We start from the raw sequence: 56,769 nt of genomic DNA, 5'->3' as shown, positions 1-56,769 counted from the left end.
CATCAACTCCGGCACGCTCGACGCCCACGCCCGCCGGGCCATCGAGCAGGGAGGCGTGGACCAGGCGGCCCGGGAGGACCTGGAGATCCTGCGCTGGTTCCCGTCACCGCGCGAGTGGTGGCAGATCGCCCGCACGCCGCAGGGCGACCCGGTCGGCATCCACATCCCGGCGCGCAACCCCGGCGGGCCGTGCGTCGCCTTCATCGGCGTGGTGCCGGAACACCGCGGCCACGGCTACGCCTACGACCTGCTCGTCGAGTGCACCCACTTCCTGGTCGAACAGGGCGCCGAGTTCATCGCCGCCGCCACCGACCAGGGCAACGTCCCGATGGCCGCCCACTTCACCAGGGCCGGCTACCCCGTCCTGCGGGAACGCGTCAACTATTGGACCGACCATGAGGTCGGGGCCGGATGACGAGCTGACGGCGCGGTGACCGGCGGTGCCGGGGAAGGGGGTCTGCCTCCCCTCCCCGGCACCCCGGCCGCTCAGGCCCTGCCGCCCGCCAGCCGTGCCTCCGCCGTGGCCAGGATCTCGGTGACCCGGAGGCCGAACGCGGCGTCGCAGGAGTGCGGCCGGCCCGTGCGGGCCGCCCGCACCAGCGCGTCGGTGGCCCGGGCGAGCGCGGGGACCGCTCCCTCGGAACTGCCCGGCAGGACCGTCACGCCGGCCTCGCCGCGCAGTTCCACGTCGGCCCCGGCCGCCGCCGCCGGGGCGGTCAGACTCAGCGTGAGGGTGCTCGACGCGCCGGTGGAGTGGTCGAGCACCAGGTGCACGGTGTCCGCCGGACCGTGCGCCGCCGCCACGACCTGCCGTACGTCGCCGAGGACCGGCAGCAGCACCGACAGGGCGTGCGGGCCGACGTCCCACAGCGCGCCCTTCTCCCGCCGCCACGGCGAGGCCGCGAACGGGCTGTCGCTCGTGAACACCGCGCCCAGCCACTGCGCCCGCGCAGTGAACCAGCCCGCCACGGCCGCCTGTTCGTCGATCCAGGCCTCCGGCTCCTTCTGGAAGCGCGTGGTGAAGAACACCACCGACGCCACCCCGGCCTGCTCCACCGCCTCCACGACGGCCCGCCCCTCGGCGACCGACACCGCCAGCGGCTTGTCCAGCAGCAGATGGCGGCCCGCCCGGGCCGCCCGCACCGCCAACTCGGCCTGCACGGACGGCGGCAGGGCCACCGCCACCGCGTCCACGTCGGCCAGCAGCGCGTCCACGTCGGCGTACGCGGTCACGCCGTACTGCTCCGCGAGCGCCGTGGCCGCCTCCGGCCGGCGCCCCCACACCCCGGCGAACTCCACGCCGGTGTGCCCGGCCAGGGCGGGGGCGTACGCCGCCTTGGCCCACGGGCCCGTTCCCAGCAGTCCGATGCGCATGTCGCGTTCCTTTCTCCGAGCCGATCCCCGCACCCTCACGATGCCGCGCTCCGGTCGCCGTCCGCACACCCGCGGCCGGCATCGCCTTGTTCCGCGAGCCACTTGGCGATGGTCGCGGCGATCGGCTGACCGGTGTCCATCTCCACGAAGCCGAACTGGCCGGACTGGTTGCACTCCAGGAACCACCAGATCCCGTCGGCGTCCTCCGCGAAGTCGAAGGCGCCGTACGCCAGTTCCGCGCCGGCCATGTAGCGCAGCACGCCCTCGGCGACGCGGGGCGGCACGTCCGCGGGCAGCCAGAGGGAGACCGACGGGGCGAAGCGGACGTCCACGTCGTCCGGGTGGGCGTCCGGGTCGGCGGGCTTGCGCGCGGCCAGCAGCGTGTCGCCGACGACGGTGAGCCGGACGTCGGCCCGCTTCGCGATCCGCCGTTGCAGCAGGGTCGGGCCGAAGGCGACCGCCGTGAAGTCGGCGTCCGGCGCGACCCGGCTGGTCGGCACCGCCCGGGGCGGCTCCTGCGGGTGCGCCCCGGAGACCGGCTTGACCACCAGGTCCGGGAAGCGTTCCGCGAACTCCCGCGCCGCCTGCGGGAACGTCGTGATCAGGGTGGCCGGCACCGCGAGGCCGCTGCGCTGGGCCAGACGGAGCTGCCAGGGCTTGTGCCGGGCCCGGCGCGCGGCGTCCGGATGGTTCATCCAGCGGGCGTCCGTGCAGCGCAGCATGCCGTACAGCGCCTGCGAGGACTCCTCGGTCAGCCAGGCGGACGGCTGGGCGGCGCGGGCGGCCGGGTCGCCCGGCCTGCGCACCCAGACGGAGCGCAGGCCGTTCATGCTCACCAGGCGCCCGCCGACGGACAGATGCCCCCGGCAGGCGCCTCGCACGTACTCGCCCGACAGCGCCACCCCGTTGGTGAGATCGGCGGGGTCGAGCCGGACGACGGGCACGCCCGCCTCGCCCAGCCGGAGGACCACCATGTCCGCCGTCACGTCCTCTTCACTGGTCAGGATGAGCACGGTCATCTGTGGAAGCCCGCGGTTCAGTCGTCGAAGTGCGTCTTGGAACCGGCGGTCGAGGTCGTGGTTCCGAGTGCTCTGAGGGTCGCGTGGTCGGTGGCGGCGATCCGTCCGTCCGGGAGGACGTTCAACTGCAGTCCGGAGTCGTACACATACGGAGCGGTGACGTCCAACTGCACTGCGGGCCGTGCGTAGTTGAGCGTGAACGGTTGCATGGTCTCTCCCTGATTCGGCTTTCACGTCCTTATACGAGTCGAACGGGTGATTGGTTTCCTTACGTAGAGTGAGCACCCTTCGGAAGGGTTCCTTCCGGGGTCATCGCGCCAGCGCACCCCGTGCCGCCGCCAGCGCCTGTTCGGCGTATCCCCGCCCGAACAGCACCGCGTGCACCAGCAGCGGGAAGAGCTGGTGCAGCCCCACCCGGTCCCGCCAGCCGTCGGCCAGGGGTGCCGCCCGCTGATACCCGGCGAGCACCCGGTCCAGATGGGGGCAGCCGAACAGCCGGAGCATCGCCAGGTCGGTCTCCCGGTGTCCGCCGTGCGCGGCCGGGTCGATCAGCCGGACCTCGCCGTCGGCGCCCCACAGCACGTTCCCGTTCCACAGGTCTCCGTGCAGCCGGGTGGGCGGCTCGGCCGGCCCCGACAGCTCCGGGAGCCGCGCGCAGACCCGCTCGAACACCGCCGCCTCGCCCGGCCGGAGCGTGCCGCGGTCGACCGCGCCGCGCACATACGGCAGCACGCGGTGCTCGGCGTACCAGCGGGGCCAGTCGGTGCCCGGTGCGTTGCGCAGGGGGGCGAGGCCGATGTAGGCGTCCTCGGGTCCGTCGGGCGGCGGTGCCCCGAAGTGCGGTGCGCCGGCCGCGTGCAGCGCGGCCAGGGCCTGGCCGAAACGCAGCGCTGCCTCGGGGTCCGGAGAGCCGGTGGGCACCCGCTCGGTCACCATCCAGTGCTCGTCGTGCCCGAGCACCGCCGGCACCCGGACCGCGTCCGCCGCGGCCAGCCAGCGCAGTCCCGCCACCTCGGCGCGCACCGCGCCGGGGCCGCCGCCACGCTTGACCATCACCGGTGTGCCACCGTCCAGCAGCACTTCGGCGGGCGAGCCCGACGACCGCCGGACCTCGCCGGCCGGACGCCCGGTGAGCCGGGCCGCCACCTGTGCCGGATCCTCGTCTCGGTTGACCACGGCCCCAGCGTACGACCCGTCATCCAGGCCACTCGCCGGGCACTTCCCCCCTTGATGCGACTGTTTTCAGCCATACCGATGCGATCGCTACCCCGTGACCGCGGCATCCGTGCTGATGGCGCTGAAGCGATCCCCGAGTGGCTGCCGGTCACCTGGTGGCCCGCACCACCCCGCCACTGGTACGGCGCCCCGGCCCGGTACCCCGGGCGGGGCGCCGGCGTCCGGAGCGCCCTCAGCGGCCGACGGGGTACGTCCCCCGGGTCAGCCCCACCGGATTCCCGGGCGGCAGCAGGCCCGACTCCCCGACCGTGCGGGCCAGCGGCTCCAGCAGCGCGGCCAGACGTCCGCTCCGCTCGGCGCCCAGCGCGGTCCACGGTCCCTCGGCCGCCGCGTCGGTGAGCGCCTCGGCCTCCGCGCGCAGGGCGGCCCCCGCCGGCGTCAGCGCGCCCTCCGCCGTGAGCCGGCCGTCGGCGCGCAGCCGGGCCACGGCCGCCGCCCACTCGTCCTGCGGCCACCTCCGGGTCTCGCGCAGGAAGGCCGCGTCGGACTCGCCGGCCGCCGCCTTGAGCACCATGGCCTCCACCGGCCCGAGGCCCAGGCCTACCAGCACCGCCACATGGGAGTCGCCCCGGTGCTCACGCAGGGTCGTCAGGGCCTGCCACAGGCGGGCGGTGGGCTTGCCCGGCCGCTCCAGCGCCTGATTGGCGGCGCCGAGCACCCGGCCCGTGGTGTCCGCGCCCGCGGCGGCCTCCCAGGCGAGGTCCGCGGCCTGCGTGAACGCGGCGGAGCCGACGGTGTCCGCCCCGAACAGGCGGGTCATCGCCGCGTCCATCGCCTCCAGCCGGGCCGTCAGCGTGTCCGCCGGGGTGGCGTACGACCAGGCGTCCGGCAGCGCCCGGGTCACCCGGGCCGGGTGGAAGACGTAGAAGCAGCTCGTCACCACGGCCGGGGGCGCGGCGCCGAGCGGGGCGGCACGCAGCGCGAAGTAGCCCATCCAGAACCCGCGCAGTCCGAGCCCGTCCGCGGCCCGGCGCGCCTCCGGTGCGAAGTACACGAGACCGTGTACCGGTTCGTACCGCTCCCACAGGGCCCGCGCCATCCCGTCCGCCACTGCTTCCTCCCACCGCGTCGGCGTTGACGTGCTGTCGCCACCAGCCTGCGTTATGACAGCGGTCATAACAAGGGGGCGGCGGCCAGGAGAGGACGGCGGCCACGAGGGCTCACCGGGAGGGGACCCGGATCCGCCCGATGGCGTTGCCGAGCAGCTCCGTGAACCACACGGCCCCGCCGGGCCCGGCCGTCAGCCGCAGCGGCACCTTCTCGCCACCGTCCGGCACCGGGAAGGTGGTGATGGTGCCGGTCGCGGTGATCCTGCCGACGCGGCCGGCCTGGTCGGCGTACCAGACCCGGCCGTCGGGCCCGCGCGTGATGCCGCCGGGCAGGCTGTCCGGGCCGGGCAGCGGGAACCGGGTGACGTGCCCGGTGCGGTCGACGCGCACCACCGCCTGCCCGCCGGACGCGGTGAGCCACATGCCGCCCGGCCCGGCGACGATGCCGCCCGGGAAGCCGGAAGCCCCGCCGGGCAGCGGGAACTCGGTGAGCTGTCCGGCGGGGGTGATCCGCCCGACCCTGCCGCCGTTCAGCTCGGTGAACCACAGGGCGCCGTCGCCGCCCGCCGCGATGGAGTGGGGAGAGGCGTCCGGCGTGGGCACCGGGTACTCGGTGATCCGGCCCGCGGTCGTGATGCGGCCGATCCGGTTCCCGGTCGCCTCGGTGAACCACAACGCCCCGTCCGGGCCGGGCGCGATCCCGGCCGGGCCGCTGCCGGCCGCCGGCAGCGGGAACTCGGTGAGCAGCCCGGAGGGGGTGACGCGGCCGATCCGCCCGGCGGTGGTCTCGGTGAACCACAGGGCGCCGTCCGGCCCTTGGGCGATCTCGGCCGGGCCGGTGTCCGGACCCGAGGTCGGGATGTCGGTGACCGTGCCGTCGGCCGCCATCCGCCCGATGCGTCCGGCGCCGTGCTCCGCGAACCACAGAGCGCCGTCCGGACCGGCGGTGATGCCGAAGGGTTCGGCACCGGCCGCTGTGGTCACCGGATACTCCGTCACCGTGTCCGCGCCGGCGCGGGCGGGAGCGGCGCCGGCGGTGACGGCGAGCAGCGCACCGGCCCACGCGGCGGCCGGCCGCCGGACCCGTCGCCCGTACCGGGTGTTCGTGGGCATGGGGTGCCTCCTTCGGGCGGCGCTGCACAGGGAGGGGAGTGAGGGCGTTCCCGGCTGTCGTACGACGCGATCACTCCGGCAGGCGTACGACCGCGTCGGTGATTGACCCGGACGAGGGGTCCCGGAGCCGGTGCGCTGGGGCAGACGGGTGGCGTGGTGACCCGGCTGGGCGGCCCGGATGGTGGGAGTCAGGGGCCTCGCTGACGGTGGTTCATGTCGAGGCCGGGTCCATCCAGCTGATGAGGTATCCGCTGCCCGGTCACGGCGGAAGGACATCACTATGCGCTCTGCCCGCATGCTCCTGGCAACGGCGGCTGCCGCCGCCGCCCTATCCTTCGCCACACCCGGCGCCGCGTTCGCCGTAGCGGCCGAGCACGACGGCGGCCGGGACGACTCCTCGTACAGCAAGGAGCACGACAGCGACTCCGACCAGGACAAGGGATCCGACAGCGACCACGACAAGGACTACGGCAACAAGCGCGGCGGCGGCGGGGAACACGACGGGCCGCGCGGCGGAATGCACACGGGTGGCGGAGCGCTCGCCGCGGTGCGCAGCGACGACTGGGGTTCGGGCGGCGACAGCCGGTTCGACCCCGAGAGCTACCGCGACAAGGACGACCAGGACAAGGGCGACAAGGGCGACAAGGGAGACCGAGGCGAGAAGGGCGACCGAGGCGAGAAGGGCGAGAAGAGCGAGAAGGGCGACTGGGGTGACGACCACGACAAGCCGCGCGGTGGCATGCACACCGGTGGCGGCGCGCTCGCCACGCCCGGTGTCACCGCGGGCGGCCTCGCCGTACTGGCCGTAGGCGCCACCGGTGCCTACGCGCTGCGCCGCAAGAAGGCCGCCCAGCCGGCGTCCTGACGGGCCGTACGTCCCAGGGGCTGCGGACGCCGTCGGCGCGCCCCCCCGCGTCGGCGGCCCGCGCCCCCTGCGCCCCGCCCCGGACCCGGCGCCGTCTTCCCCCGTCCTGATCCCCGTGCTGCCGTGCCCGAGTGAGGTGGTGTCCGATGGCAGCAGATCCCTCTTCCCCGACCCCGTCAGGACCGGCAGCGGACGAGCAGCGCGCCGGCTATGGCGGGCGGCTGACGCTGTGGGGTGTGGCGGCCGTCTTCCTCGCCGTCAGCGTGCTCGGCGGTCACCACCAGCCGGACGACGCGCCGGAGGCGCACCGGGCCTCGGGCACCGGCGCCCCGCCGGCGGCCGACTCCCGGCAGGCCGACGACGCGCTGCCGAGGTCCGCACCGACCCGGCTGCGCATCCCGAAGATCTCCGTCAACGCCCCCTTCACCTCCCTGGAGCTCGGTGACACGGGCCAGTTGCAGCCGCCGCCCGCCGCCGACACCAATCTGGTCGGCTGGTACGCCGACGGTGCCTCGCCCGGCGAGCAGGGCACCGCGATCATCGCCGGACACGTCGACACGGTGACCTCCCCGGCCGTCTTCGCCAACCTCGACGAGCTGGAGCCCGGCGACCGGTTCTCGGTGGAGCGGGCCGACGGGCGCACGGCGGACTTCGTCGTGGACAGCGCCGAGACCTTCGCCAAGGACGACTTCCCCAGCGAACGGGTGTACGCGGACGCGTCGCGCCCCGAGGTCCGGCTCATCACCTGCGCCGGGGACTACGACCGCACGGTGCGGGACTACACCGACAACCTGGTGGTCTTCGCGCACCTGGTGTGAGGGAGTACAGGGCGAGCCGGGGCGCCGGTTCGTTTCGTCAGGCGGCGCGGTCCGCGAAGGGCCCGTCCCCGGCGAACGCCAGCGCCGCGAACCGCTCGCCGATGCGGCGGTGGCCGGCGGTGTCCGGGTGCAGGCCGTCGGGCAGCGGCAGCTCGGCGAAGTCGGCCTCCCCGTACAGCTCACGGCCGTCCAGGTAGTGCAGGGCAGGGTCCTCGGCCGCCCGTTCGCGCACGATCCGGGCCAGCTCCTCCCGGACGACCTCCAGGGTGAGCTTCCCGGCCGCCCGCTCGGCCGGATCCCCGGTGGCCCGGTACCGCAGGCGCCCCTCGCCGAGGGCGGTCAGGTCCATGGCGGTGGGGCCGGGCGTGTCCTCGTGCAGCGGGCACAGGACCGGCGAGACGACGAGCAGCGGGGCATCGGGGTGGCCCTCGCGGACGGTGTCCAGGAAGCCGTGCACGGCGGGGCCGAAGGCGCGCAGCCGCATCAGGTCGGTGTTGACCAGGTTGATGCCCAGTTTGACGCTGATCAGGTCGGCGGGTGTGTCGCGCAGCGCCCGGGCGGTGAAGGGGTCGAGCAGCGCGCTGCCGCCCAGCCCGAGATTGATCAGCTCCACTCCGCCCAGGGACGCGGCGAGCGCGGGCCAGGTGGTGGTGGGGCTCGCCGCGTCCGAGCCGTGGCTGATCGAGCTGCCGTGGTGCAGCCACACCCGGCGGCCCCGGTCCGGTACGGGTTCGACGGGGGCGTCGGTGCGCAGCGCGACCAGCTCGGTCGTCTCGTTGTGCGGCAGCCAGATCTCCACGTCCTTGACGGTGTCCGGGAGGCCGGTGAAGCGCACGGTGCCCACCGGGCCGGGCCGGTGTTCGGCGGAGCCGGTGCCCAGGTCGATGGTGAGGGTGTCGCCGTCGGTGAGGGAGGCGCTGCCGGCCAGGCGTCCGTCGACGAGCAGGTCGTACACGCCGTCCGGGCGCGGCGGCGCGCCGACGTAGACCCGCTTCGTCGGCAGGGCGTCCAGCTCGACGGTGGTGGCGCGGGTGCGCAGGGCCAGCCGTACGCCGGAGGGCTGGGACTCCGCCAGGGCCGGCTGCGGGTCGGCGCACTGGGCGCGGGCCCGGGCGGGCAGCCGGTGCGGCAGCAGGCCGTGCGCGGTGCGCTCCAGTTCGAGGGCACCGCGTATCAGGTCGGCGGTGAGGGGGATGGTGTGCATCGTGTCTGCCTGCGTTTCCGGGGGATCGCTGTGGGGGAGCGGTGAGGTTCAGCTCTGGGCGGGCCAGTTGCGCAGCAGGGAGTCGAGGGCGTCCAGGATCCGGGTCCAGGACTCCTGCGAGTCGGGCACGCTGTGGCTGAAGCCGCCGGCCGTCTCCAGGCTGACGTAGCCGTGGAAGACGCTGCCGAGGAGGCGGACCGCGTGGGTCTGGTCCGGCTCGCTCAGGTCGTATCCGCGCAAGATGGCCCGGGTCAGCTGCGCGATCCGCACTCCCGCGCTGCCGGCCGCCGTCTCGGTGTCCAGCGGGTGGCGGGCCGCCGCGTAGCGGCCGGGATGCGCGCGGGCGTAGTCACGGTAGACGTTCGCGAAGGCGCCGAGGGCGTCCTTGCCGGACCGGCCGGCCAGCGCCTCGGCGGCACGGTCGGCCAGCTCAGCGAGGGCGAGCAGCGCGATCCGCGTCTTGAGGTCCTGCGAGTTCTTCAGATGCGAGTACAGGCTCGCGACCTTGACGTCGAACCGCCTGGCCACCGCGGACACCGTGACCTGGTCGAAGCCGACCTCGTCGGCCAGCTCCGCGCCGGCCCGCACCAGGCGTTCGGTGGTCAGCCCCGCACGCGCCATCACCGTTTCTCCCGTCTGTCGGAAGCCATTGTGCAGCTTCCTAAAAGCTTTAGGCAAACGCCATCTCTATTTAGGCTTGCTCAGCCGCCCGTGGACTCCCAGATCACGAGCGAGAACGGGCCGACGAACTCCTCCTGGACAGCCCGGGACAGCCCCGCTCGACCAGATGCCGGGTGGCGGCGGCGGAGGCCGCCACGTGGGGCATGGCGACGTGGTCCACCGGGCCGCCGAAGATCCGCTCGCCGAGAATCGCCACGGGGTGGTCGACCTCCAGGGCCTCGACGTCGGCCTGGCCCGTGCCGACGGTGCTGAGGATGAGCCCGTCGTAGAGCCGGTTGCGGGACGAGGAGAGCGCCGCCAGCTCGTTCTCGCGGCGGGCGCCGGTCTGCTCGATGCTCACCCTCAGGCCGTGCCGGCCGGCCGTAGTACGGGCGGTTCACCTCCGGGACCGCGAGGCCGATGGTCCCGGTACGGCCACAGACGGCTGCGCGCCTCGGGTGAGGACCGGCGCCGTGCGGAGGAACCGGTGCGGGCCTGGACCAGCCGCCGGTTCCGCCGTGTCCGCCGGGCGCGGAACCCTGCCGGCGTGTGCGGGACGTCGAGGCCGACCGTGGCCCCGGACGCCGGGCGCGCCGGAGGGTGAGCCGCCTCTCGGTCCAGGCACGCACGGGGGAGGGCTGGGGGCGCGCTCCGGTGGACGTGGAGTGGGCCGCGCCCGGGGCTTCGCCGCCGGCAGGCATCCGTGCCCTGGCGGACCGGTGGCTTGTGCCCGGGAGGGCACAATGGAACGCTTCGGTCCGCCGGTCGCGCGTACGGTCGGCGACGGCTGTGGCAGACCGGCGTGGCCGGACCCGGCACGCGAGTGCACCGGGGGCCGGAATGGGCGGGGAGTGGAGCGATGGAGTTGGAGTTGCGGCATCTGCGGGTGCTGTGCGCGATCGCCGACGCGGGCAGCGTGGGCCGTGCCGCCGCACAGCTGGGCTACTCGCAGCCTGCCGTGAGCACCCAGCTCCGGCGCATCGAACGCCACCTGGGCGAGCCGCTCTTCGAGCGCGGGCCTGGCGGGGTCCGGCCGACCCGGTACGGCGCCGAGGTCGTCGAGCAGGCCCGGGACGTCCTGGCGCGGGCCGCCGCGATCGGGCACCGCCCGCCCTCCGCCCGCCCCCGCCGCACCCTGCGCGTGGCCGCGACGAACTCGCCCATGCTGTCCGGCACGGTCTCCCGGGTCCGTGCGCGGCTGCCGGAACTCTCCCTCTCGGTCACCAGCGTCTACGCGTCCTCGCGGATCGTCGAGCTGCTGGAGGAGGGCGCGGTGGACGCCGCCATCGCCGCCGACTACCCGGGCATGGAACTACGGCACTCGACCGCCGTACGGCACCGCGGCATCGTCACCGAGCCCACCTTCGTCGCCCTGCCCGCCCGCCACCGGCTCCGGCAGAGCGCCCAGGTGCAGCTCGCCGACCTCGCCGAGGACGCCTGGTTCGTGACCCCGGACGACGGCGCGGGCTGGCCGGGGGTGTTCTACGAGGCCTGCGCCGCGGCCGGGTTCACCCCGGTGACCGTCCACGAGTGGCTCGGCGACCAGACCCAGCTGCAGAGCATGATCGCCGACGGTCTCGGGGTGTCCCTGGTGCAGCCGACGCTGCGGCCGATCCCGCACGTCTCGGTCAAACCGCTGGTGGGCTCCCCGCTGTGGTGCCGTTATGTGCTGGCCTGGCGGCCGGACGCCGTCACCGACGACGTCGTGGAGACGGTGTTCCGGTCCGCCACGGACGCGTACCGCGATCTTGTCGCCCAGGCCCCGCACCTGCGTACCTGGGCCTCGCGCACCTGGAGCGTCGCCGGGGCGTAACGGCAGGTCACGAGTGCGCCGCGATGTTATGAGCGGCCAGTGCCATGTGCTATGTCACACGCCATTGTTGGGGTGCGCGGTGCGCTGAGACAGTGCCTCACACGCCTCAACACCCCACAGAGGCGCATCCCTTCGTGGAGGAATCCCGATGCGCTATCGCTTCGCGCTGCCCGGACGCGTGCCGAGAAGCACGGTCGGCCGCATCGCCGGCGCCGCCGCTGTCTGCGTCACCCTCGCCGGGCTGCTGTCCACCCCGGCAATCGCCGCGCCCCGGCCGCACACCGCCCCGGCCGCCGCGCCCCGCGCACACCCCTCCGTGCCGTCGCCCGCCGCCGCGTCCACCGCCGCGACCGAGCGCCCCGCGACCCAGGCCCAGCGGCTCAGCCCGGTCCAACTGCCGCCACAACGGCCCACGTTCACACGGCACGCCGGACGGCGCGCGCCGAAGGCGGCCTCCTGCACCCCGGCCGACTTCGGCAGCCGTACCGGCTCCGCCCTCGTCTCCTATGTCAGGGCCGCGTCCCCGGACTGCCTCAACACCCTCTTCCCGGTCACCGGCACGGACGCGCGCGACATCTTCCGCCAGGCCCAGATGCTGACCGTCGCCAACGCGTTCACCCGCGCCGCCGGGCAGTACCGCGGCGACAACTCCGGCAGCCTGCTGCAACTGGTCCTCTTCCTGCGCGCCGGCTACTACGTGCAGTTCAACCACCCCGGGGACGTGGGCGCGTACACCTCCCGCCTCACCACCGCCGTCACGAGCGGCATGGACACCTTCTTCGCGCGCTCCCACTCCCGTGACGTCACGGCGGCCAACGGCGACATCCTCGGCGAGACCGTCATCCTCACCGACAGTGCCGACCAGCAAGGCCGTTACCTGTACGTCTACCGGCGGCTGCTGAACGACTACGACAGCTCCTACGACGCGATCGGCAGCATGATCAGGGCCGTCAACGACGTCTACACACCGCTGTGGCGCGGCAACTGGAACCCGCGGTACGTGCGGGCGGTCGAGGCCGACCCGCGCATCGCCGACACCCTGTACGACTTCGCGCTGGCCAACACCGACCAGCTCGGCACCGACCTGGCCTTCCTGGACTCCAACGCCGGGATGAACCTGGCCCGTTACACCGAGCACCCCGAACTGCGGGACACCGTCCGCCCGTTGGCCAAGGACCTGCTGGACCGGACGGAGATCACCGGCCCGACGGCCGGGCTCTGGGTGGCCGTGGCCACCCAGACAAGCTCCTACGATCAGGCCGACTGCGCCTATTACGGCGTCTGCGACCTGCCGGAGAAGCTCGACAAGGCGGTCCTGCGCGGCACGCGGCACTGCGACGCGAACGTCACCGTCCGCGCCCAGGCGCTCACCGCCGCCGACCTCGACGCCGCCTGCGCCAGTGTGCTACGCCAGGACGCCTGGTTCCGTTCGGTCGTGAAGGCCGACGGCGCGATACCCGGCCAGTACGCCTCCACGGTCCAGCTCGTGGTCTTCGCGAGCCGTGCCGACTATCAGACGTACGCCGGCGCGATGTACGGCATCAGCACCGACAACGGCGGCATGACGCTGGGCGGCGACCCCTCGGACCCGGCCAACCAGCCGATGTCGATCATGTACCAGAAGAACCACGACGACGGCTTCCCGGCCCGGATCTGGAACCTCAACCACGAGTACACGCACTTCCTGGACGCCCGCGACGACATGAAGGGCGACTTCGCCCGGCAGATCTCCGTGCCGGACGTGTGGTGGATCGAGGGCATCGCCGAGTACGTCTCCTACGGCTACCGCGGCCTCTCCGACGACCAGGCGGTCCAGGAGGCCGGCAGGCACACGTACCGCTTGAGCACCCTGTTCGAGAACACCTACGACAACAGCGATGTGACCCGCACCTACCCGTGGGGCTACCTCGCCGTGCGCTACATGACCGAGCGGCACCCCGACGACGTCCAGCGCATGCTCGCCCGCTTCCGCGTCGGTGACTACGCCGGCGGATACGCCGTCTACCACGACGGCATCGGCACCCGCTACGACGCCGACTTCGACCAGTGGCTGACGGCGTGCGCCGCGGGCGCGTGCGGCAGGCCCGCGGCGGCCTGAGCGCACACGCCCAGCAGAACGGCCGCCGACCGGAAACCCCGGTCGGCGGCCGTACGCGTACTCACGGCCCGGCAGATCAGACCGCCGGCGCCGGGTACGTCGGGTACTCCACGCCCGACACGTGCTGGACGACCCGGACGACCTGGCAGGAGTAGCCGAACTCGTTGTCGTACCAGAGGTAGAGGATCGCGTTGTCGCCGTCCACCTTCAGCGCGCCGGCGTCCACGATCGAGGCGTGGCGCGAGCCGATGAAGTCGCTGGAGACCGCGTCGGGCGCCGTGATGAAGTCGATCTGCCGCTTGAGCGGCGAGGTCAGCGAGACCTCGCGCAGGTAGTCGTGGACCTCCTCGCGGGTGGTCTCGCGGGCCAGCTGGAGGTTGAGGATCGCGATCGACACGTCCGGCACCGGGACGCGGATCGAGCTGCCGCTGATCTTCGCCTTGAGGTCCGGCAGCGCCTTGGCGACGGCGGAGGCGGCGCCGGTCTCGGTGATGACCATGTTGAGCGGCGCGGAGCGGCCCCGGCGCTCGGACTTGTGGTAGTTGTCCAGCAGGTTCTGGTCGTTGGTGAACGAGTGGACGGTCTCCACGTGGCCGCGCAGCACGCCGTACTCGTCGTCCATGGCCTTCAGCGGCGGGACGATCGCGTTGGTGGTGCAGGAGGCGCAGGACAGGATCTGCTCGTCCGGCTTGATGGTGTCGTGGTTGACGCCGTGCACGATGTTCGGGACGTCACCCTTGCCCGGCGCGGTCAGCACGACCTTCTCGATGCCGGGGCGCAGGTGCTGGGACAGGCCCTCCCGGTCGCGCCACTTGCCGGTGTTGTCGATGAGGATGGCGTCCCGGATGCCGTACTCGGTGTAGTCCACGTGCGACGGGTCGTCGGCGTAGATCACCTTGATGGCGTTGCCGTTGGCGACGATCGTGCTGCTGTCCTCGTCCACGGTGATCGTGCCCTGGAACTGGCCGTGGATGGAGTCGCGGCGCAGCAGCGAGGCGCGCTTGACGAGGTCTTCGGCGGCCCGGCCGCCGCCGCGCACGACGATGGCGCGCAGGCGCAGGCCGTTGCCGGAGCCGGCCTTCTCGATCAGCAGACGGGCGACGAGGCGGCCGATGCGGCCGAAGCCGTACAGGACGACGTCGCGCGGCTCGCGGCGCTCGATCTTGTTGGCGCCGGTGGCGCCGACGACCGCCTCGGCGGTGAACTCCGCCACGCTCAGGCCGCGGTCGTCGGCCTGGTAGGTGGTGGCCAGCATGCCGAGGTCGATCTGCGACGGCCCGAGGTCGAGGGCGGTCAGGGCCTGCAGGAAGGGCATGGTCTCGGTGACCGACAGCTCGGCGCCGGCGATCTGCCGGGCGAAGCGGTGCGTCTTCAGGATGCTGACCACCGACTTGTTCACCAGGGAGCGGCTGTGCAGCAGGACGGTCACGTCCCGCTCGCGGTGCAGCTTCCCGATGAGCGGGATCATCGACTCCGCGATCTCCTCGCGGATCTTCCAGTTGGTGAACGAGTCGTCGTTGACAGTCACAGATCCATCTTTCGAGCTAGGCAGCGCTCATATGATAACCACACGCCTTGTGGTCCCTTTGGAGGGGGTGAGCGAGGCCGGCGACGCGTCCGGACGCGTGAAAACCGGGGGAGGGGTGGCGGAAACCCGGGTCGCGCGTTGCACCTCCCCACCGGCGTGCCCAAGGTCGACGCCGTGAGCACCTCCTCCGTCCCCCGGCCCGAACCGACGGCCCCCTCCGGACCCCTGAGGCGCCCCCGGCTGCCCCGGCCGGCCGGGCCCGGCCGGCCGCAGGGCGTCCTGTCGGCGCTCGCCCTGTTCGCGGCCGTCCGGCTCGCCGGGATCCTCACGGTGATCCTCACGAACGAACTCCGAGGACATCCGCTGGTCAGGAACCTGGCCCACTCCTGGGACTCCCGCTGGTACCTGCACATCGCCACCCACGGCTACGGCCACCTCGTCTGGATCTCCCCGCAGGGCGCCGTCCAGACCGACTGGGCGTTCTTTCCCCTCTACCCCGCGCTCATCCGAGCGCTCACCGCCGTCCCGCCGCTCACCCCGGGCCGGTCCGCCCTCCTCGTCGCCTGGACGGCCGCGGGCGTGGCCGCGTACGGCATCTACCTCGTCGGCCACCACCTGTACGGCCGGGGCGTCGCCACCACGCTCGTCGCCCTGTGGGCCGCCCTGCCGCACGCCGTCGAACTGACCATCGCCTACACCGAGTCGCTGTTCGCCGCACTCGCCGCGTGGGCGCTGTACTGCGTGCTCAGGGGCCGCTGGCTGTGGGCCGGAGCGCTGGCCGCGCTGGCGGGCCTGGCGCGGCCCAGCGGATTCGCGGTGGCGGCGGCCGTCGCCCTCACCGCCGGGTACCAGGCGCTGCGGCAGCGCGGGCGGGTCCCGGCGCGGCTGTGGGCCGGGGCGCTCCTGGCCCCCCTGGGCTGGCTGGCCTATGTGCTGTGGGTGGGGAGCCGTACGGGAGACCTCCTCGGCGGCTACTTCACCGTCCAGCGCGCCTGGGACTCCCGCTTCGACTTCGGCGCCGGCTCCGTGCGCTTCCTCAAGGCCCTGTTCCTGTACGGCGGGGGCGTCGTCTACCCGGCGGCCCTCCTGATCGTCGCGTCGGGCGTCCTGCTGTTCACCCTCCTCTGCCTGGACCGCCCCCCGCTGGCCCTGGTGGTCTTCTCCGGAGTCCTGGTCCTGCTCGTGGTCGGCGGCTCCGGCTCCTTCTCCTCCAAGCCGCGGTTCCTGCTGCCGGCCTTCCCGCTGCTCGTCCCGATGGCACGCGCACTCGCCCGCACCTGGTGGCTGCGCCCGCCGGCGGCGATGGTCGTCTACGGCGCCCTCACCCTCGTCTCCCTGCTGTTCGGCGCCTATGTGACGGCGGTGGCCCACTCCCCGCTGTGAGCCACCGGCGGGATCCCGCGAGCTGTTCCCGCCGTGGCGCGGCGCGCCGGCCGACCGGGCCCGCGAGGGCCGTCAGCAGCGCGCTGACCCACACCGGGGAGCGAGGCCCGGGCGAGAAGCCCGACGCTGAGCGCGGAGAGAGCCGGCGCTGAGCGCGCGGAGGCGACGCGAGGAAAGCCACCGGACGGCCGGTGGCTGCCGTCCGGACGTCTCGGGGCTGGACAGGCCGGCACGCTGACGCGCCGACACGGACGCGCGCCACCCGGTTTTCCGCGTCACGCGCGGGACGATGGGCGCCGGCCGTCCGCCGGGTGTGGAACCGGCACCGGCCGCGATGTCATGATCAGCCGGAGTACGACGGGGGTGGGAGCGCCGATGAGGCTGCACACGCACGAGTGGGGGACCGGCGACCGGATCGCCGTCCTCGTACACGGAATCATGTCCGACCACCGCACCTGGCACCGGGTCGCGCCGGTCCTCGCCGGCAAGGGATACCGGGTCATCGGGGTGGACCTGCGCGGGCACGGCGCGAGCGGCCGGGGCGAGTACAGCCCCGAGACCTGGGCGGGCGACCTCGTCGACACCCTCCCCGAGCGGCCGGAACTGGCGATCGGTCACTCGCTCGGGGCCCTGGCCCTGGCCGGCGCCGTCGAACGGCTGGCGCCCGCCCGGGCCGTGTACTGCGATCCGGCCTGGGACATACGCCGGAAACTGGTCGAGGCGTCCGCGTACTTCGCCGCCTTCAAGTCCGCGAACCGCGCGATGATCAAGAGCCTCAACCCGCGCTGGGACGAAGCCGACGTGGACGTGGAACTGGCCACGCTCGCCGACTGGGACCCCGCCACGGCTCGTGTCCTCCCGGACATCTACGCGGTCGGCCGGACACCGGCACGCCCGGTGGTGCCCTCCCTGGTGGTGCTGGCCGGCGCCGGCGAACTCGTACGGCCCGGTCTGGACGAGGAGCTGGTGCGACGGGGCTTCGAGGTCCGGACGGTCGAGGGGGCCGGGCACTGTGTCTACCGGGACGACTTCGACGGCTTCATGGGCGCGCTCGACGGCTGGATCTGAGGGGGAATCAGGCCCCCGGGGACGGGCCGTGGCGGACGGTCGGCGGGGTGGAAGGCCGCCGGCGAAGCGGGCGTTGCCGGGCGCCCACCGGCCGGGGGCGTGCCGCAGCGCCGATCCCCGCGCCCCGCCCTGGGGCCCGACCAGACGAACGTGCCGTCGCCGGCGAGCGCGGAACCCTGATGGTCAGAGCGAGGGCGAGACGGCCGAGTGCGGCGGCGGGCGGACGGCACAGGCGCATGGGTGCGGCCTTCCCTGACATGGGCGAGCCCTTCGTCGGGCGGGGACGGGGCAGAGGCGGACCGAGGGGCCGCAGCCGTGCTCTCCGACCCCTGCCGCGCGGGTCCCGGAGCCGGCCCGGGGCACGTCAGGGGCCCGGACGGCGCCCCGCTGTCCGCTGTGCGAAGCCCGCGAATCGGGGTAGACGGGGAACGCCCGAGGAAAGGACCGTCTCATGACGACGTACGTGATCAGCGTCCCCGGCACCTTCACCACCGGGATCGAGGCAGACACGCGCACCCGGCTGGCCCGGGCGCTCCGGCCCGCCGATCCGCACGGCACACACATGGGCACCGCCGAGGACCTCGACGCGCTCAGCGTCAACGAGGACAACACCTTCACCCTGCGCCTGACCGTGGAGGCGGACACCGGCCGGCACGCCGAGGAGGAGGCCCGCAGGCTCGCGGACTCCGCGCTCCAGGAGGCGGGGCTGGACGAGCGGAGCGCACCGCTCGGGCCCGCGCTGATCACCGGCATCGACTCCGAGGTCCGCTGACCGCGAGCACGACCGGGACATCCGGCGGGCCGGGGTCCGGGCCCGGCCGGCCATCGCTGGGGCGCGATCATCCTATTTAGGTAAAATCTAGACGTTTGCCGATAATTCAGGCGCCCGGCCCGCCGAGGGTCACCCGCCCCGCCGGAAGTGATCGATGCCCCGCAAGCGCACCACGGACGAAGGCGACGAGCTGCTGGCCAGACTCGGTTCGCTCACCGCCCAGGCGCGCCGGCGCGCGGAGCTGCAACGCACCCAGGTCGAACTGGCCGTCGCCCTGCAGCGCGGCATGCTCCCCCGGGACCTGCCGGCCGCGCCCGGCCTCCATCTCGCGGTGCGGTACACCCCCGCCAACCTCGGTCTCAACGTGGGCGGCGACTGGTACGACGCCTTCACCCTGCCGGACGGCCGGATCGGGCTGTCCATCGGCGACGTACAGGGCCACAACATCGAGGCCGCGGCCTTCATGGGCCAGGTCAGGGCCGGACTGCGGGCGCTCGCCTCGGTCACCGGCGACCCCGGGGAACTGCTGGCCCGCACCAACGACCTGCTGCTCTCCCTGGGCAGCGACCTGTTCGCCACCTGCACCTTCATGCGGCTCGACCCGGGCACCGGGGTGCTGGAGAGCGCCCGGGCCGGTCACATCCCCTTCGTCTGGGCCACCGCGGACGGGAAGTCCGGCGTCGTCGACGACGAGGGCGGACCGCCGCTGGGTATCGAACACGGCATCGAGTTCCCGGTCACCCGGCACCGGCTCACCACCGGCGGGGTCTTCGTCCTGCTCACCGACGGTGTCGTCGAGGGGCCGTCGCTGAACATCGAGGACGGCCTCGACCAGGTGGTACGGCTCGCCGGTATCGCCGCCGTCGCCGGCCTCGAGGCCCGCGCGCTCGCCGCGGCCGTGATCAAGGGTGCCGAGAGCGTCGGACACGAGGACGACGCCGCTGTTCTGGTCGTGGGCCTGGACGGCCCCGCCGCCCCCGCCTGAGCGGTCCGGCACCCGGGGGCTTGAACGGTCCGGTACCCGGGGCTTGAGCGGTCCGTACCCGCTCCTGAGCCGTTCCGTACGCGGCTGCCGTCGGCCACCGGGCCGGACCGCCGCCCGCCTCGCCTCGCCGACCGGCGGCCATCGGTGTGAGATTACTGCTGTGGTGGGTATCGAGGAGCTGCGCCGACCGGGTGGCCGCGCCGTCCAGCTGCTGGCCGTCGCCGCCTGCTACTACGCGGCGGCCCGGCTCGGTCTGATGCGCCAGCTGAGCGTCGAGGGCGCCGTCGTCACCCCCATCTGGCCGCCGACCGGCGTCGCCGTCGCCGCGCTGCTCATCCTCGGGCTGCGCTGCTGGCCCGGCATCACGCTCGGCGCCTTCTTCTCCGTCCTGTCCCTCACCACCCCCGGGCCCGACGTGCTCGGCATCCTCTTCGGGAACACCGCCGCACCCCTGTGCGCGGCGCTGCTGCTGCGCCGGGCCGGCTTCCGCACCGACCTCAGCAGGCTGCGCGACGGCCTCGCCCTGGTGTTTCTGGGCGCGCTGGGCGCCATGCTGATCAGCGCGACCGTCGGCGTCGGCATCCTCGTGCTCACGGACGGCGTCCCCCTGCACAGCTTCTGGCCCGTCTGGCTCGCCTGGTGGGTGGGCGACGCGATGGGCGTCCTGCTGGTCACCCCGCTGCTGCTGTTGCTGCGCGGCGCCCGCAGGCCGCTGCCCCTGCGCCGCTGGAAGGAGGCGACCGCGCTGGCCGTCGTCGTCTGCGCCCTCGTACCGCTGGCCGTCCACAGCTCGCTCAGCCTGCTCTTCCTCGTCTACCCGCTCATCATCTGGGCGGCCCTGCGGTTCCAGCTGGTGGGCAGTGTGCTCTGCGCGCTGCCGACCTCCGTGGTGGCCACCGTCGCCGCCACGGACGGCGTCGGCGCGTTCGCCGGGCTGAGCCGGATCGAGGTCATGCTGAAGCTCCAGGCCTTCAACGGCGCCATGGCCCTGACCGCGCTGCTGCTGTCCGCGGTGATCATCGAGCAGCGCAACACCCGGAACTCGGTCGAGAAGGCCTGCCAGGAACTGGTCGAGGTGCTGGAACACCTCACCGCGGGCGAGGCGCCGCCGCCCCGGCCGCAGACGGGGGCCGACGGCATCGACGACCGGCCGTGGCCCACCGGGACACCGTGAACCTTCCACGGCCCCGGTGAACCTGCCGCAGGCCCCTCGTCGCCGTGGCCTGTTTTTTCAGCCCTCGGAGCGGTTCACCGGCCCCTCGTCGTCACTGCCCGGCTCCGCGGCCGGCGTCCCCGCCGACGTGCCGCGGTGCTCGCGGGACGGCGGGTGCGCGGCGCCGGTGGCGCCGGGCTGACCGCCGCCCGTCGTGCCGTAGCCCCCGGGAATCCCCGGCGGTGTGTCCGCGGCGGCCTGCGCCTCGCTGATGTGCCGCCGGGCCCGGACGTTCGCCCGGCGCTCCGGGTAGGGGTAGTCGAACGGCTGGGACGCGGCGCGCTCGCGGTCCGCCTCGCGCTGCCGTCGCGCGGCCCGCTCGGCCGCCGTCGCGTTCTCGTCCTGTCGCTTGCGCTCATGGTCCTTCATGCGGCGCCGAGTACCCGGGCGGTGGCCACCGCCAACGTCCGTTCCGGCGTGTCGGACGGCCCGCCGGGGGCACTGGGAGACGATGGGCCGAGTCCGTACGGGCGCAGGGCCGGACCGGGAGGACAGGGTCGGTATGGAACAGCGGCCGGTACCAGGAAGGGCAGCCGGGGACGGCACGCGCGGCACGTCCGTGACCACGGACCCGCCCCGGCAGCGGGACGCGGCCGGCGCACGCCGCCGCATCCCGCGCACCGACACCCTCCTGCGTGACCCCCGGCTCGCCGAGGCGGTGGAACGGCTCGGCGCGCACCGGGTGAAGGCCGCCGTACGGCAGGCGCAGGAGCGGGCCCGCGCGGGCGGCATCCCGCCGGAACAGGTCCCGCAGACGGCCCTGGACCTGCTGCCCGGCACCGCGAGCGGCCTGCGCCCGGTGCTCAACGCCACCGGGGTGCTGCTGCACACCAACCTCGGCCGGGCCCCGCTGTCCGCCGCCGCCCGGCGGGCCGTCCAGGAAGCGGCCGGTCCCACGGACGTCGAACTGGACCTGGCCACCGGTGCCCGGGCCCGCAGAGGACGCTCCGCGCTCGCCGCGCTGCGCGCCGGGGTGCCGGCCGCCGGCGCCGCGCACGTCGTCAACAACGGCGCCGCCGCGCTCGTCCTCGCCGCCACCGCCCTCGCGGCCGGCAAGGAGATCGTCGTCAGCCGGGGCGAGATGGTGGAGATCGGCGACGGCTTCCGCCTGCCCGACCTGCTCGTCTCGACCGGCGCACGGCTCCGCGAGGTCGGTACGACCAACCGCACGGCCCCCGCCGACTACGTGGCCGCCATCGGGCCGGACACCGGGTTCGTGCTGAAGGTCCACCCGTCCAACTTCCGGATCACCGGCTTCACCCGGTCCGCCGAGGTCGCCGACCTCACCGGCCTCGGCGTGCCGGTCGTCGTCGACATCGGCTCCGGGCTGCTCGCGCCGCACCCGGCCCTGCCCGAAGAGCCCGACGCCGACACCCAGCTGCGCGCCGGCGCCGCGCTCGTCACCGCGAGCGGCGACAAACTGCTCGGCGGACCCCAGTGCGGGCTGCTGCTCGGCCGGGAGGACCTGGTCCGCGCCCTGGCCCGGCACCCGCTGGCCCGCGCCCTGCGCGTCGACAAGCTGACCCTGGCCGCCCTGGAGGCCACCCTCACCGGCCCGCCCACCCCGACCGCCCTCGCCCTCACCGCCGACCCGGCCCGGCTCCGGGCCCGCGCCGACCGGCTCGCCGCCGCGCTGAGCGCCGACGGGATCGACGTACAAGCCGTCGAGAGCGCCGCGACGGTCGGCGGCGGGGGCGCCCCCGGCGTCACCCTGCCCAGCGCGGCCCTCTCCCTGCCCGAACCGTACGCCGCGGCGCTGCGCACCGGCCGCCTCCCGGTCGTCGGCCGCCTGGAGACGGGCCGCTGCCTGCTGGACCTGAGGGCGGTACCGCCGCAGGACGACGACCGGTTGGCCGCGGCCGTACGGTCGGCGCGGCCCGCTGCGGAAGGGCGGGGGGAGTGATGGGGGGACGCGTGGGAGGGCGGGCGGCACGGTGCGGGCCCCGGTGGAGGGCGTGCCGGCAGATGCCGAGTCCGCGCACAGGGGCGACCGGCACACGGGTCCCCGTGGAAGGGCGGGCGGTGTGATGCTGGTCCTCGTGGAAGGGCGGGCATGATGCGCGGTCCGCGTGTGAGGACGCCCGGCACGCTGGGGCGCCTGCGTGGCGGGGTGGACGGCGTGCTGCCGAGCCTCGGAGTGGGCGGCATGTTGCGCGGTCCGCGTGCGAGGACGGCCGGCACGCTGCGGCGCTCGCGTGGCGGGCTGGACGGCGTGCTGCCGAGCCGTGGAGTGGGCGGCACGATGCCGAGCCCCGGTGGCGGAGTGGGTGACACGCTGGGGCGCCTGCGTGGCGGGGTGGACGGCGTGCTGCCGAGCCGTGGAGTGGGCGGGACTATGCCGAGCCGCCGGGGCAAGGCCGACGGCATGATGCCGGCCCCCTCCGAAAAGGAGGCGTGATGCGGGTTCTCGCCACCGCCGGGCATGTCGATCACGGTAAGTCCGCGCTGGTCCGGGCCCTCACCGGGATGGAGCCCGACCGGTACGAGGAGGAGCGGCGCCGGGGGCTCACCCTGGACCTCGGCTTCGTGTGGACCCGGCTCGGCCCAGACCACCTCGCGTTCGTCGACGTACCCGGTCACGAGCGGTTCGTGCCGACCATGCTGGCCGGTGTCGGCCCCGTCCCCGCCGTGCTGTTCGTGGTCGCCGCCGACCAGGGCTGGCAGCCCCAGTCGCAGGAGCACCTGGTCATCCTCGACGCGCTCGGCGTCCGGCACGCCGTCCTCGCGGTGACCCGCAGCGACCTCGCCGACCCCGAGCCGGTCCGCGCCGACGCCGTCGAGCGGCTGGCCGGCACCTCCCTCGGCAAGGTGCCCCAGGTCGCGGTCAGCGCGGTCACCGGGGCCGGCCTGGACGACCTGCGCGTCGAACTGGCCCGGCTGGCGGCCGAGTTGCCCCCGCCCGACACCGACGCCGACGTACGTCTGTGGCTCGACCGGGCGTTCACCGTCCGGGGCCACGGCACCGTGGTGACCGGCACCCTCGGCGCGGGCACCCTGCGCGTCGGCGACCGGCTGGTCACCGCGGACGGATCGGCCGTCCTGCGGGTGCGCGGCCTGCAGAGCCTGCACGAGGAGCGGACGGCCGTCGGCGCGGTGGCCCGCGTCGCCGTCAACGTGCACGGCCACGGGGACACCACCCTGGGCCGCGGCCAGGTGCTGCTCACCCCGGACCGCTGGCTGTGCACCGAGGTCGCCGACGTACGGGTCACCGGGGAGCCGGTGGCCGACCTGCCCCGGTATGTCACCCTGCACATCGGAACGGCCGCCGTGCCGGTGACCGTCCGCCCGCTCGGCCCGGACACCGCCCGGCTCACCCTGCGCCGGGGGCTGCCCCTCCGGGTCGGCGACCGCGCGGTGCTCCGCGAACCCGGCGGCACCCGCCCGCCCTGCGGGGTCACCGTCCTCGACGTACGGCCGCCCCGGCTGACCCGGCGCGGCGCCGGCCGGGCCCGCGCGGCCGAGCTGGAGACGATGACCGGCCGTCCGGACGGCGCCGCCGAACTGCGCCGCCGCAAGCTCGCCCGCCGCGCCGACCTGCGGGCGATGGGCGTCCCGGCCCCCGGCGACCCCGTCGCCGGTGACTGGCTCGCCGACGAGGCGCACTGGAGCCTCCTCAAGGACCGGCTGGCCGGCCACGTCCTGGAACACGCCCGCGCCCGCCCGCTGGACCCCGGCCTGCCCACCGAGGCGGCCCGCCGGCTGCTCGGCCTGCCCGACCGCGCCCTGGTCGACGCGCTGGCCGCGGCCCAGCCCCGTATCCACGCCCGCCGGGGCCGGCTCTATCCCGCCGACAGCCTCGGACCCGCCCTGCCCGCGCCCGTCCGCGCCGCCGTGGACGCCCTGCGCCGGGACCTCGCCCGCACCCCGTTCCGCGCCCCCGAGGCCGGGCGGCTCGCCGAACTGGGCCTCGACCGCCGTGCGGTGGCCGCGGCGGCGGCAGCGGGAGCCCTGCTCCGGATCGCCGACGGGATCGTGCTGCTGCCCGGCGCGGACACCGACGCCGCCGCCGTCCTGCGCGCGTTGCCCCAGCCGTTCACGCTCAGCGAGGCCCGGCGCGCCCTCGACACCACTCGCCGGGTGGCCGTACCGCTGCTGGAGTTCCTGGACGCCCGCGGACACACGGAACGCGTCGACGACCAGCGCCGGCGCTGCCGTACGGGGGCGGGGAACGGAGGCGGACAGGAATCGAACCTGCCTGCCCGAGATCCTCGGGCACCTCGGTTTTGAAGACCGGGAGGGCCACCAGGCACCCACACGCCTCCACCGCCCGTCAGGCTACTGCCCCAGGAGACCACCGGTATGACAACGACACCGGCCCATCAGGCGCCCGTACGGCTCACACAGTTCGCCCACGGCGGCGGCTGCGCCTGCAAGATCCCGCCCGGCGAGCTGGAGGAGGTGGTCGCCGGGCTGACCGCACCGCCGCTCGCCGGCGGCGACACCCCGCTGCTCGTCGGCCTCGCCACCGGCGACGACGCGGCCGTGGTCACCCACCGGGGGACCGCCCTGGTGTGCACGGCCGACTTCTTCACCCCGGTCGTGGACGACCCCTACGACTGGGGCCGGATCGCCGCCGCCAACGCCCTGTCCGACGTGTACGCCATGGGCGGCCGGCCCGTGCTCGCCGTCAACCTGCTCGCCTGGCCCCGCGACCGGCTTCCGTTCGACCTCGCCCGCGAGGTGCTGCGCGGCGGACTGGACACCGCCACCGAGGCGGGCTGCCACGTCGGCGGCGGGCACAGCGTCGACGACCCCGAACCGAAGTACGGCATGGCCGTCACCGGCATCGCCGATCCGGCGCGGCTGCTGCGCAACGACGCCGGCCGGCCCGGGCTGCCGCTGTCGCTGACCAAACCGCTGGGCATCGGCGTCCTGAACAACCGCCACAAGGCCACCGGCGAGCGGTTCGAGCACGCCGTCGCCACGATGGCGGCCCTGAACCGGGAGGCCTGCGAGGCCGCGCTGGCCGCCGGCGCCGAGTGCGCCACCGACGTCACCGGGTTCGGTTTCCTCGGCCATCTGCACAAGCTGGCCCGCGCCTCGGGCGTCACGGCCGTGGTCGACACCGCCGCCGTGCCGTATCTGGAGGGTGCCCGGGAGGCCGTACGGGACGGGTACGTCAGCGGTGGCACGCGGCGGAACCTGGAGTGGGTCGCGCCGCACACCGACTTCGGGGACACCGACGCGGACACCCGGCTGCTGCTCGCCGACGCCCAGACCTCCGGCGGGCTGCTCGTCGCCGGGGAGGTGCCCGGGGCACCGGTGGTCGGGGAGCTGGTGCCGCGCGGAGCCCACTCGGTCGTGCTCAGATAGGACCGCTCAACCGCTCACCGCTCAACCGCTCACCGCTCAACCGCTCACGGCTCCGTGCCCGTGTGCTCGTCGATGCCCGCCCGGATCCGGTAGGCCCGCACCAGCGCCAGGGCCGCCGGACCCCGGGGCCGCCGGCCCGGGCGGATGTCGACGGCGAACGCCTTCGTCTCCTGGATGTGCGTGTTCGGGTCCAGGGACAGGTGCAGCAGCTCGTTGGCCGCGTCCCCGGTGCTGTAGCCGTTGGGACCCCAGTGGTACGGCAGTCCCACCTGGTGCAGCCGGCGGCCGTGCACGGTCAGCGGGGCCATCCGGTCGGTGACCAGCACCCGCGCCTCGATCACGGCCCGCGCGCTGACGATCGTCGCCCAGCCGGCGTGCGCCAGGCCCCGCTCGGCGGCCAGCTCCGGGGACACCTCGCAGAAGAACTCCGGCTGGAGTTCCGCGAGGTACGGCTGCCAGCGGGACATGCCGCCCGCCGTGTGGTGCTCCGTGAGCCGGTAGGTGGTGGCCACGTACGGGAACACGCCGGAGCCGGGCTCGTCGCCGCTCGGCTGGTAGCGGTTGTCCGGGTGCGGCGGCAGCAACTGCCGTACCGGATTGCGCTGCTGGTCGTAGAGCAGGTTCCGGAACGGGGAGTCCTGCGGCTCGTAGTGGGTGGGCAGCGGTCCGTCGGTCAGTCCGGACGGCACGTACAGCCAGGCCTTGCCGTCGGCCTGCATGATGAACGGGTCCGTGCCGGACAGGGCCTGCGGCCCGGTCGCGTCCTCGGGCGGCTCGTGGTCCGGCGCCTTGTCCTTCTTGAAGTCGGGAACGTCGTGCCCGGTCCACTCGCCCCGCTCCGGGTCCCACCACACCAGCGCCTTCCGTTCGCTCCACGGCCTGCCCCGGGGGTCGGCGGAGGCGCGGTTGTACAGGATCCGCCGGTTGGCCGGCCAGGCCCACGCCCACTCGGCCGCCACCCAGTCCTGCTCCCGGCCCGGCTTGCGGCGGGCCGCCTGGTTGACGCCGTCGGCGTACACACCGCAGTAGATCCAGCAGCCGCAGACCGTCGAGCCGTCCGGTTTCAGCTGCTCGTAGGAGGAGAGCGGATTGCCCTCGGCGTCATGGCCGTTGATCTCGGCGAGGACGGCTTCCGCGTCCGGTTCGGCGTGCCGGCCCTTCGTCGGGTAGTCCCAGGCCAGGTCGAGGACCGGCCGGTCCATCTCGTCGCCGGACCCGGAGAGCTTCCGCCGGATGATCCGCCCCAGGTGGTAGGCGAACCACAGGTCGCTGCGCGCCTCGCCGGCCGGCTCGACCGCCTGGTGGTGCCACTGGAGCAGCCGCTGGGTGTTGGTGAAGCTGCCGTCCTTCTCGGTGTGCGCGGCGGCCGGCAGGAAGAACACCTCGGTGCGGACGTCCTCCGTGCGCAGCTCGCCGGTCTCGATCTCGGGGCCGTCCTTCCACCAGGTCGCCGACTCGATGAGCGAGAAGTCCCGGACGACCAGCCAGTCCAGGTTGGCCATGCCGAGCCGCATCAGCTTGGAGTTGGCGTTGCCCACGGCCGGGTTCTCGCCGATGAGGAAGTAGCCCTTGCAGACGCCCTCCAGCTGGGCCATCGTCGTCTCGTACGTCGAGTGGGAGCCGGTGAGCCGGGGCAGGTAGTCGAAGCAGAAGTCGTTCTCCGCCGTCGCCGCGTCACCCCAGTACGCCTTGAGCAGGCTCACCAGGTACGCCCGCATGTTGCCCCAGTAGCCCTTGTGCGCGGCCTCGGCCTCCACGAAGGCGTCCAGGTCCTGATTCTGGTGGGCGTGCGGCATCGGGATGTAGCCGGGCAGCAGGTTGAACAGCGTCGGGATGTCCGTCGAGCCCTGGATGGAGGCGTGTCCGCGCAGGGCCAGGATGCCGCCGCCGGGCCGGCCGATGTTGCCGAGCAGGGTCTGCAGCACGCAGGCCGCCCGGATGTACTGCACGCCCACCGTGTGCTGGGTCCAGCCGACCGCGTAGGCGAACGCGGTGGTCCGGTCGCGTCCGGAGTTCTCCGTGACGAGTTCGCACACCTGCCGGAACAGGTCCTGCGGCACCCCGCAGACCTGCTCCACCCTCTCCGGGGTGTAGCGGGCGTAGTGCCGCTTCAGCACCTGGAACACACAGCGCGGATGGGACAGCGTCTCGTCCCGCTCCGGCTCGCCCTCCCCGATCACCGCACCACCGGAGCCGTGCGCCTCACCGCGCGCCGCCTCGGACACCGAGCTGCCGCCGCCGGTGCGCTCGTCGTACTCCTGGTCGCGCTCGCCGGAGGCCGCCTGCACCTCGGAGCCCTCGTACTGCCAGCTGTGGTTGTCATACGAACGGGTGTCGGTGTCGAGGCCGGAGAAGACGCCCGCCAGGTCCTCGGTGTCCCGGAAGTCCTCCCGCAGGATCACCGGCGCGTTGCTGTACGCCACGATGTAGTCGCGGAAGTACTTCTCCTGCCGGAGCACGTAGTTGATGATCCCGCCGAGGAAGGCGATGTCCGTGCCCGCGCGCAGCGGTACGTGCAGGTCGGCGAGCGCGCTGGTGCGGGTGAACCGCGGATCGACGTGGATCAGCTTCGCGCCCCGCGCCTTCGCCTCCATCACCCACTGGAACCCGACCGGATGGCACTCGGCCATGTTCGAGCCCTCGATGACGATGCAGTCCGCGTTCTGCAGGTCCTGCTGGAAGGTGGTCGCGCCGCCGCGTCCGAACGAGGTTCCCAGACTGGGAACGGTGGAGGAGTGTCAAACACGCGCCTGGTTCTCGATCTGGATCGCTCCGAGCGCGGTGAACAGCTTCTTCAGCAGGTAGTTCTCTTCGTTGTCGAGCGTCGCCCCGCCGAGGCTGGCGATGCCCAGGGTGCGCCGGGTGCGGGTCTGGTCGACCTCCCACTGCCAGCCGTCCCGGCGCGCCGCGATCACCCGGTCGGCGATCATGTCCATCGCCGTGTCCAGGTCCAGCCGCTCCCACTCGGTGCCGTACGGGCGCCGGTAGAGCACCTGGTGCTCGCGAGCCTCGCCCGTGGTCAGCTGGAGGCTGGCCGCGCCCTTGGGGCACAGCCGTCCGCGGGAGATCGGGGAGTCCGGGTCGCCCTCGATCTGGGTGACCTTCTCGTCCTGCACGTACACGTTCTGGCCGCAGCCGACCGCGCAGTACGGGCAGACGGACTTGACCACCCGCTCGGCCGAGGCGACCCGGGGGGTGAGCCGTGCGCTGTGACCGCTCTTCGCGGCGGCGCCGCGGCCGAGCGGGTCCGTGCCGGTGAGCTGGCGGTAGACGGGCCACGAGCCGATCCAGGTACGCACGCCCACGACTCCTCCTCCCGCTCGGTCCCCCGATTGTCCCGCAGCCTCGCGATCACGGCATCTCCGGCCGTGACCGGCGACGGGGTACCCCCGCCGGGCCCGGCCAAACGGATCCGGCAGGTGTGAGTGCGGCGTCCCGGGGGACTCCGCCGCTTGCGGTGTGTCGGCAGACGGACCGGACAGGGTGCCCGTAATGTCCGGGTGATCACGGTCCCGAACGAGTGACGGGAGTGATCGCAGTGACGATCAAGGGCAGCGGGGCGACGGTGGTCGCACGATGAGGCAGCGGCACGTCTTCGGGACTGTGTTCACGCTGGAAGCCATCATCGCGGGCGGTGTGTTCCTCGTCGTCCTCGCCGTGCTGGCCTCGTCGCTGCTGCGCCGGCGGGCCCGGACGGCCGAGCGGTCCGAGCGGCCCGGCGTGGAGGCCTTCTACGTCGGTGCCCTCGCCGCCTTCGCCGTCTTCCTGGTCGCCTGGACGGCCTGGCAGAACCACGAGGAACACCCCGCCGCCGCCCCGGAACCCCTGCGCGTCGACGTCACCGGCTTCCAGTGGTGCTGGGACTTCCGCTATCCGCGGTCCGCGGACCATCGCCGCGTCACCGGCACCTGCAAGGGCGAGGACATGCCCACCCTCGTCGTCCCGACCGGCCGCAGCGTGCAGCTGCGGCTCACCTCACGGGACGTCATCCACTCCCTGTGGGTGCCCGGCCTGCGCTACAAGATGGACGCCTTCCCCGACCACGTGAACACCTTCACCCTCACCCTGGACCGGGCGGGCCGCTGGCGCGGCCGGTGCGCCGAGTTCTGCGGACAGCGGCACTGGACCATGGACTTCTGGATCAAGGCGGTCTCCCGCGAGGAGTACGACCGCTGGGCGCACGGCGGGACGGCCACGGCATGACGTTCGTTCCGCACGCCGAGGCCCAGCGCGGCGACGCCGGCCGGCCCGTCCCGCCCGGCAGCTGGCTCGGCTGGATCTCCACCACCGACCACAAGCGCATCGGCCTGCTCACCGTCGGCACCTCCCTGGTCCTCCTGCTGGTCGACGGGGTCTTCGCGCTGCTCATGCGCGCCCAGCTCGCGCAGCCCGAGGAGACCTTCCTCGCCGCCCACCTGTACAACCAGCTGTTCACCATGCACGGCTCAGGCATGATCTACACGGTCATGACGCCGTTCGCCATCGGCATGGGCGTCTACCTGGTGCCCCTGCAGATCGGCGCCCCCGGCATCGCCCTGCCCCGGCTGACCCTCCTCGGCTACTGGCTGTACGTGCTCGGCGCGCTCACCATGCTGGCCGGCTTCGCCACGCCCACCGGAGCGCACGCCGACGGCTGGTTCTCGTACCCGCCCATGGCCGACAGCGTGCACTCGCCGGGCACCGGCCCCGACCTGTGGATCGTGGGCGTCTGCCTCGCCGTGACCGGCAGCATCCTGATGGGCTGGGCGGTGCTGTGGACCGTCCTGCGCCGCCGCACCCGCGGCATGACCATGCTGCGCCTGCCCGTCTTCTGCTGGTCGATGATCGCCACCTGCCTGATGGTGATCGGTTCCTTCCCGGCGCTGCTGGCCGCGATGGTGCTGCTCGGGGTGGGCCGGGCCGACCCGGACGTCTTCGCGTCCAACGTCTGGAACATCGGCTACCAGCACATCTTCTGGTTCTACGGCCATCCGGTCGTGTACGTGATGTTCTTCCCGTACCTGGCGGCCGTCGCCGAGGTGCTGGCGGTGTTCTCCGGCCGCCGCTTCTTCGGCTACCGGGGCACGGCCCTGTCCCTGCTGGTGTTCGCCGCCCTGTCGATGAGCGTGTGGGGCCACCACATGTTCGCCACCGGGCAGGCCGCCAACGACTACTACTCCCTGACCTCCATCGCCCTGCTCGTGCCCGCCGGTGTGGAGTACTTCGGCATGCTGGGCACGATCCTGGGCGGCCGGCTGCGGCTGCGCACCCCCATGCTGTTCGCGCTCGCCTTCGTCCCGCAGTTCCTGATCGGCGGCCTCACCGGCATCATGGTCGGCACCCCGGTGATCGACTACCACGTCACCGACAGCTACTTCGTCGTGGCGCACCTGCACTACGTGCTGTTCGCGGGCAGCGCCTTCGGCCTGTTCGCGGCCGTCTACTACTGGTTCCCGAAGGTCACCGGCACCCTGCTGGACGAACGCATGGGCCGCCTGCACTTCTGGCTGCTGGTGGTCGGCACCAACCTCACCTTCCTGCCGATGTTCGCCCTCGGCTACCTCGGCATGCCGCGCCGGGTCGTCACCTACGCCACGTTCGACGGCTTCGGCCTGCTGAACCTGCTCGCCAGCATCGGCGCGGCCTTCCTCGCCGCGGGCATGACGGTGTTCGCCGTCAACGTCCTGTGGACGCTGCGCCGCCGCCATCTGGGCCGTGCCGAGCCGGCCGGCGACGACCCGTGGGAGGGCCACACCCTGGAGTGGGCCACCACCTCGCCGCCGCCGCGCCTCAACTTCCCCGCGGACCGCCCCCTGCCGCCCGTCACGAGCTTCGCCCCGCTGCTGGACCGCACGACAGGAGGGGGCACCGCATGAAACGGCACCTGTCCGCCGTACTGGTCGCCGGCTGGGGCGCGCTGAACGGCCTGCTCCTCGTCGTGCTGGCGATCTACCGCGAGAACGCGATGACGTACTGGCTCTGGGGCGGCGCCGTCCTCGTCCTGGAACTGTTCGCCCTCGCCGTCCTGGCGTCCTCCCGCGCGAGGACCGACCAGCATGTCCGCTACCGGGTGCCCGACAGCGGCGCGGGGGGCGTCCTCCCCGGCGCGATCGGCCTGCTGCTGGTCGGGCTCTGCCTGATCTACGGCCACTGGCTGCTCGTCGTGGCCGTGCCCCTGCTGATGCTGTCCGTCGCCCTCGCGGTGCACGGGACGACGGCACGGGAGAAGTGAGGGCCAATGGAGCACGCGGCGCACGCGTCCGTGGCGGCGATGGCCTGGTCGGCCGTCCTCGTCGCCGCGGTGGTCCCGGCGGCCGTCCGGTGCCTCACGCACTCGCCGCTCTGGGAGCGGATCAGCGTCCCCGCGGGCCTGGCCCTGCCCCTGCTGGTCCTCACGCACGCCTGGGCCGTCCTCGGCGATGTCGTGGGCATCGCACCGCCCGGCGGGGCGCGGATCACCGAACCCGTCCTGCTCGCGACCGCGGTCCTGTTCTGGCTGCCGGCCGTCGCCCGCACCCGGCACCGGCTGGACGGCCCGGGGCGCTGCCTGTACCTGTTCCTCGCCGCGCCGCTGCTCGACCTGCCGGCGGTCGGCATGGTCGCCGCCGGCCACACCGCGGCCGGGCTCGCCATGATCGTGGGCATGCTGCCGGTCGGCATCACGGCCGTGGCGGTCACCTGGTCGTGGGTGAACCGCGAGGAACGCGAGGCCCTGGCCGACCGGACCGCCCCCGTGGGAGCAGGCGATCCCGTCGCCCGGTGACGGACGCCCCTCGCGTCCTCGTGTTCGACGTCTCGCGTCCTCGTGTTCGGCGTCAGCGAAACGCAGACCGACCGGTCGCCCGGCACGCCGTCAGCGGTCCCGCGCCCGGAGCCTCTCCCGCTGTGGGACGACCGTGTACCGGGGGTCCTCCGCGGAGGCCACCCCGGCGTGGAAGAGGCCGAAACGCAGCGCCGCCGAACCGCTGAGGAGGGCCGCTCCCGCCGCGACGGCCAGACGCCGGTCCCGCACCCGGGCCGAGAGCAGGGCCAGGGCGGCTCCGCCCGCCGTCAGGGCCTCCGACGCGCGCAGCAGCCGATGCGGCTTGCCCTGCTCGAAGGGCTCCGCGGTCAGCCCCATCCGCCGCTTCATCACCTGGAAGGTGCCCAGTTCCAGCACGGCTCCCAGCGCCGCCATCCGCCGTGCCGGTCCGGCCTCGGCGGTGGGCGCCGCGACCAGGGCGAGGCCGGCGGCCGACGTGGCCGCCGAACCCGCGAACACGAACGGCAGCTGCCGGTAGCCCTCGTGCCAGGACGGCACCGCCGTGTCCGAGAGCAGCACCGCGGTGTACGTCGCCACGGCCGGCCCGAGAACGGCGGCGCCCGCGGTGGCTGCCGAGCCCACCAGCCGGTACCGGCCCGCCACCTCGGTCGCCGCGGCCGCCAGCGTCAGCGGCGCGTACCCGCTCAGGATCCAGGAGCCGACGCTCATCGGCGAGGTGGGCTTGAACACCCGGAGCATGTTCAGGAACCTGGCCGGGCGCCCCAGGTCGTGCACCAGTGCCGCCAGCGACAGCGTGATGGCGCCGGCCGCGCCCAGCCTGGCCACCCTGCCGAGGGCCGGCCGCCCGGTTGCCCCGGCTCCCGCCGCCAGCAGCGAGGAGGCTCCCGCCATCCCGCCCAGGTACAGATACCCGGCGATGTCCAGCGGCTTCCAGGTCGGCTTGTTGAGGACGGGCTTGCCGTAGTACGACGAGAACTGGGCGTCCGGCACCATCGGCTGCTCGCCCCGCCCGCGCCGGCGCCGGCGCCGCCCCGCGCGCACCCCCGTCGGTGCCTCGCGGTCTGGCCGCGCGTGCCGCACACCGTCCCGTGTCCCCTCGGATTCGCTCATCGCGGCCTCCGCACGAAGCTGCCGGCGGCGAGCGCGACCAGCGAGACGGCGGCCAGCGCCGCGTGCCGCCACATGTCGGGCAGGTCCCGGGTGGTGACGACCGGGTCCGGGGGCAGGCCGTACACCTCCGGCTCGTCCAGCAGCAGGAAGAAAGCGCCGTCGCCGCCGACCCCGTCGTCCGGGCTCTCGCCGTACAGGCGGGCGTCGGTCACGCCGGCCGCGTGCAGCTGCGCCACCCGGGCCTGCGCGCGCTCCCGCAGCTCCTCCAGCGGGCCGAACTGGATGGAGTCCGTCGGGCAGGACTTCGCGCAGGCCGGTTCCATGCCGACGCCGAGCCGGTCGTAGCACAGCGTGCACTTCCACACCCGGCCGTCGTCCTCGCGCTGGTCGATCACGCCGTACGGGCACGCGGGCACGCAGTAGCCGCAGCCGTTGCAGATGTCCTCCTGGACGACGACCGTGCCGAACTCGGTGCGGAACAGCGAACCCGTCGGGCACACGTCCAGGCATGCGGCGTGCGTGCAGTGCTTGCACACGTCGGAGGCCATCAGCCAGCGCAACTCCGTCCGCCCGTCGGGGGAGACGGGCGAGATCTCCCCGGCGGGCGCGCCCTCGGGAGCCCGGTCCGGCGGGGGAGCGGTGGCGCCCGGCCCCGGGGAGGCGGCGCCGGTGCCGAGCCGGGACGCGGCGGCGAAGACGTCCACGTCGTCGTGCGCGACCCCCGGTTCCTGCCCGGCGAGCGGCTTGCGCTGCTCGATGAAGGCCACGTGCCGCCAGGTGTCGGCGCCGAGGCCCTGTGTGTTGTCGTAGGACATGCCGGTCCACAGGAGCCCGTCCTCCGGGACGGCGTTCCACTCCTTGCACGCGACCTCGCAGGCCTTGCAGCCGATGCACACCGAGGTGTCGGTGAAGAAGCCCACCCGCGGCGGGGCGTCCGGATAACCGGCCGCCCCGGCCACGTCCGGCTGCGGCCCGTACAGGAGGTTCCCGTGGCCCTCAGCGCCGTCGCTCATGCGGTGCCTCCTCGCTCATGACTCGTGCCCCTGCCCGGACACCTCGCCCGGCGCGGCCCGCACGACCTCGACCCGGCGTTTCTCCCAGGCGGTGGCCGGCATCTCCACGCTCTTGGCGAAGTACCAGCGGCTGAGGGCGTTGCGCAGCCGGTGCCGGTGGAACCAGCGCCAGGCCTCCGTGCCCTCGGCGCGCGGCCGGGGCGTGTCCCGCACGAGGATGCGGTAGGCCTCCTCCCGGGACAGCAGGGTGTGCGCCTCCTCGTAGCCGCCGCCCGCCGTGCGCCGCACCTCGCCGGTCGCCCCACCCTCCAGGATCCTGCGCCGGTCGGCCGCCTGCAGCCCCAGGCAGGCCCGCTTGGTGATCTGGTAGGTCCCGAACGGCACCACGAACAGCGCGGTGCGGAAGATCCGGGCCAGCAGCTCCACGTCCAGGGAGAACCGGTAGGCCAGCACGTCCTGCCCGCCCGCCAGCAGCAGCACGCCGTACGCCGAGACGGCTGCCGCGCCCAGGCCTGTGCGCGTGGGCTGGTTCCGCGGCCGGTCGCACAGGTGCTGCTCGGGCCGTGGGCCGGTGAGCCAGCGTTCGAAGTACGGATAGCCGTACAGGACCAGGAACAGCACCGCGGGCAGCGCCACACCGGGCAGGAGCACGTCCCAGACGATCGTGTGTCCGGCGAAGTCCGTCCCCCAGCCCGGCATCAGCCGCAGCGCGCCCTCCAGATAGCCCACGTACCAGTCGGGCTGCGCGTCCAGCGAGACATGGTCGGCGCGGTACGGGCCGAAGCTCCACACCGGGTTGATCTGGAACAGCGCCGCCATCGCCGCCAGCACACCCGACAGGATGAAGAACAGGCCCGTGGACTTCGCCGCGTACTGCGGGACCAGGGGCTTGCCGATCACATTGCGGTTGGTGCGGCCGGGCTTCGCCCACTGGGTGTGCTTGTGGTACACGACGAACGTCAGGTGCGTCGCGACGAGCGCCAGCAGCAGGCCGGGCACCAGCAGGACGTGGGTCACGTAGAGCCGGGGGACGATCTCGTGCCCGGGGAACTGGCCGCCGAAGACGAAGAACGACAGGTACGTGCCGATGACGGGGATCGACAGCACGATGCCCTGTGAGGTGCGCAGACCGGTGCCGGACAGCAGGTCGTCGGGGAGCGAGTAGCCGCAGAACCCCTCCAGCAGGGAGAGCAGGAACAGCGTCACCCCGATGGTCCAGTTGACCTCCCGGGGCCGCCGGAACGCCCCGGTGAAGAAGATCCGCAGCAGGTGCACGCCGATCGCCGCGACGAACACCAGCGCCGCCCAGTGGTGCAGCTGCCGGACCAGCAGTCCGCCGCGCACGTCGAAGCTGATGTGCAGCACCGACGCGTACGCCTCGCTGGTGAGGGTGCCGCGCAACGGCAGGTACGAGCCGGTGTACGGCCGTTCCGTCATGCCGGGGTGGAAGAAGAACGTCAGCCAGACGCCCGTCAGCACCAGCAGCACCAGGCTGTACAGCGCCATTTCGCCGAGCAGGAACGACCAGTGGTCGGGGAACGCCTTGCGGAGGAACTCCTTGCCGGCGGACGCGACCGGCAGCCGCCGGTCCAGCGCGGTCACCAACCGCTCGCCACGCCCCGCCTGCCGGGCCGGCCGCCGCTCCTCGGACACCGCCACCGCGTGCTCGCCCTCCGCCCCGTGCTGGAACCCTCACTCTCGGTGCTCTGCTCCGAGCCTGGCACGGGTGCCCCCGCCCCGCGCGTCCGAAACGGTCCGGCGGAGCGTGCGGCCTCGTTTGCGGGGGCCGGCGCGCGGCTACCCGGTGGCCCGGACGAGTGGGCGCCGCGCTCGAAGGAGGCCTTCGTGGTGAACGTGTCCGGGGCGGTCGCCGCCCGGCTGCGGAGCATGGGGGTGGACCGGGTGTACGGCACACCGGCACTCGCGGTGGACCCGCTGATCGGTGCCCTGCGCGGCGCGCCCGCGGCCCCCGACTTCGTGCAGGCGCGCGGCGAGGAGTCCGCCGCGCTCATGGCCTGCGCGCAGGCCAAGCTCACCGGCGGACTCGGCTGCTGTGTCGCCCCGCCCGGGGCGGGGGTGCTGCGCCTGCTGGGCGGGCTGTACGACGCGGCGGCCGACCGCGTGCCGGTGCTGGCCCTCGTCGGCGCAGACCCCGCGGCGCGGCAGGTCGGCGGCCACGCGGTACGCCATCTGGCGGAGGTCTCCGTGTACTGCGAGGAGGTGTCCGGGCCGGAGCTGATGGACGACGCCCTGCACCGGGCGGTGCGGGCCGCGCGCACCGACCGGGCAGTGGCGAGCCTCGTCGTGCCCCGCCACGTCCTGGCCGCCCCGGCGCCCGGGACGCCGTCCGGCGCCGCCCGTCTCGTCCCGCCGCCCCTGCGACCGCCCGCCGAGGAGGACCTGCGGCGCGCGGCCGACGCGCTGGACGACGCGGGGAAGACCGTCGTCGTCGTGGGGAACGCGGGCCGCCCGGCGTCCGGCCGGGTGGTCGCTGTGGCCCAGCTGCTGGGCGCCGGTGTCGTCACGACGGCCCTGGCCCGGGACGCGCTGCCCGACGACCTGCCGTATCTGGCCGGTGTGGCGGGCCCGCTCGGCAGCGAGGCCGCCGCGACCCTGCTGCGCGAGTGCGACACGCTGCTGCTTGCCGGCGCCGAGGACCTGGACCCGGCCCTGCTCCCCGATCCCGGCCGGTGCCGGATCGTCACGGTGGACCGGGAGCCGGACGACTGCCCGCTGGACAGCGGGACACCTGCCGTCCGGGTGACCGGCGATGTCACGGCCTGTCTGGAAGCGCTCGCCCCGCTCCTGCGCCACGCCGCCGACCGAGCCTGGCGCACCCGGGTCGAGCAGCTGGTGCGTGCCTGGCGGGACGAGGGGGCGGCCAGGTCCCGCCGCTACTTCGGTACGTCGGTGAACCCCCGCTCGGTCGTCGCCGAGCTGTCGGAACGGCTGCCCGACCGGGCCGTCGTCGTCACCGATTCGGGTACCTCACTGGACTGGTGGACCCGCCATCTCCGGCTCCGGCCCGGCATGCGGTCCCTGCTGTCCGGCCATCTCGGGCTGCCCGGCGCGGCCGTCCCCTACGCCGTGGCCGCCCGGTTCGCCGCCCCCGACCGGCCGGTGATCGCCCTCGTCGGCGACGGCGCCCTCCAGGGCGGCGGCCTGAACGAACTGCTCACCGTGCGCCGCCATCTCGACCGGCTGGCCGGGCTGCCCCCGCTGGTGTTCTGCGTCTTCAACAACGGCGATCTGAACCGGCTCACCTGGCAGCGAAGGGCCGCCGCCGGCGACCCGCTGATCCCGCTCTCCGCCGAGGTCCCCGCCCTGCCGTACGCCGAATGGGCGCGCCTCGCCGGACTGCCCGCCGTCCGCTGCGACCGGCCCCGGCACGTCGGCTCCGTCTGGGCCGACGTGCTCGCCGGACGCGGACCGCTGCTGCTGGAGTTCGTGGTGGACGGCGAGATCCCGCCGGACTGGGCGGCCGGGGTGAGCACGGCGGAGGACTCCCGCCCGGCCCCGCTCCGCATGCCCCTGACGAAATTCCTGCGCGTGTCCGGCTGAGCGCACTCTTGGCCAAACTCGTGCGAGTACCCGGTCGACGCGCCTTCACACCTGTGACGGACCGGTCGATTTCGGAGGCGTCGAGGGTTGGCCGAATGCTTTGTCCGAGGCCGTGAAGGTGGGTTAGCCTGCGGCGTATTTTTCTCATCATGCAAATCCGTGAACTGCGGAAATGCACACACCAACGGCCGGACGGCGCTGTGCTCCCGGCCGCGGTTCCGAGCCCTCGCCGCGGGGGCTCTTGGGGAGCGGATCGAGGGTGCGCATGGCCGGCAAGGCGACCGGGACGACCGAGGCTGTCCCGGGTGACCACGAACTGAGAATGCTGCTCGCGGGACTGACCGCGGTGCGCGACGGGGACTTCGGCACCCGGCTGCCGGACGACTCCACCGGGCTCATGGGCGACATCGCGACCGTCTTCAACGGCATGGTCGACCAGCTGTCCGTGTTCACCTCCGAAGTCACCCGGGTGGCCCGCGAGGTGGGCACCGAGGGCACCCTCGGCGGGCAGGCCGAGGTGCCGGGCGTCTCCGGCACCTGGGCCGATCTGACCGACTCCGTCAACGCGATGGCGGGCAACCTCACCACGCAGGTGCGCGACATCGCGCAGGTCGCCACCGCCGTGGCCAAGGGAGACCTGTCCCAGAAGATCGACGTGCCCGCGCGCGGCGAGATCCTCCAGCTGAAGGAGACCGTCAACACGATGGTCGACCAGCTGTCGGCGTTCGCGGACGAGGTCACGCGGGTGGCCCGTGAGGTGGGCACCGAGGGCCGGCTCGGCGGTCAGGCCCAGGTCCCCGGGGTCGCCGGGGTCTGGCGGGACCTGACGGACTCGGTCAATTTCATGGCGGGGAACCTGACGGCGCAGGTGCGCAATGTGGCCCAGGTGACGACCGCGGTGGCGCAGGGTGATCTGTCGCAGAAGATCACGGTGGATGCGCGGGGCGAGATCCTGGAGCTGAAGAGCACCATCAACACGATGGTGGACCAGCTGTCCGCGTTCGCCGACGAGGTGACCCGCGTCGCCCGTGAGGTGGGCACCGAGGGCCGGCTCGGCGGTCAGGCGGACGTCAAGGGCGTCAAGGGCACCTGGCGGGACCTGACGGACTCGGTCAACTTCATGGCCGGGAACCTGACGGCGCAGGTGCGCAATGTGGCCCAGGTCGCCACCGCGGTGGCGCAGGGTGATCTGTCGCAGAAGATCACGGTGGACGCGCGGGGCGAGATCCTGGAGCTGAAGAACACCATCAACACGATGGTCGACCAGCTCTCCGCGTTCGCCGACGAGGTGACCCGGGTGGCCCGCGAGGTCGGTACGGAGGGCCGGCTCGGCGGGCAGGCACAGGTGCGCGGGGTCGCCGGCACCTGGAAGGACCTCACCGACAACGTCAACGTGATGGCCTCCAACCTCACCGGCCAGGTCCGCTCCATCGCGCAGGTCGCCACCGCCGTCGCCAAGGGCGATCTCTCCCAGAAGATCACCGTCGAGGCCAAGGGCGAGGTCGCCGCCCTCGCCGACGTCATCAACACCATGGTCGACACCCTGTCGGCGTTCGCCGACGAGGTGACCCGGGTGGCCCGCGAGGTGGGCACCGAGGGCCGCCTCGGCGGTCAGGCGCACGTGCCCCATGTGGCCGGCACCTGGAAGGACCTCACCGACAACGTCAACTCCATGGCCAACAACCTCACCGGCCAGGTGCGCAACATCGCGCTGGTGACCACCGCCGTGGCCAAGGGCGACCTGTCGAAGAAGATCGACGTCGACGCCCGCGGTGAGATCCTCGAACTGAAGACCACCATCAACACGATGGTCGACCAGCTCTCCGCCTTCGCCGACGAGGTGACCCGCGTCGCCCGTGAGGTGGGCACCGAGGGCCGGCTCGGCGGACAGGCCGAGGTCGAGGGCGTCTCCGGCACCTGGAAGCGGCTCACCGAGAACGTCAACGAACTCGCCGGCAACCTCACCCGTCAGGTGCGCGCCATCGCCGACGTCGCCAGCGCCGTCGCCGAGGGCGACCTGACCCGCTCCATCACCGTCGACGCCTCCGGCGAGGTCGCCGACCTCAAGGACAACATCAACTCCATGGTGGAGTCCCTGCGCGAGACCACCCGGGCCAACCAGGAGCAGGACTGGCTCAAGACCAACCTCGCCCGGATCTCCGGCCTCATGCAGGGCCACCGCGACCTGCCCGTCGTCGCCGAGCTCATCATGGACGAGCTGGTGCCGCAGGTGTCCGCCCAGTACGGCGCCTTCTACCTCGCCGAGGAGGGCGACGTGGGGCCCGAGCTGCGGCTCGTCGGCTCCTACGGCCGGCCCGAGGACGACACCCGGCCCGTCCGCATCGCGTTCGGCCGCTCCCTGGTCGGCCAGGCCGCGCGCAGCCGCCGTACCATCGCCGTGGACGAGCTGCCGCCCGGCTACGTCACCATCTCCTCCGGGCTCGGACAGGTCGAGCCGACCGCGCTGTTGCTGCTGCCCATCGTCTTCGAGGAGCAGGTCCTCGGCGTCATCGAGCTGGCCTCCGTCACCCCGTTCACCCCCGTCCAGCGGGACTTCCTCCAGCAGCTGGTGGACACCATCGGGGTCAACGTCAACACCATCGTCGCCAACGCCCGCACCGACGAACTGCTCCAGGAGTCGCAGCGGCTGACCAGCGAACTGCAGTCCCGCTCGGCCGAGTTGCAGGCCCGGCAGGAGGAACTGCAGCGCTCCAACGCCGAACTGGAGGAGAAGGCCTCGCTGCTGGCGGAGCAGAACCGGGACATCGAGGCGAAGAACCTCCAGATCGAACAGGCCCGGCAGGAACTGGAGGCGCGCGCCCAGCAGCTGTCGCTCGCCTCCAAGTACAAGTCCGAGTTCCTCGCGAACATGAGCCACGAGCTGCGCACCCCGCTCAACAGCCTGCTCATCCTCGCCCAGCTGCTGGCCCAGAACCCCTCCCGCAACCTCACCCCGAAGCAGGTCGAGTACGCCGGCATCATCCACTCGGCCGGCTCCGACCTGCTCCAGCTGATCAACGACATCCTGGACCTGTCCAAGGTCGAGGCCGGCAAGATGGACGTCAGCCCCGAACGGGTCCCGCTGCGGCAGCTCATCGACTACGTCGAGGCCACCTTCCGCCCGATGACCTCGCAGAAGAGCCTGGACTTCACCGTCACGACGGCTCCCGGCGCCCCCGCCGACCTGCTCACCGACGACTCCCGGCTCCGGCAGATCCTGCGCAACCTGCTGTCCAACGCGGTCAAGTTCACCGAGCAGGGCGGCGTCGAACTGCGCGTCGAACCGGTCGGCGACGACGAGGTGCCCGACGGCGTCGTACGCGGCGGCGCGGTCGTCGCCTTCCGGGTGAAGGACACCGGCATCGGCATCCCCGAACAGCAACTGGAGACCATCTTCGGCGCGTTCCAGCAGGCCGACGGCACCACGAGCCGCAAGTACGGCGGCACCGGGCTCGGCCTGTCCATCACCCGCGAGATCGCCCACCTGCTCGGCGGCGCCGTCACCGTGGACAGCACCCCCGGCAGGGGCAGCACCTTCACCCTCTTCCTGCCCGTGGCCCGGCCGGACTTCGACGGACTCCTGCACAGTGGCCGCTCCGTCCCGGAGACCGGGCAGGAGGGCACGGACGCGCCCGGCGGCCCCGTCCAGCAGCGGCCGCCGACCCTCGCGCGGCGGGAACGGCCACGCCGCCTGCTCGTCGTGGAGGAGCGCCCGCGCGGTCTGCTGACGCTCGTCGCCGAGAGCGTCGTCCGGGACCTGGAAACCGGCCGCACCGACGGCGACGGCACGCCCGTCGACATCATCACCGCGGTCGGCGCCCAGGAAGCGGCCGGTGCCCTCGCCGCCGAACCCTGCCACTGCGTCGTCGTGGAACTGGGCATGCCCGACGGGGAGTCGGCCCGCTTCCTGGAGGCGCTGCGCGCCGACTCGGCCCTGACCGGCGTCCCGGTGCTGGTGCACGGCCCGCACCGCAGCGAGCCCCTCGCCGAGGACACCGCGGGCGGTTCGCTGGAGTACCTGTTCAGCCTGGACGAGCTGCGCGAACGGATCGCGCTGCACCTGTCCGCCGAGGAGCCCGGCGAGGTGCTCACCCTGGTCCGCGGGGACGAGGCCCAGCACACCGCACCCCATCTGATCGACGGGCAGACCCGTGGCCGTACCGTCCTCGTCGTCGACGACGACGCCCGGAACCTGTTCGCGCTCAGCGGCATCCTCGAACTGCACGGCTTCCGCGTCCTGCACGCGGAGAACGGCCGCAAGGGCATCGACACACTGCTGCACAACCCGGACGTCGAACTCGTCCTCATGGACGTGATGATGCCGGAGATGGACGGCTACACCGCCACCGCCGAGATCCGCAAGATGCCGCAGTACGCCGACCTTCCGGTCATCGCCGTGACCGCCAAGGCCATGCAGGGCGACCGGGAGAAGAGCCTCGCCTCCGGCGCCAGCGACTACGTCACGAAACCGGTCGACACCCATGCCCTCATCGCCTGTGTCCGGCGCTGGCTCCCCGCATGAACACGGCCATGAGCACGGCACAGCGCGCCCGCCCCACCGCAGGCCGAGGAGTACCGATCCGGTGAACGCGTACGAACCGGGCACGCCGGTAGACGTGCCCGCACAGCTGGCCGCCGCCGACGCGGCGTCGTCCGACGTACCCGCCACCTCCCCGGTCGGCCGGCTCGCCGCCACCGTGGAGCGGCTGCGCCGCGAGGTACGGGCGGCGCAGGCCGAGGCGGAGGGCCGGGCGCTGATCGAACTGGCCAAGGGCATCCTCGTCGAACGCCTCGGCTGCGGCCCCGCCCAGGCCGCCCGCCAGCTCGCCGAACTCACCGAGCAGGCGCAGGTGACCCCGCTGGAGTTCGCGGTGGACGTCATCAACCAGGCGGCCCGGGACCGCGTCGCGGAGGTCACCGAGGCGTTCCTGTCCGTCGCCGCGGAGCCGTCCGGGCCCGTCCCGGAGTCCGCCGCCGTACGGCTGCGCACCGCGGAGAGCGGTGTCCTGGCCGCGCACGACACCCAGGCGATGGCCGACTCCCTGCTCGACCACGCCCTGCGCCCGCTGGGCGCGGTCGCCGTCGCCATCTGGTCGGCCGGCTCCGACGGCTCGCTGACCCTCGCGGGCAGCGCCGGTTTCCCGCCGGGCGAGGCGGCCCGCTGGCACTACGTCCCGCCCGACGTGGCCACCGTGGCCCGGCGCGGCCTGACCGAGCCCGACGGGCAGTGGCTGCCCTCGCTCACCGGCTCCGGGCTGCCCACGATCGGACGCCGGGAGTACGCCGACGGCGCCCGGATCGCCGTACCCGCCGGGGCGGGCGGCCGGATCCACGGTGTCCTGGAGATCGCCTGGCCCAAGCCGGAGGAACCGCTGCCGCGCCCCGTCGTCCGGCAGGTGGAGGCGCTCGCCGAGCTGTGCGCGCACTCCCTGGAGAGCTTCGTGCCGCCGCCCGGGACCGGCCCGGAACCCGGACTGCTGCCCGACGTGGTCGAGCTGATGGACCTGGCCGACGGGCTGCACGACCCGGCCCTGGTCCTCGTGCCGCACCTCGACGACACCGGCCGGCTGGTCGACTTCCGCATCCAGCACGTCAACAGCCGCTTCCTGGACCCGGCGGGCCGGCCCCGGGCCACCGTGGGCGGCGCCCTGCTGCTGGAGGCCTACCCGATGGCCGCCGGCGACAGCGAGCTGTTCCAGCGGGTGGAACGGGTCTACGCCACCGGCGAGCCGTTCCGCGCCCGCCGGATGCGGCTGACCGCCCTGGTCGACCAGGTGCCGCTGTCCGCCGTCGCCGACATCAGCATCAGCCGGCACGGCTCCAGCCTGCTGCTGATCTGGCGCATCGAGGACGAGACCGCGCGCCTGGCCAGCCTGCTCCAGCACGCGCAGCGGCTCGGCCGGATCGGCGGCTTCGAGGAGAACCTGCTCACCGGCGAGATCACCTGGAACGGCCAGCTGTTCAGCCTGTACGGCCGCCCGCCCACGAGCCCCCCGGTCGCGCTGCAGGACCTGCCGGCCCACGCCCACCCCGACGACGCCGTCGTCCTCGGCCGCTTCCTGCGCACCCTGCTGCACCACCGCAGGCCCGCCTCCGCCGCGTTCCGGCTGCTGCGCCCGGACGGCGTGACCCGGCACATCCGGGTGGTCGCCGAGCCCGTCCTCGACACCGGCGGCCAGCTCTTCGTCGTCCGCGGCGCCTACCAGGACATCTCCGCCCAGCACTGGACCGAGGTCGCCCTCGCCGCCACCCGCGACCAGCTGGCCCACACCGAGCAGCAGGCCGTGGAGCGCAACCGGCTCACCCTCCAGCTCCAGCACGCCATCATGCCCCCGGCCCAGGCCCCGCTGCGGGTGCCCGGCCTCCAGGTGGCGGTGCGCTACCGGCCCGCCGAGACCGAGCACCTGGTCGGCGGCGACTGGTACGACGCCGTGGTGCTGCCCTCCGGACTGGTCCTGCTGTGCGTCGGCGACGTCGCCGGGCACGGCATCGAGGCGGCGACCAGCATGGTCGTCCTGCGCAACGCGCTGCGCGGTCTCGCGGTGACCGGCGCCGGTCCGGCGCAGCTGCTGTCCTGGCTGAACATCGTCGCCCACCATCTGACGGGCGCCGTCACCGCGACCGCCGTGTGCGGCCTGTACGACGGCGAGCGGCGGACCCTGCGCTGGGCGCGGGCAGGGCATCTGCCGCCGGTGCTGGTACGGGAGGCGGACGCCACCGCGCTGCCCCCCGTCAAGGGGCTGCTGCTGGGCGCCGTCCCGGAGGCGCGCTACGAGGAGACGGAGCTGCAGCTGGCCGCCGGGGACACCCTGCTGATGTACACCGACGGCCTGATCGAGCGCCGGGACCGCTCGGTGGAGGAGTCGCTGTCGCATCTGCTGGAGACGGCGCGCGCGGCGCCCAGCACCCTGGACCAGCAACTGGACCGGCTGCTCACCTACAGCAGGTCGGACACCGACGACGACACCTGCATCGTCGGCATCAGGGTCGCCTGACGCTCCCGGCCCGGCCGGTCAGCCGGCCGGGCCGAGCGGCACGGTCGCCGTGACCCGCTTGCCACGGGACAGCCAGGTCACCTCCAGGCCGCGGGAGACCATCGCCACGAGATGCAGACCGTGGCCGCCGACCCGCCGGGGATCGGGAGGGCGCCGCCGCGGCGGCTCCTCGGAGGTGTCCGTGACGGAGATGCGCAGCGCGGTGGCGTCGGGCAGCAGCTCCAGACGCAGGGCGCACGGCCCGGGCGCGTGCTTGGCCGCGTTGGTGACGAGTTCGCTGACGACGAGCTGGGCATCCTGCAGCGGGCGGCGCCCGGGTGCGGGCCGCACCCGCGCCAGCAGGGCCGCGACGGCGTCTCTCGCCTCGGCGATGCTGGAGACGCCGGTGTCCCAGCTGCGGCTGTAGCGCAGGGGCGCGGCGCGGTCCTGCGTCGTCGCGTGGGTCCTGAGCGGGATGTCCATACCTCGTTGCCCTTTTTCCTCTGGGGTCAGGGGCCCTTCCTGTGCACAGGGGGGTCATGCCGTCCCTGCTCGGTTACCCGCTGGACCGCCGGTCAAGGGGACGTCACCGAGGAATCCTCCGGATGCACACGAACGCCTGCTGAGCGGCCGGCGCGGGCGGTGCGGGCACAACAGCGGAACGGGCCCGGGCACCCCGCACGTGCGGGATCTCCGGACCCGTTCCGCGGCCGGATCGCTCTTCGGTCCTTCTCAGTGCTTGAAGACGTCCTTGATCTTCTCCTTGGCCTGTCGGGCGTCGCCCTTGGCGCCCTTCGCGCGGCCTTCGGTCTCCACGCTCTCGTTGCCGACGGCGCGGCCCGCGGCCTCCTTGACCTTGCCCTTGGCCTGCTCCGCCTTGGCCTTCGCCTTCTGGTTGCCGGCCATCACGTGTCACATCCCCACATAGACGGGTGTCTGGTCGCCATCCGTCTTGCCGCTGTGCGGTCGTCCAAACCAGTGCGGGGGTCAGCGTTCGCGGCGCCGCCGCACGACGTGCCGTACGACGAACGCCGCGAGGACGACGGCGACGGCGAGGACGACGTAGAGCTGGTAGCGGCGGATCTCGTCGTAGACCGTGGTGATGTGGCTGCCCGCGAGGTAGGCCAGGGTGGTCCACAGGCCGACCCACAGGGCCGCGCCGAGGGCGTTGAAGGCGAGGAAGCGGCGCCAGTGCATGCCGGTCGTGCCCGCGATGACGCCGTTGGCCTGGCGCAGGCCCTCGACGAACCGGGCCACCGTCACGATCTTCCCGCCGTGCCGGGTGAAGAACGCCTCGGCGGCCTCGAACCGCTTGGGCGTCAGGAAGACGTACCTGCCCCACCGGTGCACGAAGGCCCGCCCGCCGACCCGGCCGATGAGGTAGCCGAGGTTGTCCCCGGCGACGGCCGCGACGAACGCGATGACCGCCACGGCCACGACGTTCAGCCGCCCCGTGCCCGCGTACACGCCCGCCGCGAGCAGAATGGTCTCGCCGGGCGCGGGGACGCCGAAGTCCTCCACGAGGACCACCGCCCCCACGGCCCAGTAGCCGTAGTGGCCGAGCAGCGGCTCCAGGTGGGCCAGTGGTCCCGGAAGGGGAGGCGACATGCCTCCACGGTACGTCGGTGCGGCCGTGCGGCGATCAGTGCCGGCTGACCGAGGCCTGCTGGTCCTGCTGGTCCTGCGCGATGGTGTCCGGGCCGGCCTCGGCCTCCGGTGCCGTTCGCCGGTCCCGGTGGCCGGTGAGGCGCCGGGCGAGCGGCTCGGTGTACCGGGCGGTCAGCGGGCCGAGCACGACCAGGAGCAGCACATAGGCGGTGGCCAGCGGGCCGAGGTCGGAGTCGATGCCGGAGGTGACGGCGAGCCCCGCGATGACGATGGAGAACTCGCCGCGGGCGACCAGGGTGCCGCCGGCCCGCCACCGGCCCCGGGCCGAGATGCCCGCCCGGCGGGCCGCCCAGTAGCCGGTGGCGACCTTGGTGAGGGTGGTGACGACGGTCAGGGCCAGGGCGGGCAGCAGCACCGGCGGGATGCTCGCCGGATCGGTGTGCAGTCCGAAGAAGACGAAGAACACCGCCGCGAACAGGTCCCGCAGCGGGGCGAGGAGGTTGTGGGCACCCTCGGCGACCTCCCCGGACAGGGCGATGCCCACCAGGAACGCGCCGACCGCCGCCGAGACCTGGAGCTGCTGGGCGACACCGGCCACCACGAGCGTCAGCCCGAGCACCACCAGCAGCAGCTTCTCGGGGTCGTCGGTGGAGACGAACCGCGAGATGTGCCGGCCGTAGCGGACCGCCACCAGCAGCACCAGGCCCGCCACGCCGAGCGCGATGGCCAGCGTGACGCTGCCGGCGGCGAAACCGGTCCCCGCCAGCAGGGCCGTGACCACGGGCAGGTAGACCGCCATGGACAGGTCCTCCAGCACCAGGATGCTGAGGACCACCGGTGTCTCCCGGTTGCCGATCCGGCCGAGGTCGCCGAGGACCTTGGCGATGACGCCGGAGGAGGAGATCCAGGTGATGCCGGCCAGGACGACGGCGGCGATCGGGCCCCAGCCCAGCAGCAGGGCCATGGCGGCGCCGGGCAGGGCGTTGAGGGTGGCGTCGACGATCCCGGCCGGGTACTGGGTCTTCAGGTTGGAGACCAGATCGCCGGCCGTGTATTCGAGCCCCAGCATGAGCAGCAGCAGGACCACGCCGATCTCGGCGCCGATCGCGACGAACTCCTCGCTGGTGCCGAGCGGCAGCAGACCGCCCTCGCCGAAGGCCAGTCCGGCCAGCAGATACAGCGGGATGGGCGAGAACCGCAGGCGGGCTGCGAGGCGGCCCAGCAGCCCGAGGCCCAGGATGATCGCGCCGAACTCGATCAGGAAGACCGCGGAGGAGTGCATCCGGATCACTCCCGCCCGAGTATCGCGGCGGCGGCGTCGACGCCCTCGCGGGTGCCGATGACGATCAGCGTGTCCCCGCCGGCCAGCCGGAACCCGGGGCCGGGGGAGGGGATCGCCTCGGCGCGGCGCAGGACGGCCACGATCGACACGCCGGTCTCGGTGCGCATCCGGGTCTCGCCGAGCAGCCGTCCGTTCCAGTGGGAGGTCCCGGACAGCTCGATGCGCTCGGCCACCAGGCCCAGCTCCGTGGTGGAGAGCAGGGTGGGGCTGTGGTGGGTCGGCTTGAGGACGTCGACCAGCGCCTCCGCCTCCTGGCCGGTGAGGTGGACCGACAGGGCGCAGGCGTCCGGATCGTCGCGCCGGTAGGCGCTGAGGGTGCGCGAACCGTCCCGGTGGGCCACCACCGACAGCTGGCGGTGTTCGCGTGTCGTCAGGTCGTACCGGACGCCGATTCCCGGCAACGGTGTCCTGCTGGTGCGTGCGGCGCTCATGGTGCCCCCCTGCCCGGCTTGAACGTTTCTTGGTGAAACTTTTATCCGAACCCTACCCCGGAGTGTGATCGTCCGGGTGAGGCGCAGGGGGTGGGGGAGGGGGCGGGGTGTCAGGAACCGGAGGCCGAGCCGCCCTGGTCGCCGGCGGGGTCCGGCTGGCACAAGTGGCACAGCTCGTGGTCTCCGTCACGGGTGACGACGGTTCCCCAGCCGAGGCACTGCTCGCAGTCGCGGGCGAGGATCACATCGGGGTGGGGAGACGGAAAGGGGCTGCGGTGGGCTCCGTGCGCCATACGGTGAGCGGCTCCTTGCGGTCGCGGGGCGTGGTGCGCTGGGACAGGACACGCGAGCGGAACGACGTCCATTATGTCCTACTTATTCCCCTATGTCAGTGATGAATGTCATGGGGTGCCACCGCGATGTCATGGAGTGCCACCGCGCGATCTCATGGGACGGCCCGGACCGGGAACCCGCCCCGGCGCCTCAGCCGAGGTTCCCCAGCCGGGCGTCGCGCCACAGGTCCACGCCGCCGTCGGTCGCGTACCGGTCGATCTCGGCCAGCTCCTCGTCGCTGAAGGACAGGTTCCGCAGCGCGGCGACGTTCTGCTCCAGCTGCTCGACCCGCGAGGCGCCGATGACGAGGGAGGTCACCCGCTCGTCCCGGAGCGCCCAGGCCAGCGCCAGCTGGGCCAGGGTCTGCCCGCGCCGGGCCGCGATGCCGTTCAGGGCGCGCAGCCGGCCCCGCAGGTCGTCCGTCAGCCAGGAGGCGTCCAGGGACGTGCCCCGCGCGGCCCGCGAGTCCGCCGGGACGCCGTCCAGGTAGCGGCCGGTGAGCAGGCCCTGGGCGAGCGCCGTGAAGCCGATGACGCCGAAGCCCTCCTCCTGGGCCGTGTCCAGCAGGCCGTCGGTCTCGATCCAGCGGTTGAGCATGCTGTACGACGGCTGGTGGATCAGCAGCGGGGTGCCGAGGTCGCGCAGGATCGCGGCGGCCTGCCGGGTGCGCTCGGCGTCGTAGGAGGAGATGCCGACGTACAGGGCCTTGCCCTGGCGGACGGCGGTGTCGAGCGCGCCCATGGTCTCCTCCAGCGGCGTGCTCGCGTCCAGCCGGTGGGAGTAGAAGATGTCGACGTAGTCGAGGCCCGTCCGCCCGAGCGACTGGTCCAGCGAGGCCAGCAGGTACTTGCGGGAGCCGCCGCCCTGCCCGTAGGGGCCGGGCCACATGTCCCAGCCGGCCTTGGTGGAGATCACCAGCTCGTCGCGGTAGGGCGCCAGGTCACGCTTCAGCAGGCGTCCGAAGTTCGACTCCGCCGCGCCGTAGGGCGGGCCGTAGTTGTTGGCGAGGTCGTGGTGGGTGATCCCGAGGTCGAAGGCGCGCAGCGCGATCTCGCGCTGGGACTCGAACGGGCGGTCGTCGCCGAAGTTGTGCCAGTAGCCCAGGGACAGGACCGGCAGGTCCAGTCCGGAACGGCCGGTGCGCCGGTAGCGCATGGTGCCGTCGTAGCGAGCGGGGTCCGCGACGTACGTCATCGGGTCTTCTCCGGGTGAGGCCGTAGGGGTGCCCCGCGTGTGCGCGGGCCCGTCCACCCTGCTCCGCGGCTCCGCGCAAGTCCAACCGCCGTCGCGGATGGGATTTAGCGGTTCCGTTTCTGAATCGGCCCGAGGGGCAGGCGGTGATCAACGGAGCGAGACGAAGGAGGCGCTCATGAGCGGTGCGCGGTCCGGTGGGGAACGGCAGGACCGGGACAGGCGGCGGGTACCGGGGGCGGTGGCCCGGCTGCCGCGTCAGGTCCGGGAGGAGCTGACCCGCAGGCTGCGCCGCAACCGGGGCGCCTTCCGCCCGGACGACGTCCAGGTCGTCGAGCCCCCGCTGCTCCGGCGCGCCGTCGGCGCCTCCACGCTCGGCAACTGCATGGAGTGGTTCGACTTCGGTGTCTACAGCTACCTCGCCGCCACCATCGGCAAGGTGTTCTTCCCCGGAGCCTCCCCGGCCGCCCAGGTCATCTCCTCGTTCGCGACCTTCGCCGCCGCCTTCGTCGTACGGCCCCTCGGCGGGCTGGTCTTCGGACCGCTCGGTGACCGGATCGGCCGGCAGAAGGTGCTCGCCACCACCATGATCATGATGGCGGCCGGTACCTTCGCCATCGGTCTGATCCCCGGCTACGCCACCCTCGGCATCGCCGCGCCCGTGCTGCTCCTGCTGGCCCGCATGGTCCAGGGCTTCTCCACCGGCGGCGAGTACGGCGGAGCCACCACCTTCGTCGCCGAGTACTCCCCGGACCGCCGGCGCGGCTACCTCTCCAGCTGGCTCGACTTCGGCACCTTCACCGGCTACGCCCTCGGCTCGGCCCTGGTGACCCTGCTCAACCTGGCCCTGACGGACGATCAGATGCTCTCCTGGGGCTGGCGCGTGCCGTTCCTGATCGCCGGGCCGCTCGGTGTGATCGGCCTCTACATGCGGCTGAAGCTGGAGGAGTCCCCGGCCTTCCAGCAGCAGCTCGACGAACACGAGAAGGCCCTGGCGCAGGAGTCGGCGGGCAGCGAGTTCAAGGACATCGTCCGCCACCACTGGCAGCCGTTGCTCGTCTGCATGGGGCTGGTGCTGCTCTACAACGTCACCAACTACATGGTCACCGGCTATCTGCCGGCCTATCAGACCGAGACCCTGCACCGCTCCAGCGGTTCCGCGGACCTCCTGGTCCTCGTCGGGATGGTGTGGATCGTCGTCCTGATCACCTTCCTCGGCCGGCTCAGCGACCGGGTCGGCCGGCGGCCCCTCTACGCCGTCGCCGCGGCCGCGATGATCGTGCTCGCCGTTCCCGCCTTCCTGCTGATCAAGGCGCACGGCACTTGGCCGCCGATCCTCGGGGTGCTGCTCCTGGCCACGCTGCTGGCCTGTTTCGCCGCCCCCAGCGCGGCCACCCTGCCCGCCCTGTTCCCGACCGCCGTCCGCTACGCGGCCATGGGCATCGGCTTCAACATCGCCGTCGCCGCGTTCGGCGGCACCACCCCGCTGGTCACCGCGGCGCTGGTCGACGTCACGGGCGACGACCTCATGCCCGCCTACTATCTGATGCTGGCCGGCGCGATCGGCCTGCTCACCGTCCGGTTCCTGCCCGAGAGCGCCCAGGTCCCGCTCAAGGGCTCGCAGCCGATGGTCGGATCGCGGGAGGAGAGGCGCGAACTCATCAGCACGTCCGAGGAGTTGTACGCCCTCACGCGGGAGCGGGAGCGGGAGCGGGCGCGGCGCGGCTGAGCCACGGCCGCGCCGGGGGTTTGTCCGATCCTACGAACTTGTCGCCTGCCGGGTTACCGGCCCCCATCACGTTTGATAGGAAACTTTCCTACCAGTATCCGGTACGGACCGACGTCCCACCCCCCACTCCCACTTGGAGCCCCTGTGGTGTACGCAGACCGCGAAGCGGCAGCCCCCGCGAGCCCCGCCCGCCTCTCCCGTCTCTCCCGCCGGACCGTCGTCGCCGCACTCGGCGCCGTCGCCTCGGGCGCCCTGCTCGGAGTCTCCCGCGCGGGTACGGCCTCGGCCGCCGCGCCGGGGCTTGACGACCCGGCGAAGAAGGAGATCGCCATGAAGCTGGTGTCGAGCGCGGAGAACTCCTCGCTCGACTGGAAGGCCCAGTACAAGTACATCGAGGACATCGGCGACGGCCGCGGCTACACGGCCGGCATCATCGGATTCTGCTCCGGCACCGGCGACATGCTCGACCTCGTGCAGCTCTACGCCGACCGCAAGCCCGGCAACGTCCTGGCCAAGTACCTGCCCGCCCTGCGGAAGGTCAACGGCACCGACTCGCACGAGGGCCTGGACCCCAACTACCCCAGGGACTGGCGCAAGGCGGCCCAGGACACCGCGTTCCAGCAGGCCCAGAACGACGAGCGCGACCGCGTCTACTTCAACCCCGCCGTCGCCCAGGGCAAGACGGACGGGCTGCGCGCGCTCGGCCAGTTCATCTACTACGACGCCATCGTCATGCACGGCGACGGCGACGACCCGACCAGCTTCCGCAACATCCGCAAGCGCGCCCTGCGCAGCGCCAAGCCGCCGGCCCAGGGCGGCGACGAGACGACGTACCTCAACGCCTTCCTGGACGCCCGGGTGTGGGCCATGAAGCAGGAGGAGGCGCACAGCGACACCAGCCGCGTCGACACCGCGCAGCGGGTCTTCCTGCGCAAGGGCAACCTCGACCTGAACACCCCGCTCGACTGGAAGGTCTACGGGGACAGCTACCACATCGGCTGACCTCCGCCAGCAGGCGCGCGGCAGGCAGGCGGACGCGGACCCCGGCACCGGGGAGCGCGGTCCGGCGGCCTGCCGCGCCGTCTTCGCGGTGCCGCGGCGATCACCGCAGGACCGGATCGCAGGCCCGGTGGGCCAGGTGTCCCGGCTGGTGGGGCGCACTCGCACGGCACGCCCCCGGCGAGGAAAGATGGGCGGTGAGCGAACGACCCCACCGAGGAGGAACGGACTCATGGCGCACGAGCGCGCCGGCCGGCCGGCCGGTCCCGAGGACCTTGTCGACGTGGCCCGGCTGGTCACGGCGTACTACACGCTGCACCCCGACCCGGCCGACCCGGGACAGCGGGTGGCGTTCGGCACCTCGGGCCACCGCGGCTCGTCCCTGGCGAGCGCCTTCAACGAGGACCACATCGCCGCCACCAGCCAGGCCATCTGCGACTACCGGGCCGCCCAGGGCACCGACGGGCCGCTCTTCCTGGGCGCCGACACCCACGCCCTGTCCGAGCCGGCCAAGGCCACCGCGCTGGAGGTGTTCGCCGCCAACGAGGTGACCGTCCTCATCGACAGCGCGGACGGCTACACGCCCACGCCCGCCGTCTCGCACGCCATCCTGACGTACAACCGGGGCCGCACGACGGGCCTCGCCGACGGCGTGGTCGTCACCCCGTCGCACAACCCGCCCGCCGACGGCGGCTTCAAGTACAACCCGCCGAGCGGGGGACCCGCGGCCTCCGACGCCACCTCCTGGATCCAGGACCGCGCCAACCAGATCATCACCGGAGGACTGAAGGACGTACGCCGGCTGCCGTACGCCCGCGCGCTCGCCGCGGACACCACCCGGCGGTACGACTTCCTCGGCACGTACGTCACCGACCTGCCCAGCGTCCTGGACCTGGACGCCGTCCGCGCGTCCGGCGTGCGCATCGGCGCCGACCCGCTCGGCGGCGCCTCCGTCGCCTACTGGGGCCGGATCGCCGAGCAGCACGGCATCGACCTGACGGTGGTCAACCCGCACACCGACCCCACCTGGCGGTTCATGACGCTGGACTGGGACGGCCGGATCCGCATGGACTGCTCCTCGCCGTACGCCATGGCCTCCCTCATCGAGCAGCGCGACCGCTTCCGCATCGCCACCGGCAACGACGCCGACGCCGACCGGCACGGCATCGTCACCCCGGACGCCGGCCTGATGAACCCCAACCACTACCTCGCCGTCGCCATCTCCTACCTGTACCGGCACCGCGACCAGTGGCCGGCCGCCGCGGGCATCGGCAAGACCCTCGTCTCCTCCACCATGATCGACCGGGTCGCCGGGGACCTCGGCCGCCGGCTCGTCGAGGTACCGGTCGGCTTCAAGTGGTTCGTGGACGGACTGGTCGGCGGCGACCTCGGGTTCGGCGGCGAGGAGTCGGCCGGCGCGTCCTTCCTGCGCCGGGACGGCTCGGTGTGGACCACCGACAAGGACGGCATCATCCTCGCCCTGCTCGCCTCCGAGATCACGGCCGTCACCGACAAGACCCCCTCGCAGCACTACGCCGACCTGACCGCCCGCTTCGGCGCACCCGCCTACGCCCGCATCGACGCCCCCGCGACCCGTGAACAGAAGGCGCTGCTCGGCAAGTTGTCGCCGGCGCAGGTCACCGCGGACACGCTGGCCGGGGAGGCGGTCACGGCCGTGCTCACCGAGGCGCCCGGCAACGGTGCCGCGATCGGAGGCATCAAGGTCACCACCGAGAACGCCTGGTTCGCCGCCCGGCCCTCGGGCACCGAGGACGTCTACAAGGTGTACGCCGAGTCCTTCCTCGGCGCCGACCACCTCGCCCGCGTGCAGGAGGAGGCCCAGGCCGTGGTGCTCGGAGCGCTCGGCGGCTGAGCGGGCGGCGGCGCGGCCTCCCGGCCCGGGTGGCCGCCCCGCCGCCCCCGGCTCAGTTCCCTCCGCGTCCCCTATCCAGGCGGTCCAGCACGGCCTGCGCCATGGCGGCCTCGCCCTTGGCGTTGGGGTGTGCCGGGGCGGCGGGGGAGGCCGGTTGCAGCGGCTCGATCCAGCGGTCCGCCGGCGCCTTGCACATGTCGTGGCCGACCGTGGGGCCGTAGGTGTCCGCGTACTCGGCCCGGTTCACGCCGGCCACCAGCCGCAGCATCAGGTTCAGCCGCTTCTCGGTGTCGCGCAGGTAGGCGAAGTCCTTCTGGGCGAAGGGGACCTGCGGGAAGCAGCCGCTGCCGTCGTCGGGCAGGAGGTCCGGGTAGCCGACGACGACCACCCGGGCGTGCGGCGCCCGGGCGTGCACGGCCCGCAGCACCCGGTCGACCTTCGGCGCGGTCCGCGCGATGGCGAGGGCCAACCGGTCGTATCCCGGAGCCGTGTAGGAGCGCTCGCAGGGGTTGCCCGCCGGGTCCTGGGCGGCCAGGCGGGCGCAGGTGCCGATGATGGAGCCGAAGCCGACGTCGTTGCCGCCGATCTGCAGCGTCACCAGGTCCGTGTGCCGGTCCAGGGCGTCGAGCTGCGGCGGGTTGGTGCCCTGCGCCTGCCACATCTCGGCGGTCGTCGCCCCGCCGCAGCTCACGTCCGTGAACGCGGCCACCTGCCGCCGGGCGGCCACGAGCGAGGGGTAGTTGTGGTCCGAGCGCGCGCAGTCGGCGTCCACCTGCCGGGGGATGCCGGGGCCCGAGGTGTAGGAGTCGCCGAGCGCCACGTACGTGGTCGCGCGGCCGGGTCCGCCGGGGTGCGCCGCGGCCGGTGCCGTGCCGGCGACGACGAGGGCGCAGCCGCCCAGCGCCGCTCCGAGCACGGCGCTGCGCCGCCGGCCTCTCGCCCCGCCCGCCGGATGCGTGCCGTTCGCCATGAGTCCTCCCCCTGAGCCCGCTGCGGCGCGCGGCGGCGGCACCGGAGAGCCGCCCTCGCGCGTTCGACCGGGCCTGTATACCGTCCGGTAGGTCTCGCCGACCAGAAGCGGGACGCGACGAGTTCCGGGGGAGGGGCGGGCAACAGCCCCGGGGGAGGGGCCGGTTCAGACCCCGGACACCTGCTCCGCCGGAACGGACGGCTGGAGCGCGGAGGTCGTCTGGAGCAGGGAGTCGTCCTCGGGGCGGGCGCCGGAGAGGCGGTGGCGGGCGGCGATGAGGGCCATGTCGACGTCCCGGGTGCCGGTGGCCACGCACAGCGTGTAGGAGATGTCCGCGAGCCGCTGCCGGGCCTCTGGTGTGCTCTCCTCGGCCCCGAGCAGGGTGAGGGCCTCGTACTGGGCGATGAGGTCCTGCAGTACCGCGGGGTGTGCCATGAGCATGCGATCCGCCTCCCGGATGGGTCGCCGATGTACGAAGTCGGAGCGCGAATACCCGGGCATCAGCCGTGCATTCCCCCCTTGGTGTCCCTTGGCGGCCGGAAGTATGAGTGGGGAGCAGGTCCAGGACTTCTGTTCAGGAGACCGTCGTGAAGTCGCTGTCCGGCACCCGCCCCGTCCGCCCGGCGCGCCGCCCTCGCGGCCCTGGCCGCCGCCCAGTTCGCCGTCGTGCTCGCCACCTCCGTCGTCAACGTCGCCCTGCCGCGCATCCAGTCCGGCGTGGGGCTCTCGGACGGCGCGGCCCCCTGGGTCGTGAACGCCTACGGCCTCGCCTTCGGAGCCCTGTTGCTCGCCGGCGGACGGGCAGCCGACCTGCCCGGGCGCCGCCGGACCCTGCTCGCGGGGCTCACCGTCTTCGGCGCCGCGTCCCTGGTGGCCGGACTGGCCCCCTCCGCCGGACCGCTCATCGCCGCCCGCGCCGTGCAGGGCGCCGGCGCCGCCGTGGTGGCACCCGCTGCCCTGGCACTGGTGCTGGACGTCTTCCCGCCCGGACCGGTGGGGGTGTGGGGAGCGGTGTCCGGCGCGGGCGCGGCGGCCGGAGTGCTGCTCGGCGGGCTGCTGGCCCAACTGCTCGGCTGGGCCTGGCCCTTCCACACGGTGGCGCTCGGCACCGCCCTGGTCGCCGGAGGCGTGACGGTCCTCGTGCCCCGCGTCCCCGGCGGCACCCCGGGCCGGTTCGACCTCCTGGGCACGGCCGCCGTGACCTCCGCGCTGACCGCGCCCGTCTGGGGGACGACGGCGGCGCGCGGCACCGGCTGGAGCGCCCCGCAGGTGCTCACCGCCTTCGCTCTAGGTGTGCTGTCCCGGGACGTTGGTGACACGCGTGCTGGGTGCTTGAACAGGTGAGGGCCTTCTGGGTTCGGTGTGGATTGCGAAATCTGCAC

General features: G+C 73.4%; 48 protein-coding genes, 1 tRNA gene and 1 pseudogene (1 of these 50 only partly in view). 25 read left to right on the top strand and 25 right to left on the bottom strand.

Annotation, left to right across the window (positions count from 1 at the left end; all coding sequences use genetic code 11):
• On the top strand, positions 1 to 415 hold the 3' end of the coding sequence (locus tag AB0L21_RS27200) for a GNAT family N-acetyltransferase (RefSeq protein WP_365710097.1). Its footprint begins 494 nt before the window's first position; the window shows 415 of its 909 coding nt (coding positions 495–909); the start codon falls outside the window, past its left edge; the stop codon is at positions 413 to 415.
• A 71-nt stretch (positions 416 to 486) separates the two neighbouring features.
• Here the strand turns inward: AB0L21_RS27200 and AB0L21_RS27195 are convergent, their stop codons facing one another.
• From AB0L21_RS27195 to AB0L21_RS27170, 6 genes are all read right to left on the bottom strand, one after another.
• Entirely contained in the window at positions 487 to 1,374 is an 888-nt protein-coding gene (locus tag AB0L21_RS27195) for a Gfo/Idh/MocA family oxidoreductase (RefSeq protein WP_365706700.1), read from the bottom strand.
• Between the two features lie 35 nt (positions 1,375 to 1,409).
• The gene (tgmB, locus tag AB0L21_RS27190; protein WP_365786983.1) at positions 1,410 to 2,393 is read right to left on the bottom strand and encodes an ATP-grasp ribosomal peptide maturase; all 984 of its coding nucleotides are present in this window, start codon (positions 2,391 to 2,393) and stop codon (positions 1,410 to 1,412) included.
• Between the two features lie 17 nt (positions 2,394 to 2,410).
• A complete protein-coding gene (gene tgmA, locus AB0L21_RS27185) occupies positions 2,411 to 2,602 on the bottom strand; it encodes a putative ATP-grasp-modified RiPP (protein ID WP_365706697.1) in 192 nt (63 codons plus the stop codon).
• A gap of 100 nt (positions 2,603 to 2,702) precedes the next feature.
• On the bottom strand, positions 2,703 to 3,539 hold the full coding sequence (locus AB0L21_RS27180; RefSeq protein WP_365787022.1) for a fructosamine kinase family protein: 837 nt from the start codon (positions 3,537 to 3,539) through the stop codon (positions 2,703 to 2,705).
• A 262-nt stretch (positions 3,540 to 3,801) separates the two neighbouring features.
• Positions 3,802 to 4,680, bottom strand: coding sequence for a hypothetical protein (locus tag AB0L21_RS27175; protein WP_365786981.1), 879 nt, complete (start codon positions 4,678 to 4,680; stop codon positions 3,802 to 3,804).
• 109 nt (positions 4,681 to 4,789) lie between these two features.
• The gene (locus AB0L21_RS27170; RefSeq protein WP_365786979.1) at positions 4,790 to 5,791 is read right to left on the bottom strand and encodes a hypothetical protein; all 1,002 of its coding nucleotides are present in this window, start codon (positions 5,789 to 5,791) and stop codon (positions 4,790 to 4,792) included.
• 280 nt (positions 5,792 to 6,071) lie between these two features.
• Here AB0L21_RS27170 and AB0L21_RS27165 point away from each other — a divergent pair, with 280 nt between their 5' ends.
• Positions 6,072 to 6,656, top strand: coding sequence for a hypothetical protein (locus AB0L21_RS27165; RefSeq protein WP_365706691.1), 585 nt, complete (start codon positions 6,072 to 6,074; stop codon positions 6,654 to 6,656).
• Between the two features lie 146 nt (positions 6,657 to 6,802).
• Positions 6,803 to 7,474 (top strand): class F sortase, encoded by a 672-nt coding sequence (locus AB0L21_RS27160; RefSeq protein ID WP_365786976.1) that lies wholly within the window; start codon positions 6,803 to 6,805, stop codon positions 7,472 to 7,474.
• Positions 7,475 to 7,511: 37 nt separating this feature from the next.
• On the opposite strand, the gene AB0L21_RS27155 is transcribed toward AB0L21_RS27160, so the two are convergent.
• The 3 genes from AB0L21_RS27155 to AB0L21_RS27145 all read right to left on the bottom strand — a co-directional run bounded on the left by AB0L21_RS27155 (position 7,512) and on the right by AB0L21_RS27145 (position 9,699).
• Complete coding sequence (locus AB0L21_RS27155) at positions 7,512 to 8,678, bottom strand: GDSL-type esterase/lipase family protein (protein WP_365786974.1); 1,167 nt, start codon at positions 8,676 to 8,678, stop codon at positions 7,512 to 7,514.
• Between the two features lie 48 nt (positions 8,679 to 8,726).
• Positions 8,727 to 9,299, bottom strand: coding sequence for a WHG domain-containing protein (locus tag AB0L21_RS27150; RefSeq protein ID WP_365706685.1), 573 nt, complete (start codon positions 9,297 to 9,299; stop codon positions 8,727 to 8,729).
• A 103-nt stretch (positions 9,300 to 9,402) separates the two neighbouring features.
• Positions 9,403 to 9,699 (bottom strand): hypothetical protein, encoded by a 297-nt coding sequence (locus AB0L21_RS27145; protein ID WP_365786972.1) that lies wholly within the window; start codon positions 9,697 to 9,699, stop codon positions 9,403 to 9,405.
• Positions 9,700 to 10,197: 498 nt separating this feature from the next.
• Here AB0L21_RS27145 and AB0L21_RS27140 point away from each other — a divergent pair, with 498 nt between their 5' ends.
• Entirely contained in the window at positions 10,198 to 11,151 is a 954-nt protein-coding gene (locus tag AB0L21_RS27140) for a LysR family transcriptional regulator (protein ID WP_365786970.1), read from the top strand.
• A 148-nt stretch (positions 11,152 to 11,299) separates the two neighbouring features.
• Positions 11,300 to 13,249 (top strand): collagenase, encoded by a 1,950-nt coding sequence (locus AB0L21_RS27135; RefSeq protein ID WP_365786968.1) that lies wholly within the window; start codon positions 11,300 to 11,302, stop codon positions 13,247 to 13,249.
• A gap of 76 nt (positions 13,250 to 13,325) precedes the next feature.
• Here the strand turns inward: AB0L21_RS27135 and AB0L21_RS27130 are convergent, their stop codons facing one another.
• Complete coding sequence (locus tag AB0L21_RS27130) at positions 13,326 to 14,777, bottom strand: glyceraldehyde-3-phosphate dehydrogenase (protein ID WP_365786966.1); 1,452 nt, start codon at positions 14,775 to 14,777, stop codon at positions 13,326 to 13,328.
• A gap of 174 nt (positions 14,778 to 14,951) precedes the next feature.
• Between AB0L21_RS27130 and AB0L21_RS27125 the strand changes: the two genes are divergently transcribed.
• From AB0L21_RS27125 to AB0L21_RS27105, 5 genes are all read left to right on the top strand, one after another.
• Positions 14,952 to 16,160 (top strand): hypothetical protein, encoded by a 1,209-nt coding sequence (locus AB0L21_RS27125; RefSeq protein WP_365786964.1) that lies wholly within the window; start codon positions 14,952 to 14,954, stop codon positions 16,158 to 16,160.
• 375 nt (positions 16,161 to 16,535) lie between these two features.
• Positions 16,536 to 17,228, top strand: coding sequence for an alpha/beta hydrolase (locus AB0L21_RS27120; protein ID WP_365786962.1), 693 nt, complete (start codon positions 16,536 to 16,538; stop codon positions 17,226 to 17,228).
• A 451-nt stretch (positions 17,229 to 17,679) separates the two neighbouring features.
• On the top strand, positions 17,680 to 18,000 hold the full coding sequence (locus AB0L21_RS27115; RefSeq protein WP_365706671.1) for a hypothetical protein: 321 nt from the start codon (positions 17,680 to 17,682) through the stop codon (positions 17,998 to 18,000).
• 154 nt (positions 18,001 to 18,154) lie between these two features.
• On the top strand, positions 18,155 to 18,985 hold the full coding sequence (locus AB0L21_RS27110) for a PP2C family protein-serine/threonine phosphatase (protein WP_365706669.1): 831 nt from the start codon (positions 18,155 to 18,157) through the stop codon (positions 18,983 to 18,985).
• Positions 18,986 to 19,145: 160 nt separating this feature from the next.
• The gene (locus AB0L21_RS27105; RefSeq protein WP_365706667.1) at positions 19,146 to 20,159 is read left to right on the top strand and encodes an MASE1 domain-containing protein; all 1,014 of its coding nucleotides are present in this window, start codon (positions 19,146 to 19,148) and stop codon (positions 20,157 to 20,159) included.
• Positions 20,160 to 20,216: 57 nt separating this feature from the next.
• On the opposite strand, the gene AB0L21_RS27100 is transcribed toward AB0L21_RS27105, so the two are convergent.
• Entirely contained in the window at positions 20,217 to 20,567 is a 351-nt protein-coding gene (locus tag AB0L21_RS27100; protein ID WP_365706665.1) for a hypothetical protein, read from the bottom strand.
• Between the two features lie 133 nt (positions 20,568 to 20,700).
• Here AB0L21_RS27100 and selA point away from each other — a divergent pair, with 133 nt between their 5' ends.
• From selA to AB0L21_RS27085, 3 genes and pseudogenes are all read left to right on the top strand, one after another.
• A complete protein-coding gene (gene selA, locus AB0L21_RS27095) occupies positions 20,701 to 22,101 on the top strand; it encodes an L-seryl-tRNA(Sec) selenium transferase (protein ID WP_365786960.1) in 1,401 nt (466 codons plus the stop codon).
• Positions 22,102 to 22,269: 168 nt separating this feature from the next.
• Entirely contained in the window at positions 22,270 to 22,596 is a 327-nt protein-coding gene (locus AB0L21_RS27090) for a hypothetical protein (protein WP_365786958.1), read from the top strand.
• Positions 22,596 to 24,332: pseudogene (locus tag AB0L21_RS27085) on the top strand (SelB C-terminal domain-containing protein); the annotation flags it as partial. The gene AB0L21_RS27090 and the pseudogene AB0L21_RS27085, both read left to right, overlap by 1 nt.
• Before the next feature lie 35 nt (positions 24,333 to 24,367).
• Here the strand turns inward: AB0L21_RS27085 and AB0L21_RS27080 are convergent.
• A tRNA-Sec gene (locus AB0L21_RS27080) sits at positions 24,368 to 24,460 on the bottom strand.
• Positions 24,461 to 24,497: 37 nt separating this feature from the next.
• Here AB0L21_RS27080 and selD point away from each other — a divergent pair.
• A complete protein-coding gene (gene selD / locus AB0L21_RS27075) occupies positions 24,498 to 25,511 on the top strand; it encodes a selenide, water dikinase SelD (protein ID WP_365706658.1) in 1,014 nt (337 codons plus the stop codon).
• 44 nt (positions 25,512 to 25,555) lie between these two features.
• On the opposite strand, the gene fdh is transcribed toward selD, so the two are convergent.
• Entirely contained in the window at positions 25,556 to 28,816 is a 3,261-nt protein-coding gene (fdh, locus tag AB0L21_RS27070) for a formate dehydrogenase (protein ID WP_365786956.1), read from the bottom strand.
• A 271-nt stretch (positions 28,817 to 29,087) separates the two neighbouring features.
• Between fdh and AB0L21_RS27065 the strand changes: the two genes are divergently transcribed.
• Genes AB0L21_RS27065 through AB0L21_RS27050 form a run of 4 tightly spaced genes read left to right on the top strand, consistent with a single transcriptional unit; the run spans position 29,088 to position 32,253 of the window.
• Positions 29,088 to 29,714: a cytochrome c oxidase subunit II gene (locus AB0L21_RS27065; RefSeq protein WP_365786954.1), complete on the top strand. Its 627-nt coding sequence runs from the start codon at positions 29,088 to 29,090 to the stop codon at positions 29,712 to 29,714.
• A complete protein-coding gene (locus tag AB0L21_RS27060) occupies positions 29,711 to 31,366 on the top strand; it encodes a cbb3-type cytochrome c oxidase subunit I (protein WP_365786952.1) in 1,656 nt (551 codons plus the stop codon). Before AB0L21_RS27065 ends, AB0L21_RS27060 begins: the two co-directional genes overlap by 4 nt.
• Positions 31,363 to 31,722, top strand: a complete 360-nt coding sequence (locus AB0L21_RS27055) for a hypothetical protein (protein WP_365706648.1) — start codon at positions 31,363 to 31,365, stop codon at positions 31,720 to 31,722. Before AB0L21_RS27060 ends, AB0L21_RS27055 begins: the two co-directional genes overlap by 4 nt.
• 6 nt (positions 31,723 to 31,728) lie before the next feature.
• The gene (locus AB0L21_RS27050) at positions 31,729 to 32,253 is read left to right on the top strand and encodes a hypothetical protein (protein WP_365786951.1); all 525 of its coding nucleotides are present in this window, start codon (positions 31,729 to 31,731) and stop codon (positions 32,251 to 32,253) included.
• Positions 32,254 to 32,343: 90 nt separating this feature from the next.
• Here AB0L21_RS27050 and nrfD read toward each other — a convergent pair whose 3' ends face one another.
• The 3 genes from nrfD to AB0L21_RS27035 are packed head-to-tail and all read right to left on the bottom strand — an operon-like array spanning position 32,344 to position 36,029.
• Positions 32,344 to 33,363, bottom strand: coding sequence for an NrfD/PsrC family molybdoenzyme membrane anchor subunit (gene nrfD / locus AB0L21_RS27045; RefSeq protein WP_365786949.1), 1,020 nt, complete (start codon positions 33,361 to 33,363; stop codon positions 32,344 to 32,346).
• Positions 33,360 to 34,376: a 4Fe-4S dicluster domain-containing protein gene (locus tag AB0L21_RS27040; protein ID WP_365786947.1), complete on the bottom strand. Its 1,017-nt coding sequence runs from the start codon at positions 34,374 to 34,376 to the stop codon at positions 33,360 to 33,362. The genes nrfD and AB0L21_RS27040 overlap by 4 nt, the downstream gene beginning before the upstream one ends.
• A 15-nt stretch (positions 34,377 to 34,391) precedes the next feature.
• On the bottom strand, positions 34,392 to 36,029 hold the full coding sequence (locus tag AB0L21_RS27035; protein WP_365787020.1) for a ubiquinol-cytochrome c reductase cytochrome b subunit: 1,638 nt from the start codon (positions 36,027 to 36,029) through the stop codon (positions 34,392 to 34,394).
• Between the two features lie 192 nt (positions 36,030 to 36,221).
• On the opposite strand from AB0L21_RS27035, the gene AB0L21_RS27030 reads away from it, so the two are divergent.
• The 3 genes from AB0L21_RS27030 to AB0L21_RS27020 all read left to right on the top strand — a co-directional run bounded on the left by AB0L21_RS27030 (position 36,222) and on the right by AB0L21_RS27020 (position 44,932).
• Positions 36,222 to 37,937, top strand: coding sequence for a thiamine pyrophosphate-binding protein (locus tag AB0L21_RS27030; RefSeq protein WP_365786945.1), 1,716 nt, complete (start codon positions 36,222 to 36,224; stop codon positions 37,935 to 37,937).
• Between the two features lie 265 nt (positions 37,938 to 38,202).
• On the top strand, positions 38,203 to 42,459 hold the full coding sequence (locus tag AB0L21_RS27025; protein WP_365786943.1) for a HAMP domain-containing protein: 4,257 nt from the start codon (positions 38,203 to 38,205) through the stop codon (positions 42,457 to 42,459).
• Between the two features lie 94 nt (positions 42,460 to 42,553).
• Positions 42,554 to 44,932 (top strand): SpoIIE family protein phosphatase, encoded by a 2,379-nt coding sequence (locus AB0L21_RS27020; RefSeq protein ID WP_365706710.1) that lies wholly within the window; start codon positions 42,554 to 42,556, stop codon positions 44,930 to 44,932.
• Between the two features lie 18 nt (positions 44,933 to 44,950).
• On the opposite strand, the gene AB0L21_RS27015 is transcribed toward AB0L21_RS27020, so the two are convergent.
• From AB0L21_RS27015 to mgrA, 7 genes are all read right to left on the bottom strand, one after another.
• Positions 44,951 to 45,394: an ATP-binding protein gene (locus tag AB0L21_RS27015; protein ID WP_365706634.1), complete on the bottom strand. Its 444-nt coding sequence runs from the start codon at positions 45,392 to 45,394 to the stop codon at positions 44,951 to 44,953.
• 249 nt (positions 45,395 to 45,643) lie between these two features.
• Positions 45,644 to 45,817 (bottom strand): CsbD family protein, encoded by a 174-nt coding sequence (locus tag AB0L21_RS27010; protein ID WP_365706631.1) that lies wholly within the window; start codon positions 45,815 to 45,817, stop codon positions 45,644 to 45,646.
• An 81-nt stretch (positions 45,818 to 45,898) separates the two neighbouring features.
• Positions 45,899 to 46,519, bottom strand: coding sequence for a DedA family protein (locus tag AB0L21_RS27005; protein WP_365706629.1), 621 nt, complete (start codon positions 46,517 to 46,519; stop codon positions 45,899 to 45,901).
• 34 nt (positions 46,520 to 46,553) lie between these two features.
• Positions 46,554 to 47,801, bottom strand: a complete 1,248-nt coding sequence (locus AB0L21_RS27000; RefSeq protein WP_365786941.1) for a cation:proton antiporter — start codon at positions 47,799 to 47,801, stop codon at positions 46,554 to 46,556.
• A gap of 5 nt (positions 47,802 to 47,806) precedes the next feature.
• Entirely contained in the window at positions 47,807 to 48,292 is a 486-nt protein-coding gene (locus tag AB0L21_RS26995) for a TrkA C-terminal domain-containing protein (RefSeq protein ID WP_365706625.1), read from the bottom strand.
• 110 nt (positions 48,293 to 48,402) lie between these two features.
• Positions 48,403 to 48,585, bottom strand: a complete 183-nt coding sequence (locus AB0L21_RS26990; protein WP_365786939.1) for a hypothetical protein — start codon at positions 48,583 to 48,585, stop codon at positions 48,403 to 48,405.
• Positions 48,586 to 48,775: 190 nt separating this feature from the next.
• A complete protein-coding gene (gene mgrA / locus AB0L21_RS26985; RefSeq protein WP_365706621.1) occupies positions 48,776 to 49,819 on the bottom strand; it encodes an L-glyceraldehyde 3-phosphate reductase in 1,044 nt (347 codons plus the stop codon).
• A gap of 175 nt (positions 49,820 to 49,994) precedes the next feature.
• On the opposite strand from mgrA, the gene AB0L21_RS26980 reads away from it, so the two are divergent.
• The 3 genes from AB0L21_RS26980 to pgm all read left to right on the top strand — a co-directional run bounded on the left by AB0L21_RS26980 (position 49,995) and on the right by pgm (position 54,417).
• Positions 49,995 to 51,545 carry an MFS transporter gene (locus tag AB0L21_RS26980; protein ID WP_365786937.1) on the top strand — a complete coding sequence of 517 codons (1,551 nt, stop codon included), beginning with the start codon at positions 49,995 to 49,997 and terminating at the stop codon, positions 51,543 to 51,545.
• Between the two features lie 144 nt (positions 51,546 to 51,689).
• The gene (locus tag AB0L21_RS26975) at positions 51,690 to 52,547 is read left to right on the top strand and encodes a chitosanase (protein WP_365786935.1); all 858 of its coding nucleotides are present in this window, start codon (positions 51,690 to 51,692) and stop codon (positions 52,545 to 52,547) included.
• A gap of 229 nt (positions 52,548 to 52,776) precedes the next feature.
• Positions 52,777 to 54,417 (top strand): phosphoglucomutase (alpha-D-glucose-1,6-bisphosphate-dependent), encoded by a 1,641-nt coding sequence (gene pgm / locus AB0L21_RS26970; protein WP_365706615.1) that lies wholly within the window; start codon positions 52,777 to 52,779, stop codon positions 54,415 to 54,417.
• 52 nt (positions 54,418 to 54,469) lie between these two features.
• Here pgm and AB0L21_RS26965 read toward each other — a convergent pair whose 3' ends face one another.
• Both AB0L21_RS26965 and AB0L21_RS26960 read right to left on the bottom strand, forming a co-directional pair.
• Positions 54,470 to 55,387 carry an SGNH/GDSL hydrolase family protein gene (locus tag AB0L21_RS26965; protein ID WP_365786933.1) on the bottom strand — a complete coding sequence of 306 codons (918 nt, stop codon included), beginning with the start codon at positions 55,385 to 55,387 and terminating at the stop codon, positions 54,470 to 54,472.
• Positions 55,388 to 55,552: 165 nt separating this feature from the next.
• Entirely contained in the window at positions 55,553 to 55,828 is a 276-nt protein-coding gene (locus tag AB0L21_RS26960) for a DUF5133 domain-containing protein (RefSeq protein WP_365706611.1), read from the bottom strand.
• A 201-nt stretch (positions 55,829 to 56,029) separates the two neighbouring features.
• On the opposite strand from AB0L21_RS26960, the gene AB0L21_RS26955 reads away from it, so the two are divergent.
• Positions 56,030 to 56,731, top strand: coding sequence for an MFS transporter (locus AB0L21_RS26955; protein ID WP_365787018.1), 702 nt, complete (start codon positions 56,030 to 56,032; stop codon positions 56,729 to 56,731).
• The last annotated feature ends 38 nt before the right edge of the window (positions 56,732 to 56,769 follow it).

Source organism: Streptomyces sp. NPDC052721 (assembly GCF_040678315.1).
In the GTDB taxonomy this organism is placed as follows: domain Bacteria; phylum Actinomycetota; class Actinomycetes; order Streptomycetales; family Streptomycetaceae; genus Streptomyces.
The sequence above is the reverse complement of the archived record's forward strand: the minus strand, read 5'-3'. Positions and strand labels throughout refer to the sequence as shown.

What these genes read in the sequence shown, in the direction of transcription:
- AB0L21_RS27195 (WP_365706700.1), bottom strand. Translation starts at nt 1,374, where the DNA reads ATGCGCATCGGACTGCTGGGAACGGGCCCGTGGGCCAAGGCGGCGTAC.
- tgmB (WP_365786983.1), bottom strand. Translation starts at nt 2,393, where the DNA reads ATGACCGTGCTCATCCTGACCAGTGAAGAGGACGTGACGGCGGACATG.
- tgmA (WP_365706697.1), bottom strand. Translation starts at nt 2,602, where the DNA reads ATGCAACCGTTCACGCTCAACTACGCACGGCCCGCAGTGCAGTTGGAC.
- AB0L21_RS27170 (WP_365786979.1), bottom strand. Translation starts at nt 5,791, where the DNA reads ATGCCCACGAACACCCGGTACGGGCGACGGGTCCGGCGGCCGGCCGCC.
- AB0L21_RS27165 (WP_365706691.1), top strand. Translation starts at nt 6,072, where the DNA reads ATGCGCTCTGCCCGCATGCTCCTGGCAACGGCGGCTGCCGCCGCCGCC.
- AB0L21_RS27160 (WP_365786976.1), top strand. Translation starts at nt 6,803, where the DNA reads ATGGCAGCAGATCCCTCTTCCCCGACCCCGTCAGGACCGGCAGCGGAC.
- AB0L21_RS27155 (WP_365786974.1), bottom strand. Translation starts at nt 8,678, where the DNA reads ATGCACACCATCCCCCTCACCGCCGACCTGATACGCGGTGCCCTCGAA.
- AB0L21_RS27150 (WP_365706685.1), bottom strand. Translation starts at nt 9,299, where the DNA reads ATGGCGCGTGCGGGGCTGACCACCGAACGCCTGGTGCGGGCCGGCGCG.
- AB0L21_RS27140 (WP_365786970.1), top strand. Translation starts at nt 10,198, where the DNA reads ATGGAGTTGGAGTTGCGGCATCTGCGGGTGCTGTGCGCGATCGCCGAC.
- AB0L21_RS27135 (WP_365786968.1), top strand. Translation starts at nt 11,300, where the DNA reads ATGCGCTATCGCTTCGCGCTGCCCGGACGCGTGCCGAGAAGCACGGTC.
- AB0L21_RS27120 (WP_365786962.1), top strand. Translation starts at nt 16,536, where the DNA reads ATGAGGCTGCACACGCACGAGTGGGGGACCGGCGACCGGATCGCCGTC.
- AB0L21_RS27115 (WP_365706671.1), top strand. Translation starts at nt 17,680, where the DNA reads ATGACGACGTACGTGATCAGCGTCCCCGGCACCTTCACCACCGGGATC.
- AB0L21_RS27110 (WP_365706669.1), top strand. Translation starts at nt 18,155, where the DNA reads ATGCCCCGCAAGCGCACCACGGACGAAGGCGACGAGCTGCTGGCCAGA.
- AB0L21_RS27100 (WP_365706665.1), bottom strand. Translation starts at nt 20,567, where the DNA reads ATGAAGGACCATGAGCGCAAGCGACAGGACGAGAACGCGACGGCGGCC.
- selA (WP_365786960.1), top strand. Translation starts at nt 20,701, where the DNA reads ATGGAACAGCGGCCGGTACCAGGAAGGGCAGCCGGGGACGGCACGCGC.
- selD (WP_365706658.1), top strand. Translation starts at nt 24,498, where the DNA reads ATGACAACGACACCGGCCCATCAGGCGCCCGTACGGCTCACACAGTTC.
- AB0L21_RS27065 (WP_365786954.1), top strand. Translation starts at nt 29,088, where the DNA reads ATGAGGCAGCGGCACGTCTTCGGGACTGTGTTCACGCTGGAAGCCATC.
- AB0L21_RS27060 (WP_365786952.1), top strand. Translation starts at nt 29,711, where the DNA reads ATGACGTTCGTTCCGCACGCCGAGGCCCAGCGCGGCGACGCCGGCCGG.
- AB0L21_RS27055 (WP_365706648.1), top strand. Translation starts at nt 31,363, where the DNA reads ATGAAACGGCACCTGTCCGCCGTACTGGTCGCCGGCTGGGGCGCGCTG.
- AB0L21_RS27050 (WP_365786951.1), top strand. Translation starts at nt 31,729, where the DNA reads ATGGAGCACGCGGCGCACGCGTCCGTGGCGGCGATGGCCTGGTCGGCC.
- nrfD (WP_365786949.1), bottom strand. Translation starts at nt 33,363, where the DNA reads ATGAGCGAATCCGAGGGGACACGGGACGGTGTGCGGCACGCGCGGCCA.
- AB0L21_RS27040 (WP_365786947.1), bottom strand. Translation starts at nt 34,376, where the DNA reads ATGAGCGACGGCGCTGAGGGCCACGGGAACCTCCTGTACGGGCCGCAG.
- AB0L21_RS27025 (WP_365786943.1), top strand. Translation starts at nt 38,203, where the DNA reads ATGGCCGGCAAGGCGACCGGGACGACCGAGGCTGTCCCGGGTGACCAC.
- AB0L21_RS27015 (WP_365706634.1), bottom strand. Translation starts at nt 45,394, where the DNA reads ATGGACATCCCGCTCAGGACCCACGCGACGACGCAGGACCGCGCCGCG.
- AB0L21_RS27010 (WP_365706631.1), bottom strand. Translation starts at nt 45,817, where the DNA reads ATGGCCGGCAACCAGAAGGCGAAGGCCAAGGCGGAGCAGGCCAAGGGC.
- AB0L21_RS27005 (WP_365706629.1), bottom strand. Translation starts at nt 46,519, where the DNA reads ATGTCGCCTCCCCTTCCGGGACCACTGGCCCACCTGGAGCCGCTGCTC.
- AB0L21_RS27000 (WP_365786941.1), bottom strand. Translation starts at nt 47,801, where the DNA reads ATGCACTCCTCCGCGGTCTTCCTGATCGAGTTCGGCGCGATCATCCTG.
- AB0L21_RS26995 (WP_365706625.1), bottom strand. Translation starts at nt 48,292, where the DNA reads ATGAGCGCCGCACGCACCAGCAGGACACCGTTGCCGGGAATCGGCGTC.
- AB0L21_RS26990 (WP_365786939.1), bottom strand. Translation starts at nt 48,585, where the DNA reads ATGGCGCACGGAGCCCACCGCAGCCCCTTTCCGTCTCCCCACCCCGAT.
- mgrA (WP_365706621.1), bottom strand. Translation starts at nt 49,819, where the DNA reads ATGACGTACGTCGCGGACCCCGCTCGCTACGACGGCACCATGCGCTAC.
- AB0L21_RS26980 (WP_365786937.1), top strand. Translation starts at nt 49,995, where the DNA reads ATGAGCGGTGCGCGGTCCGGTGGGGAACGGCAGGACCGGGACAGGCGG.
- pgm (WP_365706615.1), top strand. Translation starts at nt 52,777, where the DNA reads ATGGCGCACGAGCGCGCCGGCCGGCCGGCCGGTCCCGAGGACCTTGTC.
- AB0L21_RS26965 (WP_365786933.1), bottom strand. Translation starts at nt 55,387, where the DNA reads ATGGCGAACGGCACGCATCCGGCGGGCGGGGCGAGAGGCCGGCGGCGC.
- AB0L21_RS26960 (WP_365706611.1), bottom strand. Translation starts at nt 55,828, where the DNA reads ATGCTCATGGCACACCCCGCGGTACTGCAGGACCTCATCGCCCAGTAC.